The organism is Cupriavidus sp. USMAA2-4 (assembly GCF_001854305.1).
Classification (GTDB): domain Bacteria; phylum Pseudomonadota; class Gammaproteobacteria; order Burkholderiales; family Burkholderiaceae; genus Cupriavidus; species Cupriavidus malaysiensis.
This window is the reverse complement of the sequence record NZ_CP017748.1, coordinates 4398529-4451332: the sequence shown is the minus strand read 5'-3', so window position 1 is coordinate 4451332 and position 52804 is coordinate 4398529. Positions and strand designations below refer to the sequence as shown.

The window sequence follows — 52804 nt, the reverse complement described above, 5'->3', positions numbered from 1 at the left end:
GGACTCGCCGGCCGCCCACAGCTGCGTGGCCGCCTCAAGCCGGCCGTGCCCGGCCAGCAGTTGGTCGCCGGCGGTCAGGGCCGCGTTCGTCCAGCCGAAGCGCCGCAGCGAGGCCTTGAGCTGCTCGATCTGGGCCGCGCTGTGCGTCCGCGCATTCCGCTCGTACCGGACCAGGTCCGCCGCCGCACGGTACACGATGGCGAGCTGGTCGGGCTTTTTCATAGGCGGGAAAAATGCGGGACGCGGAAGAAAGAAGCCCGGCGGGTGGCCGGGCAATCCACTGCGGGGAGCGGTGGAGGAGACAGACGTCAAGCATCGAACGCGCGGACTGCTTGCTACGCAAAGCCAAAGTCTCTGCAACCTAGGTGAACAGCCGCATTCAATGCTTCTAAATAACCCCCGATTCGCAGGGGGGAACTCCTCGAGAAGCAGGAGTACTCTATTTGGCTAAATCATCCAGCCTCTTAGGCTACGAAGCAAAGTGACCGCTAACCAAGAGCAAAAAATGACAACACATATTGTTTACCAAGGTCCAGTTACGGTGCTTGGCGCACGCAATGCTTCCACCTTGATCATCGATGCATACAGAAAAGGAACTCAAGAACTGACCCTCTCGATTGCGAGCGGAGGTGGCGACGTGACAGCCGGCATGGGGCTTTACAACTTCATTCGCGCCATGCCGATTACCATTAACACGCATGTCATAGGAATGTGCGGATCAATCGCTGCGACCGTCTTATTAGCAGGGGAGAGGCGGACATCGTCCTCGGCATCGCTTTTTACTTTGCATGCGTCATCGTACGTCGACGGGCCAAGAGCGGGCCAGGTAGCAGAAAGCACTCAGATAATCGCACTTCCATTCCGCCAGCGCGCCAATTGGACCGACGAACAAGTCAGCAGATTTTTTTCATCTGCGCTTGAACAGTCGTTTCTTCCACAGCATGCACAAGAGTTGGGGATGATTCACGAAGTAGTCGATATTTCATTCGCCCAAGGAGACGAGATCATGACTGTCGCCATCCCGACCTGAACGTCTTGCCATTGCCGTCGACCCCCAACGCAAAAAGCCCGCACAAGGCGGGCTTCGGGTGTAGTTCGGCTGAGTCTGGCAAAAATGTAGGCGCTGTGTCCCGCTCTGTCAAGCAGAAATCGCCTCCTCAGCCGCGTCCCGCTTGGCATTGCGGGAAACCGCACGCCGACTGGACGCGCGTGGTGCCGGTGTTGCCGGCAGCGTACCCAGATCTTCCGCCTCTTCGACCAGGCCATCGGCCAGAAACACAGCCTGCAGCCGCTGCATCGCCAGCAACTCGAGCGCGGCGAAGTGCGACGCCATCCAGCGTGCGGCGGTGTCCACGGCGCGCTTGCTGAGCCCGTGTTTCTCGGCGATGTCCCGCAACGACAGGCCCTCGCGGCGCACCTTGGGCGCGTAGTGCCGCGCGGCCAGCAGGTACACCGGCGCGAAGGCGCTGATGCCGCAGCTGCGCCGGCAGAAGCGCACCAGGGCCTGGATGCCCTCCCCCTTCTGCTCGCCGTAGGCAAAGCGCGCCAGGATGACGCCACGCTCGGCCGTCGGTAGCCGGCTGTCCACGGCCGACGTCACGAGGCTGCACTGCCCCCGAATCTCCAGCATCGTGAGCCCTTCGAAGTTCACGCGGCCGGACGGCGTGCCGCGCAGCTGGTCGAGCCACTCGCCCTGGCGCGCGGTGAGCTTCGGTGTGGCCTCCATGGCCCGAATCAGCGCCGCCCGGAAGGCGCTCTTCTCGATCGCGGGCTCGGAAAGAATCAGGTACGAGGCGTGCAATGCCTGCCCAGTCGTCTTGAACACTGCGTCCACTGGTTTTTCCCCCGTCAAGTCTCGTTCCTCGTTCGTCTACGCCGCTTGCAGCGGCAGTTGTTCCACGCTCACGCGCACCCCGGGCGAGGCGCTGTAGCGCTTGCTGATGCGGTACTCGACCGCCTGGGCATCGTCGACCCACACGATGCCGTTCATGCCGTCTTTCACGGCCTTGAGCACGTTGTCGGCATCGGGCTTCTTCGTCGCCGCGATCTGGCCGGCAATGGCCCGCTGCTGGCGCTTCTTCGACCAGCTGGCCGGGATCTGCAACTCGATGTCGAGCCAGAGCTCGACCGGACCCTCGATGGGCGGCCGGCCGGCCATGGCTTGCGTCGCGGCCAGCTTGACCAGGTTCTCGTAGCGCGCCGTCGGCTCGGGGGTGTAGGTCCGCACGAAACCGCCTTGGCGCGAGAACTTGGGCCGGCCCTTTGCGACGGGCTGCCCGGGTACGGCGAACTCGACGCGGCGCAGCGCGCGGCCGTCGGCGAAGAGCGATTGCGTCATGCGTCGTCCCCCGACGGATCGGCCAGGCCGGCCATCACAAGCGCCTGGTGGCGCGGGTAGCCCTCCTCGAGGAGATCGCGGTAGCGCTGCCAGTCCTCGTCGACGCTGGGGTACCAGCAGACCTGGCACCAGCGGCTGCCGAACACCTGCACCGGTTTCCGGCACTTCAGGCAATTGCCATGCGAATGGGAAGTCATGCTGCGACCACCTGTCCCGGCGCCACGCCGTACATGAGCACGTGCACGCGCTCGAACTCGTTTGGGTTCATCCGCTCGGCCTTGCTGACCTCGCGCTCGATTAGCCGCTGGTCGCCCGAGGCCTGGATCACCCGCAGACGGAACCAGAGCCACGGCTCGTCGGCACCCTGCCTCAGCCCGTGCTCGCTGGCCTTGGCCAGCACGCCGTCGGTCGTGGCGTCCCAGTCCGCGCCTGGCGGCCCACCGCGGTCGCCGGCCAGCGCCTCGTCGACGAACGGCTCAAGGAAGCCCGGGTTCACCGCCGAGCTGTCCCGATCGGCATCCCTTCGCGCACGCGCGAGGGCATGAGCCCGGAGCAACACCGGCATGGCGATGCGGCGCTCGGCAATCCGGAGCAACGCCTCGCGTGCGCGCGGGGTCAGGGCGACGGTCTTGCCCCGCTCGGCCTCCAGCCGCAGCACGGCTTCCCCGATCTCATCGGCGGAAAGCGGCGGCGGCGATTCCGAGTTATCCACAGGGCCTACCACGTTCGAACTACCTACGCCGCTTGAGTAGGTATTGTTTTTCTGGCTATGGCTATGGTTAACCAGCGCGGGTTCTGAGGTGGGTTCAGTTTGGGTTACCGAACCGAAACCCATTGGGTTTTCTGGTGGGTTATCCGTGGGTTGGCTTTTCTTCGGACGACCGCCCTTCTTTCCGTTCTCTCGGTTTGCATCCGCCTTGGGCTTGGCTTTCTCGATTTCGGCGTCGATCCGCTTGTGGCGGAACCCGTCGATGCAGCCCTGAAAGAACTGCTGCAGCACGCTGTCCACGGCCTTCTGCTCCGCCTTGTCGGTAGCGCGAGCGATGCGGTAGACCGCCTTCCTATCGCCAGGCAGCGGCTTCTCGGTTGAGTAGTAGAAGTCCATTAGGCGGTTGTAGGCGCCGTCCTCGACCATCGAGAGATGGACCGTGTCGCGCGCGTAGTCGCCCGTGTAACGCTTGTAGAAATTCATGAGGCCTCCCAGCGCAGCTTCTGCTGCGTCGGATGGGTGTCGACGCGCGGTCGACTTGGGCAATTCCAGCTGCCGCCGCCGGCGGCGCCGACCAGACGCCAGCCAGCACCGCGCAGCGATGCGCCGCCCTCTTCCGGCAGCGTGTAGGTCAGGAGCTTGCGGTAGCCGAGGGCACGGGCCGCGCGCCAGGCTGCCGCGTAGAGCTTCGAACAGGCATTGCGCGTGCCGTCGGTGCAGCAGCGCGTGACTTCGAGCGTCCAGCCGTCGTCGAGAGCTCGCGCGACCGGGCGGCCGGCGATCAGCACGCCGCAGATGGTCGTGCCGGCGGCAGGCGTGACGGCAAGCCAGAGCTTCGCGCCAGTTGGCGGCTTGTGGTGCCGGTGATGCTTGGCCACGAAGGCGCTGGCCTCGGCGAAGCTGATCGGGACGATGCGCAGCGTCATGCTAGGATGCCCCAAAGCACATGCTCGGAGGAGACAAGTGTCCGTTGAAACATGGGGATGGAGAGCGGTGACGCTGTGTGCAGCGGTGGCCGTCGGCCTCTTCGCGTGCCTCGTCACCACGCTCGTCGGAATGGATTCCGGACAGAATCAAGTAGCTGCTGCGTGGGTACAAGCTGCGGGGTCGGTCGCAGCAATCGTCACTGCGATCTTCGTAGCTAATGCGCAGCATCGCGCCGCGATGACGCTTGCCGAGCGGCAGGCGCAAGCAGCAAGGACGGAACTCGTAGAAGCCAGCTTGGCGATTGTCATTCACGCTCAGTCCCTTTTGCTGAAGATCCCGGGGCCGGCCTCCAACAATGACGAATTGAGTGTCTACCTTCAGCAGCTCCGCTCCTATGGCACCTTCGACGACGCGATTGCTGCCCTGAGAGCAATTCCCGCATATCGACTGCCGACTTTCGGAACCGTTTCGGCAGTTATCAAGCTCCCCGCGACTGTCGAGGTTGCCGGCGGCATTGTTAGGTCTATGGCTGCGTTGCGCATGAATCCTCAAGGAGGAGAGTGGCGCGATATGGCGTTGGGCATGGAGGACCTTCTCAACGACTTGTCGGAGGCAAGAATTGCTCTTGAGAACTACCTCGGCCGAGACGACGAAGCGCGCCGAGTTGGCGCAGCTCCGCTCGGTATTGCCCCGCTTCAGCATGCAAGCGCCCCTACATCCTCTTCCTCCTCGGCTGGCAGCCCCGCGATCGGTCGCAGCCAAGCGTCCGAGGTATCCGCGAATTCCGACTGGAATGTGTAGCCGCCGCGATCGGTCATGACCTGGAGCGGCGAGAACGCGCGCACCACCCACATGTGGCCCAGCAGCCAGTGATCGCCGGCATCGCGGACGACCTCGACCACGCGGCCGACGTTCTGCGGGCACATGGCGTGGATGATGTAGGCCAGGTCTCCAGGCTTGCAGTTCATTCCAGCCCCCTTTCCTGCCGCCGCGCGGCGTAGCAGGCCACAAACAGCACCATCGCCGCCGCGCCTGAGGCGCCGGACAGCAGCACAATCGCCAGGATCTGCCAGGCGTCCAGGGTGAAGGTCATGTCGGCCTCGCAATCCGCACGAAGCGGTTCCATGGGCTGTCCGCCGCGATATGGCCGCGCCGGCCGCAGTTGCAGCACACGTTCATCGTCCGATCCCCATCGAGATTGCGACCATCAGAATCAGCACCACCAGCACCCAACCGTGATACAGGTCGTCCATCACATCACCTCCATTTCGGCTCGCGCCACCTCGGCGAAGATCATCTGGAAGCCCAGCCCTTCAGCGATCCGGGCCTCGAGCCGCGCGCCGCGTGAGCCTTCCCAGCCGGGCAGCAGGTAGATGGCTTCGCACGTCACCAGCTCGCGGATGTCCTTGCGCATGCACTCAAGCCATCCGGCCGCGGGGTCGGCGTTGATCTCGGCAGGGTTCACGACGTCATAGCCCTCCCCGCGCAATGCGCCGGCAGCTGCGTGGAACGCCGGAAAGTTCAGGTCGGGCATGCCCGTCATCGGGCCGGCAATGTAGATCCGCTTCATGCCCCCTCCATCCCTTTCATGCCGATCTCGGCCAGCGTGCGCAGCGCTTCGAACTGCGCGCGCGTGATGGTCACCATGTCCTGGGCCGGCTGCCCGGGCTCATCGTCATCACCGGCAAGCTGGGAGAGATCGATGCCGAGGAAGGCCAGCAACTCACAGAACTTCTTCAGCTGCAGGCCGTGGCCGCGCCCGTTGTGGAAGCGGTTGAAGTTCGAGGGCTCAACGCCGATCGCTTCGGCGACGGTCTTCTGCGTGTGCTGCGCGATCCGGCGCACTACCACAACTTCGTTGCGATCAGCAACATGCATCGGTTGCTCCCAAGTGCATTGCGGTTTCCATACGATTCATCCCAACGAGACAGCAGAGCCGGCGCGCCACGGTGCCCGGCCAGGAAAAGGAAAACATGGGAAATGGATGCCACCACCGGCAGCCGCTCGCGGCGGCGGCCCGGCTGGCGCGCGTGAGCGCCTGGCGGTCATATGCGGATGCCTGCTGCGTGCGCGGCATGGTTCATTCCCCGGTCGGGCGTGGGCCCGTTGAAATCACAAAGCGCGCCGACAGGCGGCACGCGGAACTGCTGTTGTTCGATTCAGCTACTGCGCGCGGGCGTGCGCTTCGTGCTCAGCCCTTCGGCCACGGAAGCCAGTCGATCACCCACACCGCCGCCCAGAAGGTGAGGATCACGACGAACGCACCGAGCTGGCCGGCGATGAGCCCCGAGACGACCGGGAAGCGACGCCGAAACGCTCGGATTCGGTCAGGCAATCCGGTCCCCTTCTCCGCCGATTGCGACTCGCCCAGCTGGCGAGCTCGGACCTTGGTCCACCAGATGGCCGCGGTGATAGCGCCCTTCTTCATCACGCAGCCTCGCTGTGGGCTTCGTGGGCTGCGGCCCGGGGCTTGCCCGGCTTTCGCGGCGGTGCGCCGAAGATGTCCGGCCTGAGGTCGCCGGGCTGAAGCGCGCCGCGGCTCTCATCGGCCAGCTTCCGCGCCAGCGGGCCGCTGGCCTGGCTGTGGGCGCCCGCGATCTGGAAGAGGTAGGCCACGGTCGTGCCACAACGGCGCGCGTAGTCCTCTTTCTCCTCCGTCGTGAGCGTCTTCATGAAGTCGCGAAGCGTCATGGCAATCCACCTGTTCGTGTTCTTTCCACGAAAGTTTAGTCTTTCACTAAGCATCATGCAAGCAAACCTTAGCCTCCCGCATATTTCGCAAAAGACTAACTGGTGTTCCAATGCCGCCATGGATGCGCAAGAGATCCGCCGCGCGCGGTTGAAAGAGCTACTGGACAGCCTCGGCCGGGGCGGGAAGGCCCGTCTCGCCGAGATGGCGGGCACCTCGCCGGCCTACATCAGCCAGATCACGAGCGAGCGCACCAAGGCCAACGTCGGCAGCGATCTCGCACGCCGGATCGAGAAGGCCTTCGGAAAGCCACACGGCTGGATGGACCGCCTTGAGCCCGAGACGGCCGCACAGGCGCCGACGGGCGACTACTCCTACGCCGATGTGGTTTCTGGCACGGTGGTCGATCCCGAGATTGATGCCTTCGATGCCACCGAGCACAAGCTGCGGAAGGGCCGCAAGATCCCGGTCGTCGGACAAGCGCAAGGCGGCCCGGATGGGTACATCAGCATCCACGACTATCCGGCTGGCCATAGCGATGGCTGGCTTGTGCTCGCCACTAACGATCCCTATGCCTACGGCCTCCGAGTGCGCGGCGACAGCATGCGCCCGCGCATCAAGAGTGGCGAGTACATCATGGTGGAACCGAGCTTCGAAGCACAGCCGGGCGACGACGTCGTGGTGAAGTTCCAAGATGGCAGCGCGGTGGCCAAAGAGCTGCTATGGGTCCGTGACGACGAGGTGTGCCTCGGCTCCATCAACAACGGCGTACCGCCGATGACACGACCGATATCAGCCGTACAGACCATTCACCGGATCGCGGCGATCATCCCTCGCGGATCCCCGCTCTACCAGGCCGCCAGCTGATGGCAACTATCGGCAACGGCTCGCGATCATAGGAGATGCATCAGATGCGATCGAAAATCCTCTTCACGGCCGTGTCTGCTGCATTCCTTCTGAGCGCATCTGCGTATGCCGCGGGAACCGGAAAGTCTTGCTTGGCGAGCGAATGTCGCGCCGGCTCGAAGGCTGTTACGTACGCGACCAAAGCGGAACCCTACTACGCGTGCCCAACTCGTGAGCTGGCGACCTATTCGAACTTCGTGCTCGGCCTCCTCGCCATGCACGTGAGCCTCGGCGGGGGTATGCCAAACATCTCGGATAAGACCGGCGAACCGGAATATCTGGATGTCGGCGGCAAGCCGAACGAGACTCGTCTGATCCTCACCTCCCTGCGCCAGAAAGCAGGCGTCACGACTTTCGACCAGGCCGTCGCACGCTGCGCGCAAGGCCGGAATGGCACTCGCGTCGTCGTGATGAACAACCCCCAGGACGAAACCGTCATTTGGGTTGTGGACGAATCCAAGAAGGCGGCCTTCTGGATGCCTAAAGCGCACCTCGATAGCCGCTAACGCCTTCGTATCCGACCGACCGGGCGCCTGGGCCGACTTCCGCCCTCCCCGGTTCCGCTACCCCGTCGCAGTCGCTAGGGCCATCCGGCCCGCTATCCCCTCGTAATCAATCCTGCCGCTCGGCCATCCATCTTCGCCCCATCGGGGCGCTCAACGCTTGCCCGCAAATATTTAGTATTTCACTATTGCACTGCGTTTAGTCTTGCACTAAAGTTCTCTCAACGCGAAACTTTAGTTGGAGACTAACGATGCGCAAGCAAGCCAAGCAGTCGTGGGAAGTGGGCCAACAGGTCAAGGTGGGGTTCCTGGCCGGCCTGACCGTCGTTGCCAAGATCCCGACCCCGGGCGACTACGCGCCGGCCGCCTATGTCCTGGTGCGCGGCGAGCAGTTCTACTCGTTCGTGCCCCACAACGGTCTGACCAAGATCACCGCCGCCGAGGCGCGCGAGATGGTCGCCGATGCCAAGCGCGTGCACGCCGCCGCCGAGGCCCGTGCCGCTGCCCAGGCCGCTGGCGCGATCGCCGCCGCTAAGCTGGCCGCCGAACTGATGGCTGCTTGAGCGAGGCCGGCGATGATCCCGAACCTGCATCCCGCGCTCGCCGCCGCGCTGGCGCCCTTCTCCCCCGCGCCCACAGCTGCCCCGCGCCGCCCGCGCGCCGACGAGCAATCGGCCGTCGTCCTGACCGCCGGCGAGTGGTGGTCGGTCATCGGCGAATTCACCATGCCCGCGCCCGGCCAGGCCCCCGCCTTCGTCGCAGCCAGCATCCGCATGATCAACGCCGACGGCAGCCAGGGGCCAGAGCTGGTCGACTTCTTCTCGGCCATGTCGGTTGCCGAGTTCGAGCGCCTGGCGGTCGAGTTCCTCGCGGAAGGGAGGGCTTGAGCCATGGCTGATGCCAAGTTCGGCCCCTGGGAGGCCTGCAGCAACCTGATCCGCGAGAAGCGCACGGCAGACAGCAGCGCCGGTTTTCTGGTCGCGGAAGTGCCGGCGAACACTGAAGGCGCCAGCGCGAAGGCCGCGCTGATGGCCGCCGCGCCGGAGTTGCTTGAGGCACTGGCCGATAGCGCAAATTCCCGCCTCCGTTACGACCCAGAGTTTTCGCGCGGCTACTACGCATCTAAGAACGGTCAGCCTCGCAATCTTCAGGCTGAAGGCAAGGAGTGGCATGAGGGCTACGACGCCTTCTCGGCCATCGCCAAAGCCACCGGAGAGCGAGCATGAGCGCCGCTATCCGCAAGGTCATCCACGCCGACGGCACCGAAGTGACGCTGGACGGCCCGCGCACGATCGAGCAGATCCGCCATCGCATCGGCGCAGATACGCTGGACGTCGTCCGCCTGCGCGACCGCGCGCACATGATGATCGTCGACGACCTCGGCCACCCGAAAGGCCTGCCCGTCAACGAGAAGGCCACCCAGTTGTACTGGGAGGTCTGCCGCCCGGGCACCACACACCAGATCCGCGGCTCGGTCGTCATCGTCCCGGATTCCGACTTCGGGGGTGACCAGTGAGCCCGCGCCACGACCCAGCGCGCATCGCGCGCAACACCCGCCGACTGAACATGGTCACCGTCGCGGTGATCGTGGTGGTCGCCCTCGCCTACTTCTTCGCCACGAACGCGCCGGCCGCGCCGGTCCGTCCCGCCAAGCACGTGAGGACCGTATGAATCCCGACATCACCTGGGAGGCCTGGGTGCAGCTGCAGCGCGCCGCCGGCTTCCACGTTACCGGCCGCTGGCTTGCCAGCGGTGAGCCTGAGCTGATCCGCATCCACTGAGGGAACCACCATGGACATCGTCACCATCCGCGCCAGCTCGCTGGCAGAGCTTTTCGACTGCCCGGCGCGCTGGGAAGCCAAGCACATCCTGGGCATGCGCATGCCTTCGAGCGGCGCATCGCACCTGGGCACCGCTGTGCACGCCGGCACGGCCGCTTTCGACCAGGCCGTGCTGGACGGCGCGCCCATCACCGCGGACGACGCGGCCGCCGCCGTGGTGGATTCGATCCACGACAAAGATGCCGAGGTCGACTGGGAGGACAGCGACCCGGCCACCGCCGAGCGCATTGCGCTGGCGCTGCACACCCGCTACTGCGTCGAGATCGCGCCGCGCCAGCACTACATCGGCGTCGAGGTGAAATGCGAGCGCCTGGAGATCCCCGAGCTGGGCCTCGCGCTGACCGGCACCACCGACCGCGTGCGCACCACCGAGGCCGGCGCCGGCATCAGCGACCTCAAGACGGGCGGCCGCGCCGTCGGTACCGATGGCGTGGCGGTCACCGCCGGCCACGGGCCGCAGCTGGGCGTCTATGAGCTGCTGGCCGAGCACGCCATGGGCATCCCCATCAGCGCGCCAGCGCAGATCGTCGGCATGAACACCGGCAAGACGGCCGCCGGCCAGCGCGTGGGCACCGGCGAGATCGAGTCGCCGCGCACCGTGCTGCTGGGCACCGAGGACCAGCCCGGCCTGCTGCAGCACGCCTCGCGCCTGATCCAGTCCGGCGCCTTCTACGGCAACGGCAAGTCCTTCCTGTGCTCGGCGAAGTACTGCCCGCGCCACGCCACCTGCCCCTACAAGAGCTGAGGCAGCCATGCAGCGCATCCCTCTCGAAGGCAAAGTGTTCGGCAAGTGGACAGTGCTGTCCCGCGCCATGAGCCCGCCCGCGCCAACGCGATACCTGTGCCGATGTGCGTGCGGCGTTGAGCGCGTCATCGCCTCGCAGACGCTGCGCAGCGGCGAGTCTCGGTCGTGCGGCTGCCTTCGCGCCGAGATGATGCGCGCAAAGCAGACCAAGCACGGGCACTACGCATCACCGACCTATCGCAGCTGGCGCGCGATGCTCGCTCGCTGCAGTGATCCCACCCACGAGCAGTTCAAGGACTACGGCGGCAGAGGGATCAAGGTCGCCGAAGCCTGGAAAACCAGCTTCCAAGCCTTTCTCGCGGACATGGGCGAGCGCCCGCCAGACAAGACGCTGGACCGCATCGAAAGCAACGGCAACTACGAACCCGGCAACTGCCGGTGGGCCACGCGAACCGAGCAGAACCGCAACAAACGAGCCACCGCAAAGGACACGCAATGACCGCCACCACTACCCTCGCCGAGATGAAACAGAGCGCCGGCCCGCGCGAAGCGCAGATGCCGACCGTCCGCGCCGGCTTCTTCGATCTCCAAGGCTTCGAGCTCATGCAGCGCGTCGCCAAGGCCTTCGTGAGCACTGACCTCGTGCCCAAGGCCTACCGCGGCAACCTGGCCAGCTGCATGATCGCGCTGAACATGGCGCAGCGTATGAACGCGGACCCGATCTTCATTATGCAGAACCTGTACGACGTGCACGGGCAACCGAGCTGGTCGAGCAAGTTCCTGATCGCCACGGTCAACGCCTGCGGCCGCTACGCCTCGCTCAAGTACGAATGGCGCAACGAGGACAAGCCCGGCTCCGAGGACTACGGCTGCCGCGCCTGGACCACCGAGAAGGCAACGGGCGAGCGCCTGAATGGGGTCTGGGTGACCTGGAAGATGGTCCGCGCCGAGGGCTGGGACTCGAAGAACGGGTCCAAGTGGAAGACCATGCCCGACCAGATGTTCATGTACCGGGCGGCGGCATTCTGGGCGCGCACCAACGCACCCGAACTGAGCATGGGCCTGCCGACAGTGGAAGAGTCGATGGACATCATCGACGTCCATCCGGACGGCACGTTCAGTGTCTCCGGCGCCACGGTGGACGAACTGCGTGGCGGCGCGCGACAGCCACGCGCGCAGCGCGCCCAGCCTGCCCGCCCTGCCGAAGTCGTCGAACGCCAGCCCGAGACGTTCGCCACGACCTCCGGCGATGACGCGCCCACCGGCACTGCCGAGGGTGACCAGGAAGACGACTTGCTGCCGCCCGGCGACGACCAGGCCGCTCATGGCCACGCCGACGCAGACGACGCCCCCTCCTTCCAAGCCATCAACCGCGAGCTGCTGGGCGCCAAGACGATCGAGGACCTGGACTTCGCCCGCGGCCAGATCAAGCAGATCGCCGACGAGAAGGAAAAGGCCACGCTCAACCAGGTGGCCGCGCGCCGCGTGCGCGAGCTGGCCCCGCCGGCGGACGCCGAGCCGGCCACCACCGCCCAGCCGGCGCGCCGCACACGCACCCCGATCGGCGCCGAGTGAGATAGACCACCATGGACAAGTTCCAATTCATGGGCAACGCGACCATCCTGCACCTGAACACCAGGAAGGAAGGCCCCGAGGACGCGCAAGAGCTGGCGGTTGACCTGAAGCTGAAGGCGACGGCCGACGTCATGATCACGCGCTACTTCGACGAGCAGCTGGCCACCTTCGTCTTCCTGTCGAACGGCGCGGTGCGCAACAAGGTCATGGGCCCCATCACCTTCGCCCATGAGCTGGAGAGCTACCGGCTGGACATGGTGGGCAGCACCTTCACCGGCGTGCGCGTGAAGAAGTTCGCCCTCGAACCCAAGGACGGCTTCAAGGTCGGCGTGACCTTCGCGGTCTCGTTCAAGCCCAGCGGCGACGAGGTGGCGCGCGTCGCCGAGTTCCTGCAGGACGAGATCGACCTGTGCCTGACGCCGAGCGACAGCGAACTGGACTTCGGCGACGGCAGCGCGGCTCACAGTCACGTCAACACCTACGACGGCGCCGACGACGAGCTGCTTCCGGCGGCGCGTGAGCTGGTCGCCAGCCACCGCAGCGCGTCCATTTCCCTGGTCCAGCGCCATCTTCGCATCGGCTACAACCGCGCTGCCCGTCTCCTTGAGGCCCTCGAAGCAGGAGGCGACGTGTCAGCCACCGACGCCGCTGGGAATCGCATGGTCCTGATCACCGCAGAGGCAACAGCATGAAGATCACCACCATCCACATCCGCAACTTCCTGGGCATCCAGGCCGCCGACATCATCCCGGCCACGCCGGTCTCGCTGATCTGCGGCCCGAACGGCGCCGGCAAGAGTTCGATTCAAGAGGCTGTCCGCCTGGCGCTGGCCGGCGAGAGCGTGCGCGTCGGCCTGAAGAAGGACTACGGCCAGCTGTTGCACGACGGCGCCGAGACGGGCTCGATCGTCGTCTCGGTCGGCCCCCAGGCCAACAGCGTGCCCCTGCCCTCCGGCAAGGCCAAGAACGGGCTGCCCGACGACCCGCGCTTGGCCTACGTGCTGGACGCCCAGCGCTTCGCCAGTCTGGACGAGAAGGCGCGCCGCGCGTTCCTCTTCGACCTGATGGGCCTGAAGCTGGGGACCGACATGGTGCGTGAGCGCCTGGCCGCCCGCGGCTGCGATGCGAAGAAGATCGAGGCCGTCCTGCCGCTGGTGCGTGCCGGCTTCGACGCGGCCGCCAAGGAAGCGCAGACCAAGGCCACCGCCGCCAAGGGCGCCTGGCGCGCGCTGACGAACGAGAACTACGGCGCCGTGAAGGCGGCCGACTGGACCGCGCCGGTCCCCGCCGGCGGCCCGGCGCCCCAGGATGCCGCAGCCGCGATCGCCGAGCTCGAAGCCGAGATCGCGGAGGCTACCGGCGACGCCGGCGATCTGCAGCGCCAGCTGGGCCAGATGGACGCTGCCGAGCAGCAGCGCCGGCAGCGCGCCGAGAAGATCGCCGGGCTGGTGGCCAAGGCCGACCAGTTGCCGAAGGCCGAAGAATCCGTCGCGCGCGCCCTGGCTGAGCGCGATGCCTTCCAGCCCAAGGTGGAAGCGCTGCGCGCCGCCGCTGGCGGCAAGCAGGCCGGCGTGTCGTGCACCTGCCCGGAATGCGGCGCCCTGCTGCAGTACCTGGCCGGCCAGCTGGCGCAGCGCGCGCCCGCCCAGGCCGACCCGGACGCCGCGGGCCGGCTGCCCGAGTATGAGCGCAGCCTGTCCGTGCTGGAAAACGCCCTGAAGAGCCGCACCGCCGAGCGCGACGCCGCAGCGGCGGCCGCCAATCAGGCCGAGCTGCTGCGCAAGGACGCCGCGGCCGACGCCGGCGACGACGCCGAGCTGCGCGGCAAGATCGAGAGCGAGCTGAAGACCCTGCAGGAAGCCATCAAGGGCGTCGGCGAAGAACTGACCGCCGCGCGCGCGGCGCAGCGCGCCGCCGGCGAGGCCGCCGAACTGACCCGCAAGGCCGGCCAGCACCACGCCGACGTGGTTGCCTGGGACGCCCTGGCCGAGGCCCTGGGCCCCAGCGGCATCCCGGCCGACCTGCTGGCCGAGGCCCTGGGCCCCATCAACGAGCAGTTGGCGGCCGCGGCGAACCTGTCGGAATGGTTCCGCGTCGGCATCGAGCGTGACATGACCGTCACCGCCGGCGACGGCCGGCCCTATGCCCTGCTGTCCGAATCCGAGCAGTGGCGCGCGGACGCCATGATCGCCTACGCCATCGGCAAGCTCACCGGCCTGCGCCTGCTGGTGCTCGACCGCGCGGACGTGCTGATCGGCGCCGAGCGCGACCGGCTCTTCTGGTGGCTGGCTGACCTGGCTGACGCCGGCGAGATCGACACCGCGTTGGTGTTCATGAGCCTCAAGAGCATGCCGACGGGGCTGCCCGAGGGGATCACCCCCTTCTGGGTCCAGGACCACCAGGTCGGCACCGTGCGGGAGGCGGCGTGATGGTCAGCACCACCACCATGATTCAGCGGCTGGAAGGGCTGCTGGGCACCGACGACCTGAACACCTCGGAACAGAGCTTCGTGCGATCGCTGGCCACGCGCATGCACGCTGGCGAGGTGACGAAGCTCAGCGGCGACCAGGTCGAGAAGCTGGACGAGCTCCACGGGAGGCACTTCGCATGAGCACCCAACCACAACGCCGCATCCTCCGTATGCCCGAAGTCCGCCAGATGGTCGGACTGGGCAAGACAGCCATCTACGACCGCATCAAGGCGCACACCTTCCCCGGGCCCATCAAGATGGGCCGCGCCAGCGGTTGGGTCGAGGAAGAGATCCAGCAATGGCTGGATCAGCAGATCCTGGCCACGCGCGGAGGCCACTGATGCAGCTCGCCCGCCACTTCACCCGCACCAACGTGCTAACGCACCTGCGCGAGAACGCCGGCAAGCGCTACACGCCCACCCAGATCGGCCACCTGTTCAAGCGGCCGACCGACCAGGCACGCGAGATGCTGGCCGAGCTGTTCGAATCCGGCCAGGTCCGCCGCATGGTCGACGGCAAGACCCGGATGTTCTTCATCCCAGCGCCGGAAGAGCTGCGCGAGCGGCCGACGCGCATCGTCGGCACCGGCGAGCTACGCGGCTGGGAGGCCAGCCTGCGGCGCTTCTCGGACCTCTGCATGCTGGCGCGAGGATGACCATGGACCAGACCCTGATCAACGACCTGCACCAGCGCGTGGCCACCGCCGAGCGCCAGCGTGACGAAGCACAGCAGCTGCTCGCCATCGGCCGCGAGTCGGCGGTCCTCACCGCGGCGCGCGTGCTCGAGCTGGAACGGCTGGCGGCAGCGATCAACCGGGCCGCGGCGAAGAGCCCCTTCCAGGCGCTCAGCCGCTGGGTGAACTTCGGGCCCGAGGCCGATCTTCTGAAACGGATGCGAGACGCAGCATGACCACCACCAAGACCAAGTACGAAAAGCTCGACGCCCTGATCATCGCCGCCATCGTTGGCAGCCCGATCGACTTCGGCTCGATCTACCAGCGGGACGTCAAGAAGGAGTGTGAGCGCATCGCGGACGAGGAGAACAAGGCGCGCGGTCTGTCGAGGTGGCACGAGATCCCCGGATGGCGCGTTTTGGACCGCCGCCTGCAGGCCATGCGCAAGGCCGGGAAGATCCGCCACACCGGCAAGGGCTGGGTACCTGCGCAGGAGGCAGCATGACCGAATCGACCATTCCGGCACAGTGCCGGGACACCGACTGGACCCTCGCGCGCGACTGCGGCCTGCTGGTCGCCGCGCCGGGCACGAACGCATGGGACGCCGCGCTCGGCCGCTTTGCTGACGGCGTCCGCGCCGCCCTCTCGCAGCCTCAGTCGCAGGCGCAGGGCGAGGCGGTGGCGTGGGTGCGCGAAGGAGTCGACGGCCGTGAGTATTGCGAGAAGCCCTTCACGACCGACTGGACTCCGCTCTACGCCGCGCCAGTGGCGGCGCAAAAGACGCATAGCGAGCGTGACGGTACGGTGCGCGCCAGCCTGCGAGCGCCCGCCGCATCGACGCAGAAGAGCGAGCCGAGCGCCTGCCAGACCTGCCACGGCAACGGCATGATCGGTGGCCCGAGCTACTACGCCCCCGACGAAGGCGGCGTGCCGTGCCCCGATTGCACCCCTGCGCCGAGCGCATCGCCGGCCGCGCTGACCGATGAGGCTCGCTGCGAAGCCGCAAAGTTGCTTGTCGAGGTCTATCTCGGGTTCCCTGCCCCTGATCGTGAGCCGGGCGAGCTTGACCTGAAAGCCGTGGATGTTGTCGCCAGCTTCCTGCTCGCCGCCCAGCCCAGCGAGGCGCGCGATTCGGTGCTACTGGACGCCCTGGCCCGCGAGTCATGGGATCTCCGCTGCTTCGACATGCCGACCGGCCAAGGAGATGGCGACATTGGCTGGCGCGTGATCGAGCACCATGAGGCAAGGCCGCATGAGCGCGTCGTAGGCGAGGTGTTCAAGGACGATCCGCGCGCCGCCATCGACGCCGCCCTGGCCGCCCAGCGCAAGGGAGGTGCGGCATGAGCTGCGGATACGAAGGTAGGCACTTCGGCGCACCGTATCCCGACGCAACGTGCATCGACGGTGAACTGTGGGACTTGGACAGCTGCGACGAGCCCGGCGGCGGCCTGACCAGCGGCGGCGACATTCCGTGCCCGTGCTGCAGCACCAAGGAGTATGTCGAATGGCTCGATCCTCGCGCATCGGGGAACGCTAGGCAGCGTCGCAAGAACTTCCGCCTGGTGATGCGCCGGGTAAAGATGTGGGCGAAGCCCTGCCGGCTGGCCCCTCGGCACGAGGGAGGTGTGTGATGATCAACTGTCGGACATACAGAATCAACCTCCATTCCGATCTCAGTCCGCGCAGTCTAGCAAGAATGCTCGACTTCATCAGCCAGCCGTTGGAGCTCATAGAGACTAGTGCACGCCTCCTTCACAATTCTATCTACTTCGCCGTTCAACTCTTGCCTTCTTCTCCGCTCAGACTCCAGCGACGTGTTACGTGCTTGATTCACTGCGTCCAAGAGTCTCGGCAGAACACTCCGCAATGCAGACACTGCTCTCACTGCAGCTGGCGACGGGAGGCTATGCAATGGAACACCCTCAAGGGCCTTCATCCCGCGTTGGAATGCGTCTTTGTCAAACCAGTCCTGTCCTTGAAGGAGACTACTCCACCAATCTTCTGCAGCTCCGACACTGAGCCACGCGAGCGCCCGTATCGCCCGGATTGCTTCGGCCTTGTCTCGTTGCGCTTGTTGGCGGGCTTCTCTAGCCTGCTTCGCCGGGACCCAAATCGCAATGCCGATACCAACAATAGCTCCGACAGCTTGCGTCCATGCCGCGGCGCCTTCGCCTCGCCAACCCTTGGGCCATACAGACCACAGAAAAGCACCGACTGCCACAAGGGCCAAAGCACCCATAGCCAACAAGAAGAAGGCTTCAGCAAGCCATCGAGACCTTTCCTTCACACCCGCCCTCCATTTTTTGGAGGCATCCTAGCATGAGCGTCCAGACCTCGATATTTGACGGCGGCCAGCGGCTGCAGATGACCGAGAGCATCGAGCTGACGATCCAGTCGCTCAATGCCTACGGGCCCGATCACAAGCACTGGGGTGTCGCCTGGTCAGGCGGCAAGGATTCGAGTGCCGCGCTCACGCTGCTGGCCTATCTGCTCGACACCGGCCGTGTCAAGCGCCCGGAGACCCTGACGGTCTTCTACGCGGACACTCGCATGGAGCTGCCGCCGCTCGCCATCGCAGCAGCACAAATGATGGACGAGCTGCGCGATCGCGGCATCGACGTGCGAGTCGTCCGCGCCCCGCTCGACAAACGATTCTTCGTCTACATCCTGGGCCGCGGCGTCCCGCCGCCGAACAACAACACCCTGCGGTGGTGCACGCGGCAGATCAAGGTGGATCCCATGGAAGAGGCTCTGAGGGCGCGCGTCGGCGAACTCGATGGCAGCATCCTCATGATCACCGGCGTACGCCAGGGCGAGAGCGCGATCCGTGACAGGCGGATCGAGATGTCCTGCGGCAAGGACGGCGCCGAATGTGGGCAAGGCTGGTATCAGCAGGTGCTACCGAACGCGCGCGGCTTGCGCGGGCGCATCGCCACGCTGGCGCCGATTCTGCACTGGCGCGTGTGCCACGTCTGGGAATGGCTGAAGCATTGGGCGCCGGCCGCCGAGTTCGGCGACTGGTCGACGCGCCCCATCGCGGATGCCTACGGCGGTGACGAGGCCGAAGAGATAAATGCGCGCACCGGCTGTACAGGCTGCCCCCTGGCCCAGGAAGAGAAAGCGCTCGACACGGTGCTGCATAACCCTCGCTGGTCGCACCTGGCGCCGCTCAAGGGCCTCAAGCCGCTCTACCGCGAGCTGCGCGAGCCGCATCACCGGATTCGGAAGGCGGGGCTGGAGCGCCTGAAAAGCGGTGAGATAGCCAAGAACCCGCAGCGCATGGGCCCGCTCACATTCGAGGCACGACTGATGGGGCTGGAACGTGTGCTGCAGCTTCAGGCGGAATGCAACGCCGCTGCCCGCGCGCTCGGACGCCCGGAGATCGACATGCTCGACCGGGAGGAAGAGCGGCGCATCCGCGAACTGATCAAGGCAGGCACCTGGCCTGACGGCTGGGATGGGGATGAGCCGCGCGCCGATACCGTCCTGCCCGTTGTCTACCAGAACGGCGCAGTCCAGCCGCTGCTCTTCGGAGAGTGACGCCATGAAAGAACGCCCCATTCTGTTCTCCGGCGCCATGGTTCGCGCCATCCTCGATGGCCGGAAGACGCAGACGCGGCGCATCGTGAAGCTGCAGCCGGAATTGCGCGACGGTGACGACTGCGTGGTGCAGTACGGCGGTCGGTCATTGAGCGGGCCTCGGGACTACTTGATTGGGGAGATTCTTCCCCGCTTCGGCTGCCCGTACGGCCAGCCCGGCGACCGCCTGTGGGTGCGCGAGACGTGGGCACAGCCGGCCGCACTGGACCCGGGCCCGACCGTCTACCTCGCAGACTACCCGGCCTGCGTGCCGGCCGGCTTCGAGAACATCCCGCCGGCCAAGGCGATTACCTGGAAGTCGAGCATCCACATGCCGCGCGCGCTGTGCCGGCTGATGCTGGAAATCACCGGCGTGCGCGTCGAGCGGCTGAACGACTGCAGTGAGGCGGACGCGGTTGCCGAAGGCTTGCACATCCTTCCCGCAAGCGGTCGGTACGTGGTCAATCCTGGCGAGCAGTACTTCGGCGCGGCCGACCACGACCCGCGCGTTGTCTATGCGGACCTGTGGGACAGGATCAATGGCGCCGGCGCCTGGGAGGCGAATCCCTGGGTGTGGGTGGTGGAGTTTCGGAGGGTCCAATGCGTGAGCTGACGCTGGACGAGTTTCGACAGGCCCGCGCGGCCATGCAGGTCGAACGTTACCCCGGCACTGCCCCGTCTCTCGACGACTGGGAGACTGTCATGGTGGCCGGCGTGCCGGTAAGCCTGCGGCGCCCGCGCACTCCGGTGTGCAGCCCAGAAGGACTGGCGGACCTCTTCCCGTGTCTCGTTCGCAAATCGGAGGCCCCATGAAGCGCCTGATCACCCAGACCCTCGTCGGCGAGGCCGGCGCCATCCTCTCGGACTGCGAGCAATACCGCTACCGCCTCTGGCGCGAGTGGGACAGCGGCCGGCCGGCGCTCGGCTTCATCATGCTCAACCCGTCGACGGCCGACCACCAGGTCGACGACCCGACCATCTCCCGCTGCCTGCAGCGCGCGATCGCCGGCAAGTACGGTCGCCTGGAAGTGGTCAACCTCTTCCCGTTGCGGTCGACCGACCCGGACGGGTTGCTGACGCACCCGGCCCCGCTGGGCGACCGTCCGGACCACAACGAGTGCGCTGTCATGGACGCGATCGACCGTTGCGCGATGGTGATCTGCGCCTGGGGCGCGCACAAGGCTGCGCCGGCACAGGCGGCTGAACTGCTGCGGATCGTGCGCATGTGTGGGCGCGGGAACCTGCTATACCACCTTGGCCTGAACCAGGACGGCAGCCCGAAGCACCCGCTCTACATCGCGAAGACGAAGCGGCCGGAGCCGTTCACGGACCCCGCAATAGCCGTAATACGGGTAAAACGAAAATACGCGCTACACAGGTAATGCAGCAGATCGCAGGCGACATGGCCAAATGAAGACATCGCAGGGTGGGTCTTCAAGGGGTCCCGACGAGCAGCGCGGCGCCCAACTTCCAAAAGCACACGCCGAGTGCCGAAAAGCCCACAAGGAACGGGAAAAGAAGATCTATTCCAACTTTCGAGTAGAAGACCAGCTGAAGGACCGCTCGTACGGAAATCGGCACACGCACGTGTTTCGGCGCGTTGTAGTCTGCGTAGGTGGCGGTCACCCGTGTCGAATCACCGGCAACAATGCCAATGGAAAAATGATGCCTACCTTGCCACACGCCGCCCTCATGCATTCCAGTCATTGAAAGCGGAGCGAGTACCCATTCTTCGCTTCCATCGGGTTGCCCGGGCACTTGGTGACTACTCAAGTGGCGAATTGCATCCGTCAAGACGGTTGATTCAAGAACCGGACTCGTTCCGGTTCGTAGGATGTCGCGATGCAGCCGCCGGCACAGATACTTTCCCACAAGCGGAGCCGACACGCCACGAAGGAAGTCTCGTGCCTGGGCGAAAAGCTGCCCAGTCTCGCCGTCGAATCTGTATCGAATAATCTGATACAGGACCATAGAGGCGAGCACCGACCATACTTTCCACGGTTCGGGCTTGGCTATCTCCGCAATGCCAAGCAGCTTCATGTTGCCGTCGATTTTCACGCTCAGGAATGCCCCAACAAGGATCGCCGTCGAGAAGACGACAAGGTTGCGGCGGATCTTGTCGCTGTCATCAAATCCTTCAGCCATTCGCGATTTCCTTTCGCGCAGTTTCCGTTGCTGTCGATAATACGTGCTTCAGGTGGTCGGCCCATGCCTGCATCATCTGGCGGCGCTCGGGCAGGTACTGCGCATGGTTGTATGCTGCCCGTACCTTGTTCCGCTCCACGTGAGCAAGCTGGCGCTCGATGACGTCGGGCCGAAAGCCCAGCTCATTCAGTGCCGTTGAAGCCAGCCCACGGAACCCGTGCCCGGTCATCCGCGAGTGGTATCCCATTCGGTACAGCGCATAGAGAATCGTGTTATTGCTGATATGGCCACCACGGCCGCGCGCGCTGAAGAAGACGAACTCGCGCCGGCCAGTGAGCTCGCGCAGCTCGCCGAGCACTCTCAGGGCCTGGGTGGACAGCGGCACGACATGAGGGTCACGCATCTTCATCCGCTCGGCGGGAATGCGCCACTCCGCCTTGTCCTCGTCGAACTCTTCCCAGCGCGCCTGGATCAGCTCCTTGGTGCGGACGAACGTGAGGGTCATCAGCTGCATCGCCAGGCGTGTCACCGGGTCGCCCGGATAGGTATCAATGTCACGCAGCAGCTGCGGCAGCTCGGCGAGCGGGATTCGGGTCTGGTGTTGGACGGGCGCCGAACGCAGCGCCGAGACGCTGTCGATGTCGGCCGCGGGATTACGGTCGCACACGCCGTTGATGATTCCATAGTGGAAGACGCCGCGCATCCGCTGCAGCAGCCGCTTCGTCGTCTCGCGCACGCCGCGCGCCTCGACCTTGCGCAACACTTCCAAGATGGCAGGCGCCCGAATGTCAGCGACCGACATGGCCCCGATCTCCGGAAAGACCTCCCTTTCCATGGAGGCAATCACCCGGGCGGCGTGGCTCTCGGTCCAGCTTTCCTTCTGCGTCTCGAACCAGCCGCGGGCCACCGCCTCGAATGAATGGCCAGCAGCAATCTTGGCTGCCCGGCGCCCTTCTTCCTTGACGACACCCGGATCACGGCCCGCGGCCACTTGGGCGCGTGCCGCCTCGCGCTGCGCGCGCGCCTGGGCCAGGGAAACCGTAGGATAGGCCCCGAAGCCAAGCCGGCTCTCACTGCCGGACGGCCGGATGTACTTGAAGCGCCAGAGTTTCCGCCCGTCGGCCATGACCTCGACATAGAGGCCTCCCCCGTCGAACAGCTTATAGGGCCGCTCGCGCGGCTTGGCGTTGCGGATCTTCGTGTCGGTCAGTGGCTCAACGGTACGGGGCATCGGATAGGGGCACCGGGAATGGGGGCATCAGCGATGCCCCTAAGAATGCCCCAAAAAGTGCCGGATGCCAACCTTCGACGGCGAACACCGACGGACGCAAAATGCGCCTAAATCCTTGATTTACTTGGGATGGTGAACCACTGCGGACTGCAGCGGCCAATGACGTGGTGCCCAGAGCGGGACTCGAACCCGCACGCCTCGCGGCGCTACCCCCTCAAGATAGTGCGTCTACCAATTCCGCCATCTGGGCAAGGGGGCGCATTGTAACGGCTGGAAGCGATTTTGTGAACTGGTGCGCGTCGATCCATCCATTGCGAGGCGGGTTTCCGCGTTCCCGGCAGGCCTCTCGCACGCGGCATTCGCGGTCGGCAGGCCCCCGCGGCGGCCGGGCCGCCCGCGGGTACACGCTTAACCGAGCAGGTACTCCCGCGCCATCGTCCGTGCCCGGTGCAGGCGGCTCTTGGCCGCCGCCTGGCTGATGCCCAGGCGCTCGGCAAGTTCCCGCACGGTCAGCTCCTCGAAGTCGCGCAGCAGGATGATCTGGCGATAATCCGCCGGCAAGGATTCGAGGGCGCTGGCCAGCTCCATGCGCAGGCCCTCGCGGGAATGCGAGCCCAGCCAGTGGTCGAGCTTTTCCTCGTCGTAGGGATCGAAGCGGAGCGCCTTGCGTCCCAGCCGGCGGCATTCGCGCTCGACCACACGGAACAGCCAGCCCGAGAGCGCGGCCAGCGCGCGCAGCGAGCCGATGTGGCGTGACAGGATCAGCAGCGCTTCCTGCACGGCGTCGTCGATGTCGCTGACCAGGCAATGCCGCTTGGCGTAACGCCGGATATCGGGCTGGCACAGGCGCAGGATCTCCGCCAGCGCTGCGGGATCCCCGGTCTGGGCTTGCTGCAGCAGCGGCAGGTGTTGCTCGGCAACCTTCATGTCAGTTCCGCCGGGTGACGGCGCCTTTGTCCAGGCGCCGCCCGACCATGGCGCACATCGGGCAGAAGCCTACCAGGCCGGATACCACGATGCCAGCGGCGGCGAGCGCTCCGGCGATGCGCCAGCTAGCGGGCAGCCAGGCCAGCGCACCGGCGACGGCAAGCGCTCCGGCAACGATGCGCAGCATGCGCTCCCAGCCCGGCACATTCTTCACGTAGAACATCGTCATCTCCTGAAAGTCGAGGAAGTCCCTCGACCGACAAGAGGCAGCGGACGCGCGAGAGGATTCGCGCAGGAGCAAAAAAGGTCGTTCGACGAGTTCCGAGCGGCTGAATTATCACATTCCGTCGCCGACAGCCGGCCGCCGGATCGACGCCGCCTGCCCCGCCCGCTTCGTCACCCGGCCTCGGCCAGTGCCTCGCCGGTGATCTTGGGCCGCATGTCCAGCACGCGCCGCGCCTTGCCGGTGGTGGCACGCTCGATGCCGTTCGCGTCCACCACCTGTACCTGCGTGGTGACGCCGACGTAGGTCTTGATCTGGGCCTTCAGCTCGCGCTCCAGGACTGCCCTGCCCTCCGCGCCCAGCGCCCCCGCGGCCTCCGGGCGGGCTTCCACGCGCACGGCCAGGGTATCGAGATGGCCGTCGCGCGTCACCACCAGCTGGAACTGCGGGGCCAGCGCGGGCGTCTTCAGGATCAGTTCCTCGATCTGCGACGGGAACACGTTCACGCCGCGGATGATCAGCATGTCGTCGGAGCGGCCGGTGATCTTGCCGATGCGGCGCATGGAGCGCGAGGTCGGCGGCAGCAGGCGCGTCAGGTCGCGCGTGCGGTAGCGGATCACCGGCAGGGCTTCCTTGGTCAACGAGGTGAACACCAGTTCCCCTTCTTCCCCGTCCGGCAGGACTTCGCCGGTGACGGGGTCGATGATTTCCGCGTAGAAATGGTCTTCCCAGATGACCGGCCCGTCCTTGCTCTCCACGCATTCGCAGGCCACGCCCGGTCCCATGACCTCGGACAGGCCGTAGATGTCGACCGCGTCGATGCCCGCGCGCGCCTCGATCTCCGCCCGCATCGCGTCGGTCCAGGGCTCGGCGCCGAAGATCCCGAGCTTCAGCGAAGTCTCGGTGGGGTCCATGCCCTGGCGCATCATCTCTTCGATGAGGTTGAGCATGTAGGACGGCGTGACCATGATGATGTCCGGCTGGAACTCGCGGATCAGCTGCACCTGCTTCTCGGTCTGGCCGCCCGACATCGGCACCACCGTGCAACCGGCCCTCTCCGCGCCGTAGTGCGCGCCCAGGCCGCCGGTGAACAGGCCATAGCCGTAGCTCACGTGCACCAGGTCGCCGGGCCGTCCGCCGGCGGCGCGGATAGAGCGCGCCACCACGGTAGCCCAGGTATCGAGGTCGCGCGCGGTGTAGCCCACCACGGTGGGCTTGCCCGTGGTGCCGCTCGAGGCGTGCACGCGGGCGATCTTCTGGCGCGGCACGGCGAACATGCCGAAGGGATAGTTGTCGCGCAGGTCCTGCTTGACCAGGAAGGGGAACTTCGACAGGTCCGACAGCGACTTCAGGTCATCCGGCGCCACGCCCGCGGCATCGAAGGCGCGGCGATAGTGCGGCACGTTGTCGTAGGCATGGCGCACGCTCCATTTCAGCCGTTCCAGCTGCAGCGCCTGCAGTTCGTCGCGGCTGGCACGCTCGATCGGTTCCAGCTCGTCGGGGTGGGGGATGCGTTGGACCATTGTCTACTCCATCGTTGTCATCATGGCGCCGGATACGAGGGGGGCGGCGCGCGGGCACTGCGGGTGCTGCGGGTGCTGCGGGTGCTGCGGGTGCTGCGGGTGCTGCGGGTGCTGCGGGTGCTGCGCGGAAATCAGAGATGCGAGCGGCTCTGCACCACGCGGAAGCGGTTGGCCACGAACGCCGCGTCGGACAGCGACGCATTGGCGGCGGGGTTCGCACCGGTGGCATGGAAATCGCTGAAGGCGGCCGACTGGTTGACGAAGACGGCGCCGGTCAGGTTGAACGACAGCGCCACGCCGGCGTCCTCCGCCGCATCGCGGATGGCATCGGCCACACCATCGTCGGTGGTGTAGGCCGACAGCGTCAGCGCGCCATGCTCCTTCGCGCCGCGGCGGGCCAGCGCGATGCTGTGCGCGGTGTCCTCGGTGGCCACTACGAAGGAGATCGGGCCGAACAGTTCCTGCATGATCTTGCCTTCGTCGCTGGCATCGGTCTTCAGCACCAGCGGCGTATGCACGCGCGCGCCGGGAAATTCCGGGTGTACCAGGGCACGGCTGTCGACCACGATCTCGCCCAGTGCGCGCGATGCCGCGATGCGCCGCACCACGCCGTCGTTCTGGATCGCGCCGAGCAGTTCCACCGCCTTGGCGGGATCGCCGGTCAGCTTGCCCACGGCTTCGCCGATGGCGGCGGCCACGTGGTCGAAGCTCAAGCGCCCTTCCGGCGTCTCGATGCCGTCCTTGGGCACATAGATGTTCTGCGGCGCCGTGCACATCTGGCCGGAGTACAGGGCGAGCGAGAACGCGATATTGCGCACCATGCCCTTGAAGTCAGCGGTGGAGTCGATGACGATCTGGTTGACACCGGCCTTCTCCGTGAAGACTTGGGCCTGCCGGGCGTTGCGCTCCAGCCAGTCGCCGTTGGCGGTGCTGCCGGTGAAATCGATCAGGCGCACTTCGGGGCGCAGTGCCAGCGTCGACGCCATGTGTTCGCTGGGATCGTTGGCCACCAGGGTGACGATATCGGGATCGAAGCCGGCTTCCGCCAGCACTTCGCGCGCCACTTCCACGGTGATGGCCAGCGGCAGGATGGCGCCCGGATGCGGCTTGACCACCACGGCATTGCCGGTCGCCAGGCTGGCGAACAGGCCGGGGTAGCCGTTCCAGGTGGGGAAAGTGCAGCAGCCGATCACCAGGCCCACGCCGCGCGGTACCACGGTGTACTGCTTTTCCATGCGCAGCGGCTCGTTCTTGCCCTGGGGCTTCTCCCACAGCGCGCGCCTGGGGATGCGGCGCATCTCGTCCCAGGCATAGGCCACGGCTTCCAGGCCGCGGTCCTGCGCGTGCGGACCGCCCGCCTGGAAGGCCATCATGAAGGCCTGGCCGGTGGTGTGCATCACCGCATAGGCGATTTCGAAGCTGCGGCGGTTCAAGCGCTGCAGGATCTCCAGCGAGACGCCGACCCAGGCCTCGGGGCCGGCCTTGCGCCAGGCCGGCAGTGCCTGCGCCACGCCGGCGAAGAGCTGATCGAGATCGGGCTTCGGATAACGCACGCCCAGTGCCATGCCGTAGGGCGAGACTTCCTGGCCCGCCTCGCCCACGGTGCCGGGCTGGGACAGCGCGAACGGCCGGCCCAGGCGCGCCTCGAAGGCGGCGCGGCCGTCCGCGTTGGCGCTCTCACCGTAGGCCTTCGGGCTCGGCATTTCGACGAACGGGCTCCAGTAGCCGCGCGTGGCGATGGCTTCGGTGGCTTGCTCCAGCAACGCCTGGTGGCGGGTGAAAAACGGATGGGACACAGCTTGCTCCGGGAAAACGGCGACTGCCTGCCTGGATGGCATGGACGGCGTGATGGATGGGTTGGATACTTGGATACCTGGCAGCGCTCCGGCTGTCAGGTTTCCTGGTCGAAATCGATGACCAGCTTGTCGCTGACGGCGTAGCTCTGGCAGCTCAGGATGAAGCCGCGCGCCACCTCGTAGTCCTCCAGCGCGAAGTTGACGTCCATGTCCACCTCGCCCTCGATACGCTTGCAACGGCAGGTCGAGCAGACACCGCCCTTGCAGGCGTACGGCAGTTCGATGCCTTGGGCCAGCGCGGCGTCGAGCACGGTCTCCTTGTGCTTGTCGAGCGTGAACCGGCGCGTGCGGCCGTCCTGGATCACGGTCACCTCGCACTGCTGCCGGCCCACCTGCTTATGTACGTGTGCCACCGGCCGCGCGGCAGGAAGGCTGGTGGCGAACAGCTCGCGCTTGATGCTCGCCTTGTCCACCCCGCTCTCCTGCAGCGCCTGCGCCACCTCTTCCATCATCGAATGCGGGCCGCAGATGAAGGCCACGTCGATGTCCTCCGGCTTCACCCAGTGGCGCAGCAGGGCCCGTACCTTGTCGCCGTCGATGCGACCGTTGAACAGCTCGATGTCGAGCTGCTCGCGGCTCAGCACGAAGACCAGGTTGAAGCGTTCCAGGTAGGTGTCCTTCAGGTCTTCCAGCTCTTCCTTGAACAGCACCGACGACGAGGCGCGGTTGCCGTAGAAGAGCGTGAAGCGGCTGCCGGGCTCCGTCATCAGCGTGGTCTTGATGATCGACAGCATCGGCGTGATGCCGCTGCCGGCGGCAAAGGCGACGTAGTGGCGGCGATTGGCTTCGGCCAGCGGCACGTGGAAGTGTCCGGCCGGCGGCATCACTTCCAGCGTCATGCCGGGGTGCAGCGTGTCGTTCGCCCAGTTGGAGAAGCGCCCGCCTTCGACCCGCTTGATGGCCACGCGCAGGCGCCGGTCCTGCACCGCCGAGCAGATCGAATACGAGCGGCGCACGTCTTCGCCGTCGATGCCGGCGCGCAGCGTCAGGTGCTGCCCTTGCACGTAGCGGTAGGCATCGGCCAGCGCGTCGGGCACGGCGAAGGTCACCGCCACCGCATCGCGGGTCTCGCGGGTGACCGAAGCCACCGTCAGCTCATGGAATTTGCTCATCTCCCCACCTGTCTCGTTCAGTGAGCCTTGAAGTAATCGAACGGCTCCTTGCAGTCGCCGCAGCGGTACAGGGCCTTGCATGCCGTGGAGCCGAACTGGCTGACCAGGCGGGTGTGGCGCGAGCCGCAGTGCGGGCAGGCCACCACCAGTGCCGGCGAGGCCTTGCGGCCGATGGCAAGCGAGCCGCCGGCGCCGCGCAGGCCGCTGATGTCGATGGCCTGCTCCGCCGGCGGCGCGATGCCGTAGCCGGACAGGCTGGCCTTGCCGCGCGCGCTCATCCAGTCGGTGGTCCAGGCCGGGGCCAGGCGCGTCTGCACGCTGACGTGCTCGACGCCGTGCGCCGCCAGCGTGCGCTCGATCTCCTCGCGGATCGCCGTCATGGCCGGACAACCCGAGTACGTCGGCGTGATGGTGACGACGCAGGTGTCGTCCAGCCAGGCCACATCGCGCACGATGCCCAGGTCCACCACCGAGATCACCGGGACTTCCGGGTCCGGCACCTTGTCCAGCCAGGCCCAGACCTGGTCCAGGCTGGCGCGCTCGGCAACTGTCGCTGACATGGCGGCCTCCCTCACCAGCTGGCGCCCGGATAGGCGCGCTGCAGGAACTGCATCTCGGCCAGCAGGTAGCCCAGGTGCTCGCTATGCCGGCCCTGGCGTCCGCCGCTCTGCGCCCAGCCGCCGGCCGGGCGGCTCAGCGTCGCCTCGTCCAGCACCTCGTCGACATGGCGCAGCCACGCGCCGGCCAGCGTGGCCGGGTCGACGGCCACACCCTGCGCCGCCAGCGCCGCGTCGGCGGCATCGCTTTCGAACAACTCGCCGGTGAACATCCACAGATCGTCGAAGGCCTGCTGCATGCGGCGCCGGCTTTCCACGGTGCCGTCGCCCAGGCGCACCACCAGGTCGGCGCTGCGGCGCGCGTGGTAGGCCACCTCCTTCAGCGACTTGGCCGCGATCTCGGCGATGCGCGCATCGGCGCTGCGCTGCAGGCCGTCGAGCAGGAAGTAGTGCCAGGTGTCGAACAGGAACTGGCGCGCCAGCGTATCGGCATAGCTGCCGTTGGGCTGCTCGACCAGCAGCAGGTTGCGGAACTGGTGCGCGTCGCGCAGGTAGGCGAGCTGGTCGGCGCTGCGGCCGGCCCCCTCCACTTCCCCGGCATAGCCCAGCCACAGGCGCGTCTGGCCGATCAGGTCCAGCGCCACGTTGGTCAGGGCGATGTCCTCTTCCAGGGCGGGGCCGCGACCGCACCATTCCGACAGGCGCTGGCCCAGTACCAGCGTGCTGTCGCCCAGGCGCAGCAGGTATTCGAGCTTGTGTTGGTCCATGGTGGAGTCGTCCTCGCGCGCAGCCATCAGATGTGCTTGACCTCTTCCGGCATCGGGAAGAACGTCGGGTGCCGGTAGATCTTGCTGTTGGCGGGCTCGAACAGCGGGCCCTTGTCGCCCGGGCTACTCGCCATCACGTCGGCGGCCTTCACCACCCAGACGCTGACGCCTTCGTTGCGGCGCGTGTAGACATCGCGCGCATGGTTGATGGCCATCTCGCCATCGGGCGCATGCAGGCTGCCCACATGCTTGTGGGCCAGGCCGTGCTGGCTGCGGATAAAGATCTCCCAAAGCGGCCACTCTTTCATGGCAACTCTCCTGTCAGGTTGGCGGTGGGTCGGCGCGCCGGCTGGCGCGCCCGGTGTCAGGCGGCGGCGCACTCTGCCTTGTCGGCGTGCGCCACCAGGGCGTCGCGGAACCAGGCGCCGTCGTCCCAGGCCTTGACGCGCGTGCGCAGGCGTTCGCGGTTGCACGGCCCGTTGCCGCGCAGCACGTTGTAGAACTCGTCCCAGTCGATGGCGCCGAAGTCGTAGTGGCCGCGTTCCTCGTTCCACTTCAGGTCCGGATCGGGAACGGTCAGGCCCAGGTACTCGGCCTGCGGCACGGTCTGGTCGACCATCTTCTGGCGCAGCTCGTCGTTGGAGAACAGCTTGATGCGCCACTGCATCGATTGCGCGCTGTTGGGCGAATCGGCGTCGGACGGGCCGAACATCATCAGCGCCGGCCACCACCACCGGTTCAGCGCGTCCTGCGCCATCTGCTTCTGCTCCGGCGTGCCGCGGCACAGCGCCAGCAGGATGTCGTAGCCCTGGCGCTGGTGGAACGACTCTTCTTTGCATACCCGCACCATGGCACGGGCATAGGGGCCGAAGGAACAACGGCACAGCGGCACCTGGTTGATGATGGCGGAACCGTCCACCAGCCAGCCGATGGCGCCGATGTCGGCCCAGCTCAGCGTGGGGTAGTTGAAGATGCTGGAGTACTTGGCCTTGCCGGCGTGCAGGTCATCCAGCAACTGGTCGCGCGACACGCCCAGCGTTTCCGCCGCGCTGTAGAGATAGAGGCCGTGGCCCGCTTCATCCTGGATCTTGGCCAGCAGGATCGCCTTGCGTTCCAGCGTGGGTGCACGGGTGACCCAGTTGCCCTCGGGCAGCTGTCCCACGATCTCGGAATGCGCATGCTGCGAGATCTGGCGGACCAGCGTCTTGCGGTAGGCCTCGGGCATCCAGTCCTTGGCCTCGATCTTGATGCCGGCATCGATGCGCGCCTGGAACTCGCGCTCCTGCGGGTCCATTTCGTCCAGCGCGCGAAGCCTTGTCGCCCCCGTCTCCACCAGTTGTGCGTACATCCCGTGCTCCGTTTTTCCAGGCCTTGACCTGCGTCAAACCGTCTCGATGAAGGGGATGATAGTGATACAATTTGATTCAAACAATCGATGTTTCTGTATCACTTTCAAGGTGTACGCATGGCCACCCGCCTGGATATCGACACCGTTTCTCCCCAGCTTGCGCGGCTCGCCCGCGGACTCAAGCTCGGCGCCAATTCGATGCTGGTGACCTTGTTCGGCGATGTGGTGGCGCCACGGCCGCAGGCGCTCTGGCTGGGCAGCCTGATCCACCTCGCGGCACCATTCGGCATCAACGACCGGCTGGTGCGCACCGCGACGTTCCGGCTGGCCGCGGACGACTGGCTCAGTGCCACGCGCCTCGGACGGCGCAGTTACTACGGGCTGTCGGAAGCGGGATTGCAGCGTGTGACGCACGCGGGCAAGCGCATCTATGCCGGCGAAGCGGCACAGTGGGACGGACGCTGGACCCTGGTGCTGGTGCGCGGCGACGCCCGCGCCACGCTGCGGCAGCAACTGAAGCGGGAGCTGTTGTGGGAAGGCTTCGGCGCCATCGCTCCCGGCGTGTTCGCCCATCCGCGAGCGGACGCGTCATCGCTGCGGGAAATCCTCACTGCCGCCAAGGCGCTCGACTATGTGGCGGTGATGGAGGCGGCCAGCCTGGCCGCCTTCTCGCTGGAGCCGCTGCAGGTCCTGATGCAACAGACCTTCCGGCTGGGCGACGTGGCCGCCGCCTGGCAGGCGCTGCTGCGCCGCTTCTCGCCGCTGCTGGACAGTGCCGCCGGCCTGGCGCCGGTCGACGCCTTCTTCCTGCGGGCCCTGCTGCTGCATGAGTACCGCCGCGTGCTGCTGCGCGACCCCGACCTGCCCGAAGCCCTGCTGCCGGCCGACTGGCCGGGCCGCACCGCACGCATGATGTGCCGCGACATGTACACGGCATTGCTGGACGCCAGCGAAGACTACCTGCACGCTACAGTGGAGACCGCCGACGGCCCGCTGCAAGGCGCCAGGCGCGAGCTGCGCAAGCGCTTCGGCGCCGGCACCGCGCGCCCGGCCGGACAGCCGGCTGCCTGACGGCCGCCTGTCCGATGGCCCGCGGCCGCGCCGCGGCCTTCCTTCACTTCAGCAGCTTGTCGAAATCCCGGTCGAGCCGGGCCAGCGAGGCATCGATGGCACCGCGGCGCGCCTGGATCCACGCCTGCTGCCGCGCCAGATCCTGCTCGGCGGCCTTCAGCATGCGTTCCATTTCCGCCGGCTGCGGGCCGCCGGAGGTCACACGGTGGTTGACGATGGCCACCGGGTCGAGCGCCGCGCGGAACTCCGCCTCGCTCATCGGGAACTCGGTACTGCCGTAGTCGTGCACCGACTCCGCATAGATGCGCCTGGCCTCGGCGTAGGGAAAGGCACTGGGCCTGATGTCGTGCGCCTTGGCGTAGTCGACCAGGTTGGAGGCGAAGTGATGACCGACGCGGAACGGCAGCTTGTACTTGCGCATCAGCTCGTCGGCCAGTTCCTGCGACGCGGTCCAGTCGCTGTCCAGCTCCTCCAGCGCGCGCTGGCGGTCGATCACCAGCGCCGTCATGATGCGGTCGAGCCCTTGCAGCGCGGTCACCGCGCTCTGCACCATCTGCCCGTTGGTCACCGCATCCTTGGCGTCGGACATGCCCGGCGGCAGGTTGTGCGCGCGGATCACCGGCCCCATGGCCAGCGTGATCGCGGTGGAGGCCTTCTCGCGGGTGGAATTCAGCAGGCCGGGATTACGCTTCTGCGGCATCGCGCTGGACACATAGGTATTGCCGCCCCCTTCCTGCAGCAGGATCCATGGGCGCGGCTGCGCGTACTGCGTCATCACGTCCTCGATGAAGCCGCCGACGTGCAGGGCGATGCTGGTGACGATGGCGCCGACCTCCACCGGCAGGTCGACCGCGCTGATCTGCGACGCATCGTAGGCGTTGTCGACCAGGGCGGAGAAGCCGAGATAGCCCGCCATGCGCTGGCGGTCGAGCGGCCAGCCGGTGCCGTTGAGCACCGTGGTGCCCATCGGCGAGCGGTCGATACGCTGGTAGGCCTCGCGCAGGCGCTGCGCGTCGCGTTCCAGGCCGGCCTGGATCCCGAGCAGGTAGTGCCCGTAGCTGTTCGGCTGCGCCGCCACGCCATTGGTGTAGTTGGGCACGATGGTGCCGGCATGCTGGCGCGCCAGCTTGACGATGGTGGCCGAAGTCTTGTCGAGCTGGTCGGCCAGACCCAGCACCTCTTCGCGCAGCATGGCCGCGCGCACCGTGGCCAGCATGTCCTGGCTGGAACGCCCGGCGTGGATCAGCGTGACCTCCTGTCCGGCGGCCTGGATCATCAGCGGCTCGAAGGTGATCACCAGGGACGGGCGCTTGCCGCCGGGCTTGTCGCCGTCGGCCAGCACCTTGGCGATGCCGCCGGCCACGCGCGGCGCCAGCGTCCGCTCGAGCAGCCCCTCGTCGGTATTGATCACCGTCGACGCCTTGTTGATCTCGCCCAGCCAGAAGAAGGCATCGTGCCTGGCACCGTCCGCGGCCAGCGCCGCCTGCGGGGCAGCCACGGCCAGCCAGGCGAGCGCGCTCGACACGGCCAGGGTTCTCAGGCGATGGGGGGATCGTGCGGTGGGCATGGGGTCTCCTTGGTTTTCATCCTGCCCGGCGTGCGCGGGCTGCCACGGAGGCGCACCATACACCAGATCGGCCGTGCGCGAGGGCGCACGGATGTCCTCCCCGCCGCTCAAACCCGCTCGCGCAGCGGCTGCAGCAGGTGCCCCAGGCCGTTGTGGTCCAGCTCCTGCATCAACGCCAGCAGGCGGCCCAGCTCGCCCGGAGGGAAGCCCTCGCGCGCGAACCAGTTCAGGTAGTTGCCGGGCAGGTCGGCGATCAGCGTCCCCTTGTACTTGCCGAAGGGCATCTTGCGTGTGACGAGCAGGAGGAGGGATTCGCTGTCGGGGAGCATGGTGGTGGGCCGGGAACGACTGGCCGGCATTGTAGCGCCGTGGTAGCGCCGTGATGGCCTGCAGCACCCTGTGCACGACGATGGCACGCAGGCGCCCGCCAGGGTGGCGGACGCCTGCCGGCGGCCTCACAGCGCCTCCACCAGCCGCTTGTCGCTGTTGTGGCAATACTCCGCACACGCCGCCCGCGCCGAATTGGCCGCGCCGTGCACGAACAGCGGCGCATCGGCGCGCCGCGACATCGACACCACGATGGAGGGCGGCGCCGGCTGCAGCGGCAATTCCACCACCTCGCCGCTCTCGATCAAGCGGTCGACGAACAGCCGCGGGATGGCGGCCACACCGAAACCGTCGCGCACCAGCTGGACGATCACGGCAATCGACGGCGAGCCGGTGATGCGCGTCTCCGACAGCGGCACGCCGTGCACGCCGGCGAGCTTGGCCACGATGTCTTCCAGCGCGCGATGCGGCGCGGTGCCGCGGCCGAAGGTGAGGATGGGGTGCTGCAGCACCTGCAAGGCGAGCGGGCCGCGCGTATGCGACAGCAGGCCGGCACGCGCCACCCAGTGCACGGGGTAGTTGGCGAGCGCATTGCACACCACATTGCTTTCGTCGCTGCCTTCGACACGGATGATGAGGTCGAGCTCGTCGGCGATCAGCCGGCGCTGCAGCACCACGCTCACATCGGCGGTCAGTTCGACTTCCAGCTGGGGATAGTCGGCGGCCAGGCGCCGCATGTAGTGCGGCAGCCAGCTATGCACCACGGTCTCGATCACACCCAGGCGCAGGCGCCCGCGGATCTTGCTGTCCCCCGAGGCGGCGGCATGCAGGCGGCGCGCCGCCTCGACCACGCTCCTGGCGTAGCCGAGCAGGTACTCGCCGTTGGGGGTCAGGCGGAACTCGCGGCTCTCGCGGTCCACCAGCACGGTCTGCAACTCGTCCTCCAGCGCCTTGATGCGTTGCGAGATGGCCGCCGGCGTCGCATGCAGCGCGGCCGCGGTTGCACGGAAGCTGTGCAGCTTGGCCAGCGTGACGAAGGTCTCCAGGAAGCGCGTATTCATCTGGCTGCCGCCCGTATCGACGCGGAAGACATCGAGTTGCCCGCGTGTTCACCGCAGTTCACGTCCAAGGCGCGTGCGCACCGGCAGAGGGAAATCAAGGGAAAACCCGTATAAACGTTAAGAATTGCTTTACAGGGATGCCAATAAAAAGTCGTTGGCGACAAAAAATTTTACTCCCTATCGTTCAGGTCAGACACGACCACGTCATTCCGACATGCCCCTGACGATGCCCGCCCACCCGACCCCTTTCGACTTCCGCCAGGCCGTACGCAGCGGCCAGTTCCGCGGCCCCACCGCCGGACACTGCGGCGACTACGCGCAGGCCAACCTCGCCATCCTGCCGGCGGCGCACGCCGGCGATTTCCTGCGCTTCTGCCAGGCCAATCCGAAGCCCTGTCCCTTGCTGGGCGTGGGCGAGCCGGGGCAGTGGCATGTGCCGGAGCTCGGGCGCGAGGTCGACATCCGCAATGACGTGCCGGCCTACAACGTCTACCGCGACGGCAAGCTGGCGGAAGAGACCGATTCCCTGGCCGAGCTGTGGCAGAACGACTTCGTGGTGTTCGCCATCGGTTGCTCGTTCTCCTTCGAACAGATGCTGGCGCAGGAGGGCATTCCGCTGCGGCATGTGGAAGAAGGCTGCAACGTGCCGATGTACCGCACCCGCGTCGCCAACCGGCGCGCAGGCGTGTTCGGCGGGCAGCTGGTGGTGTCGATGCGGCCCATGCGGGGCGCCGACGCCATCCGCGCGGTGCAGATCACCAGCCGCTTTCCCGCCGTCCATGGTGCGCCGATCCACATCGGCGACCCGGCCGAGCTGGGCATCGAGGACCTGTCACGGCCCGAGTTCGGCGACGCTGTCACCGTCAAGCCAGGCGAGCTGCCGGTGTTCTGGGCCTGCGGCGTCACGCCCCAGACCGCGATCATGGCGGCCAGGCTACCGCTGGCGATCGCGCACAAGCCGGGCCACATGCTGGTGACCGACATCCGCAACGCCTCGCTCGCCGTCTTCTAGCCTCGCCGCCCCGCCTGCCCCGGCACCTTTTTCCGACTTTCCCGCCCTTGCTTCGCCGTTCCCCCTCACGCACCCAGGAGCGTTTCATGGACCACCAGACCCCCGCGATGGCCCCCCCTATCCCGCCCAAGACGTCGGCCGATGCCGGCGGCAATCTGTTCTCCTGGTACGGCGACGCTGCGCCGCGCGAGAAACGCGCCTTCTGGAGCTGCAAGGTCGGCTACATGCTCGACGGCATGGATACGCAGATGCTGTCCTTCGTCATCCCGACCCTGGTCGCCACCTGGGGCATCAGCCTGGCCGACGCCGGCTTCATCGGTACGCTCACCTTGCTGGCCTCGGCGCTGGGCGGCTGGGCCGCCGGCATCCTGTCGGACCGTATCGGGCGCGTACGCACGCTGCAGCTGACGGTGCTGTGGTTCGCCGTCTTCACCGGCCTGTGCGGCCTGGCACAGAACTACCACCAGTTGCTGGCGGCGCGGGCGCTGATGGGTTTCGGCTTCGGCGGCGAATGGACCGCCGGCGCGGTGCTGATCGGCGAGGTGATCCGCGCCAAGGACCGCGGCAAGGCTGTCGGCCTGGTGCAGTCCGGCTGGGCCATCGGCTGGGGCCTGACGGCCATCCTGTATTCCGTGCTGTTCTCCGTCCTGCCGGCGGAGTTGGCATGGCGCGCGCTCTTCCTGGTGGGCCTGCTGCCGGCACTGCTGGTGGTGGTGATCCGCCGCTATGTGAAGGAACCGGACGTCTATGAGAAGGAAAAGGCCGCGCAGGGCAAGGCCAGCGACCATCCGCGCCTGACCGAGATCTTCCGTCCCGCGCTGCTGTCGACGACCATCCGCGCGGCGCTGCTGGCAACCGGCGCGCAGGGTGGCTACTACGCCATCACGACCTGGCTGCCGACCTTCCTGAAGACGGAGCGCCACCTGACGGTGATGGGCACCGGCGGCTACCTGGCGATGATCATCTTCGGCTCGTGGGTGGGCTACCTCGTCAGTTCCTACCTGACCGACCGCCTCGGCCGCAAGCCCAACTTCATCCTGTTCGCGCTCGGCTCGATGACGATCGCCTTCAGCTACACCATGCTGCCGCTGACCAACGGCGCCATGTTCTGGCTCGGCTTTCCGCTCGGCTTCTTCGCCTCCGGCATCTTCAGCGGCATGGGTGCCTTCCTCACGGAACTGTTCCCGACCCGCGTACGTGGCTCCGGCCAGGGCTTCTGCTACAACTTCGGCCGCGCGGTCGGCGCCCTCTTCCCCTTCCTGATCGGCGCGCTGTCCAAGGAATACGGCCTGGGCACCAGCATCGGCATCTTTGCCGCGGCGGCCTACGGGGTGCTCATCCTGGCGGCGCTGACGCTGCCGGAGACACGCGGCCGGGAACTGGAAGCGGCCGGCGCGTAACGATGCACAACGACGCATAGCAACGCATCGCAACGCATAACAACGCACGACAATCCACGACGACGCACGCGTCATCCACAGCCGGCGGCACCGGGCTCGCGCAGCGAGCGGCCGGCCGCCGGCCGACCCGCGTGGCGCGTCAGCGCGAATTGAACATCGGATGCCGCGCGCAGGCCGACAGCACGATACGCTCCGACTGCGACAGGTAGTCATTGAGCAGCGCCGCGCTCTCGGCCAGCTTGCCCGCTTCGAACAACTGCAGGATGCGCTGGTTCATGTCGACGTAGGGACCGTGCAGGAACTCGGCGTCCTGCAGGATGCCGAAGGCCAGGCGCTGTTCGGCCAGCAGGTGGGAGAACATGGTCTTCAAGCGCTCGCTGTCGGCCAGGTCGACGATGGCCATGTGGAAGTCCATATTGGCCGTGCCCACGCCTTGCCAGTCACCCTGCGCCCGGCAGCGCAGCCCCATCTCGACCGCGGCGCGCAGGTGCCGCACCGCCGGATGGCTCGGGTAGGCCTGGGCCAGCGCCTGGCACTCGATCAGCCGGCGCACGCGGTAGATATCGACGATGTCCGCGATGCCGGGCACCGCCACCGAGACGCCGCGGTTGGGCTCGTGCTTGAGCAGGCCCTCCTTGGTCAGGACGCGGAAGATCTCGCGCAGGGTATTGCGCGAGATCTGCAGGCTTTCGGCGAGGGCGGCTTCGGACAGGCGCTGGCCAGGCAGGAAATCGCCTTGCACGATCCTCTGGCGGATCTCGTCGGTGACCCGTTCGGCCAGGTTCTTGGTATCAGGACTGGATGTCATCTAGCGTTGGCTCATGCGTGGTCGGGCCTGCGCTCCTGTCCGGCCGGCCAATCGCGGTAGCGCAACCCGGCGCCGGACGGCCGCGCTGGCATGTTAGCGCACTCTGCCGGGCGATTTGCACCGGTTAGGCGCATATCCGCGCACCATTGTCGACCTAGGTGTATACCATGATCGTCAACTTTCGCGGATTGTTCAACAATCTTGTAACCATAGTTGATCGAAAATACGATCTGACTATTCATTGCCGGCACTACCTGCACTGTATGTGTATCGCCAGACAAGATGAGAGGGAGTTGGCGCCGATCGCGCCGATCGCGCCGCTTGACCGATCCCCCGCGTACGTGGCCCGACACTTTGTGCCATCCACGCCGCGACACGGATCCCGGCCCTGCCCTCCCGCTGCCGCGGTGCTGACGCATCGGCACCGTGCCTACTCGAATTGACCGCTCGCGGAGTCTCCTCTTGCGTTTCCTACCCGTCTCCCTGAATGCGCTGCTGGTGGAACTGGCCGACCTGGACCAGACGCTGGCCCTGCTGGCCTCGCTGCAGCGCGAGCCCCTGCCCGGTGTGGAGGAACTCGTGCCTGCGGCACGGACCATCCTGGTGCGCTTCCGCCCCTCGGCCTGCGGCCTGGCGCAGCTGGCGCAGGCCATTGCCGCGCGCGACCTGAGCCAGCGCGCCGAGCGCAGCGCGACCCTGGTGGAGATCCCCGTCCACTACGATGGCGAGGACCTGGCCGAGGTGGCGCAACGGCTGGGCATCACGCCGGAAGAGGTGGTCCGCCGCCACACCGGCAGCGAATACACCGTGGCCTTCACCGGCTTCGCGCCGGGCTTTGCCTACCTCTCCGGCGGACACCCGAGCTTCGACGTGCCGCGCCGGACCACGCCGCGCACGCGCATCCCGGCCGGTGCCGTGGGCCTGGCCGGCACCTTCAGCGGCGTCTATCCGCAGGCCAGCCCCGGCGGCTGGCAGATCATCGGCGTGACGCCGGTGGCCATGTGGGACCTGGGCCGTGAGCAGCCGGCGCTGCTGCAGCCCGGCTACCGGGTGCGCTTCGTCGATATCGCCACGCTGGAGGCCGGCGCGCGCGCCGCCTGGGATGCCGACAGTGGCCGCCGCAGCAGCGACAGCAGCGGCGCGCCCGCCCAGGCCGCCGGCGGCCGCAGCCGCGCCGACCTCGCCCCGGGCCAGGCCGCGCTGCAGGTCAAGGCCACCGGCCTGCTGACCGTGTTCCAGGACCTGGGCCGCCATGGCCAGGCCGGGCAAGGTGTGTCGGCCTCGGGCGCGATGGACCAGGCGGCGCTGAAGACGGCCAACCGCCTGGTGGGCAACCCCAGCGACACGGCTGCGCTCGAGACCGTGGGCGGCGGCCTGCAACTGCAGAGCCTGGGCGAGACCGTGGTGGCCGTGACCGGCGCCGATGCGCCCCTCACGGTGAAGACCGCCGACGGCCGCCGCTGGCCCGTGCCCGGCCACGAGGCGCTCGCCCTCGCCGACGGCGACGTGCTGGCGATCAGCCAGCCGACGGCCGGCGCACGCTGCTACGTGGCCGCGCGTGGCGGCTTTACCGTGGCGCCGGTGCTCGGCAGTTGCGCCACCGACACCCTGGCCAACGTCGGTCCCGCGCCGCTGGCCGTGGGCGAGGTGCTGGGCCTGCGTCCGGCGGCGGCCGGCGCCGTGGTGGGCGATCCGGTGCCGCCCGCGGCCGACCTGCCCACGCTGGAGCAGGAGGTCGTGCTGGACGTGGTGATGGGCCCGCGCACCGACTGGTTCACGCCTGAGGCCGTGGCACGCCTGGCCGGCCAGCGCTGGCAGGTCACGCCCCAGTCCAACCGTGTCGGCCTGCGCCTGGCGGGCGATGTGCCGCTGGAACGCGCCGTGGGCGGCGAGCTGCCCAGCGAAGGCACCGCCCTGGGCGCCCTGCAGGTGCCGCCCAGCGGCCAGCCCGTGCTGTTCCTGGCCGACCACCCGCTGACCGGCGGCTATCCCGTGATCGCCACCGTGGCGCCGCACCACCTCGACCGCGCCGGACAGATCCCGGTGGGCGCCTGGCTGCGCTTCCGCCCGATCCGCGCTTTCGAAGACCTCTCTCCAACCGACGCCGCCGGCAAGGCTGGCACCCTGTGAGCCCCATCATGAAGAAAGTCCTGGTTGCCAACCGCGGCGAGATCGCCGTCCGCATCATCCGCGCCTGCGCCGACTACGGCGTGCAGTCGGTGGCCGTCTACGCCAATGCCGACCTCGACGCCGTGCACGCCCGCCTGGCCGACGAAGCCTACGGCCTGGACGGCGACCGGCCGGCCGATACCTACCTCAACATTCCCAAGCTGCTGGAGATCGCCCGGCGCAGCGGCGCCGATGCCGTGCACCCCGGCTACGGCTTCCTCTCGGAGAGCGAGGCCTTTGCGCGGGCGGTGATCGATGCCGGCCTGCGCTGGATCGGCCCCTCGCCGGCCACCATCGCCAAGCTGGGCGACAAGGTCGAGGCGCGCAAGATCGCCCTGCAGGTGGGCGCCCCGCTGGTGGCCGGCACGCCCGACCCGGTCAAGGATGCCGGCGAGGTGCTGGCCTTCGCCGAGCAACACGGCCTGCCCATCATCATCAAGGCCGCCTTCGGCGGCGGCGGCCGCGGCATGAAGATCGCATGGCGCATGGACGAGGTGGAAGAGCTCTACCACTCGGCCGTGCGCGAGGCCGTCACGGCCTTCGGCCGCGGCGAGTGCTTCGTCGAGCAGTTCCTCGACAAACCCCGCCATATCGAGGCCCAGGTGCTGGCCGACACCCACGGCAACGTGGTGGTGCTGGGCACGCGCGACTGTTCGCTGCAGCGGCGCAACCAGAAGCTGGTGGAAGAAGCGCCCGCGCCCTTCCTCAGCGACGCCCAGCGCGAACGCATCCACAGCGCGGCACGCGACATCTGCGCCGCGGCCGGCTACACCAGCGCCGGCACGGTGGAATTCCTGCTCAGCACCGGCGGCGCCATCTCCTTCCTGGAGGTGAACACCCGCCTGCAGGTGGAGCATCCGGTGACCGAACAGACCACCGGTGTGGACCTGGTGGTGGAGCAGCTGCGCGTGGCCGACGGCCTGCCGCTGTCCGTCACCGCCACGCCCGCTCCGCTGGGCCATTCGATCGAGTTCCGCATCAATGCGGAGGACGTCGGCCGCGGCTTCCTGCCCACCCCCGGCCCGGTGCAGCGTTTCGAGGCACCGTCGGGCCCCGGCGTGCGCGTCGATGCCGGCGTGCAGACCGGCTCGGTGGTGCCCGGCACCTTCGACTCGCTGATGGCCAAGCTGATCGTCACCGGCGCCACCCGCGAGCAGGCCCTGGCCCGCGCGCGCCGGGCCCTGCGCGAGTTCCACATCGAGGGCGTGGCCTCGGTACTGCCCTTCCACCGCACTGTCGTCGACCACCCGGATTTCCTCGGCGCCGATGGCTTCCGCGTGCATACCCGCTGGATCGAATCCGACTTCGCCGAGCCGCTGGCCGCCGCCGTGCGCGCCGAGCCGCAGCCCGACACCGGCCTCTTGCGCACCGTCATCGAGGTCGACGGCCGCCGCGTGCGCCTGGGACTGCCGGCGCAGCTGATGCGCGGCCTGGCCGATGCGCCTGGGGCCACCTCCGCCGGCCCCGCAGGCGAGGCCGCCGGCGCCTCCGAAGCCGACCTGCTGGCGCCGATCGCCGGCACCGTGCACGCCTGGAAGGTGGAAGCGGGCGCCGAGGTCCAGGAAGGCGACCTGGTGGCCGTGATGGAAGCCATGAAGATGGAGATGCAGGTCCACGCGCATCGCGCCGGACGCATCACGCTGCACGCCAGCCCCGGCAGCGCAGTGGCAGCCGGCGCCCCGATCGCGACGATCGGCTGAGCGCGCGCCGGCCCTTGCGGCCGGCCGGCGGCGGGCGCGCGGCTCAGTCCGCCCGCAGCACGCGCGTGGTCATGGCCACGGTGAAACAAAGTCTCGCGGTGCCGGTGGACGGGCAGGACGGGGCCTGAGCGCGCCTCTCCCCCGTCGACGGCGGCAATCGGCACGATCCGAAACACATTGCTCCCTCCTGCTGGATAAGCTGCCAGGCAAGGCCCGCCTGCGCGCACCCCGTCCGCGCGCCCCGGGGTCGAGCGCGCCACCGTGCCAGCGCGGGAATTGCAGGTTGCCGGCACAGCTATCCGGGGCCCCGCAAAGGTTGTCAGTTGACAACCGACAATGAGACAACTATGCTGAGGACCCGATGCGTCGTGCCGCCCATCCCAAGAAGGAAGTCGAAGCCGCATTGCGCCATGCGGAAGCCAACGGCTGGCGCGTGGTGCCGGGCGGCGGGCATGCCTGGGGCAAGATCTTCTGCCCATACGACGATCAGGAATGCCGCTGCGGTGAATTCTGTATCGCCTGCGTCTGGAGCACGCCGCGTAATCCTGGCAATCACGCGCGCGCCTTGATGCGCGTGGTGGATCACTGCGTGTGGCACCGCGAGGCGATGCAATGCCGGAAGGGCCAGTCGAGCCAGAAGGATCAGATGAACCAGATGGGCCAGATGGGCAGGAAGGACCGTAAGAACGGGAAGGACCAGGGGCACCATGGAATACACATTCACCTTGAAATACCGCCTGCCCATGCAGGACTGGGAGCCGGATGCGCTCGCCGAACGCCTGGGTGCCGCCGGCTGCGACGATGCCCTCGTCGGCATCGGCCAGCCGGGCCGCATCGCGCTGGAGTTCACCCGCGAGGCCGAGTCGGCCGAGGCCGCGCTGCTCGGCGCGTTGTCCGATGCGCGGCAAGCGATGCCCTCCGCCCGGCTGGTCGAGGCCGCACCGGATTTCGTCGGGCTGACCGACGTGGCCGACGTGGTCGGAGTCAGCCGCCAGAACGTGCGCAAGCTGATGCTCAGCCATGCCACCAGCTTTCCTTCCCCGGTACATGAAGGCTCTGCCGCCATCTGGCACCTGGCCGAGGTACTGGCCTGGTTCCGCGCCAAGGGAGGCTACCCGCTGCCGGAACCCCTGGGCGAACTTGCCGTCGTGACCATGCAGGTCAACCTGGCTCGCCAGGCCGGCCAGCTCGTTCCCAGGATAGGCAAGGAGGTCAAGGCGCTGCTCGGATAAAGCCCGCAGCCGGCGGCAGGCAAGGGGCAATCGGGTGGCGGCGCGGGTGCCGGCTCGCCGGTGCCCCCTTGGCCGCCTGGCCGCCTGGCCGCCTGGCCAATTGAGCAATTGAGCAATTGACCACCCCGCGGCTTGCTTCCGACGACGTCCGCCAGATTCGCCGCGTCCCGCCATGGACTTCCGTGCCGCCGCCTGATACGATGCCCTGGCTTTCAAGACGCCCTCCCGGTCCGCCGGGAGGGCGTTTCCTTTTGGTTCCCCCACCCGAAAGGAAATCTTGAAATGAAGCAAGCCCCAATCCCCGCCCGCTTGGGCTACGTCCGGCATGGCAACGGCCCGGAGCGGGTCCTGGTCCTGCACGACTGGCTCGGCGACCACCGCAACTACGATGCCGTGCTGCCCTATCTCGACGGCAGCGCGTTCACCTATGTCTTCGCCGACCTGCGCGGCTACGGCGAATCGATCGCACTGACCGGTGCCTGCTCGGTGGAGGAGATTGCCGCCGACTGCCTCGCGTTGGCCGACCGGCTGGGCTGGCCGCGTTTCCACCTGATCGGCCATTCGATGACCGGCATGGCGGTGCAGCGCATCGCCGCCGACGCCCCGGCACGAATCCAGCGCGCGGTGGCGGTATGCCCGGTCTCCGCCGCCGGCAACCGGCTCGACGCAGACGCCAAGGCATTCTTTGCCAGCACCGCCGAGAACGACGATGCGCTGCGCCGGCTATTCCGCTACGTCAGCGGGGGGCTGTCCACGCGGTGGGCCGACGTCAAGCTGCAGCAGAACCGCAGCGCGGTCTCGGCAGCCTGCCGCGCCGGCTATCTCGACATGCTGGTGCATACGGATTTCGTCGACGATGTGCGCGGCCTCGATATCGAACTGCTGGTGATCGTCGGCGACAAGGATCCGGGCCTGGACGAGGCCGCCATGCGGCGCACCTTCCTGGCCTGGCATCCACGGGCCCGCCTGTTGGTGGTGCCGAACTGCGGGCACTATCCGATGCAGGAGTGCCCGCCCTGCTTCGCCACCGTGGTCGAGGCCTTCCTGCGCGGCGAGGGCCAGGGCTTACTTGATCCTGCGCAGGCAAAGCCGAAGGTGCAAGCGGCAGAGTGAGGCCCGGTCATTGCCCTGAGCCTTGATACCCCATCGCCAGACCCGGATCTCCGCTGCCCCGTGCGCGTGAATCTGGCGGCAAGGGCCCGGCGCCGCCCTGGACACTAGCCCCGTGCGGCCGTCCAGCGCCGGTAGCGCCGGGTCTCCCAATAGGTGGCGAACTGCTGCCCGACCAGGGCGCGCAGCGGCGAAACCTGCGCATCGGTACGCCGGCCGGCACCCAGGCGCTTCAGCTGGAACTTGACCATCGCCATATTGGCCAGCGATCCCAGCGCCTTGTTGTTCCAGGTGATCGGGCGCAGCACCGGCGCGCTGTCCTTGCCGGCCTGCCAGTCGCGCGGCAGGTTCGGCTCGAGCGACAGCGCGGTGGCAATGCCGGCCATGGCGATGCCGCTCTGCACGACCTGTTCGGCCACCGCCCGGCGCCGGATGCCGCCGGTCACCATCAGGGGCATGCGCGCCACCGCGGCGATGTCGTGCGCGAACGAGAGGAAGTAGGCCTCGCGCGCGAGCGTGCGGCCGTCGCGCGCCTGCCCCTGCATGGCTGGCGCCTCATAGCTGCCGCCCGACAGTTCCACCAGGTCCACCTGCAGCGGATTGAGCATCTCCACCACGCTCCGGGCGTCTTCCGGACTGAAGCCGCCGCGCTGGAAGTCGGCCGAGTTCAACTTGACCGCCACCGCGAATCCTGGCGACACCGCCTCGCGCACCGAGCGCACGATGTCGAGCAACAGGCGCGCGCGGTTCTCGAGGCTGCCGCCCCAGCGGTCCTCCCGCCGATTGCTCAGCGGCGACAGGAACTGGCTCAGCAGATAGCCGTGGGCGGCGTGGATCTGCACGCCGGTGAAACCGCTCTGCTCCGCCAGCTGTGCCGTGCGCGCGAAGCGCCGGCGCACCTCCTCGATGTCTTGCTCGCGCATGGCCTGCGGCACCGGGAACTGCTTGGAAAAGGCCCCCAGGTCCATGGCGACCGCCGACGGCGCCAGGGTGGCCTGCCCCATCGCCGCGGGCATCTGCCGCCCCGGGTGATTGATCTGCATCCAGACCTGGGCACCCGCGGCACGCGCCGCCTGCGCCCAGCGCCGGAAGCGGTCGAGGTGCGCATCGTCCTCCAGCACCACGCCGTTCGGACCGGTCATGGCGCGGTGGTCCACCATCACATTGCCGGTCAGGATCAGGCCGGACATGCCGCGCGCCCACGCGCCGTACAGGCGCACCATCGCCTCAGAGGGCGCATGGTCGGCGTCGGCCATGTTTTCTTCCATGGCGGCCTTGGCGAGTCGGTTCGGAATCACTGCGCCGTTGGGCAGGACCAGGGGTTGGAACAGCGGCATGGTGGCCTCCAGGTTTGACGAAGCCCCAACCTTAAGATTAAAGTCAACTTTAATGTCAAGCAGCGGAGAGCGCACTATGAAGATCGGTGAACTGGCCAGGCTGAGCGGGATCGCCGCCTCCCGCATCCGCTTCTACGAGGCCGCCGGCCTGCTCCGGCCGGCGCTGCGCCACGCCAATGGCTACCGTGAGTACGCGCAGGAAAGCCTGACGCGGCTGCAGATCATCCTGCGCGCCCAGGGCGCCGGCTTCTCGCTGGACGAGATCCGCTCCCTGCTGCCGCCCGACCTGGGCCAGTGGCCGCGCGAGGAGATACTGCAGGCCTTGCGGCGCAAGGTCGACGAGATCGAGGCCTTGCAACGGCAGCTCGCCCAGAGCAGGAGCGGCCTGCTGGCATTGATCGAGGACATCGACGGCTCGGGCGAACACATCGGAGGCGAAGACTGCGCGGCTCGCGCCCGCCAGGTACTGGAGCGCATCGAAACGGCCGATGCCGCCCCGGGGCCCGTCGAAGCGCCGATGCGGCGCCGCAGGCGGCAAGCGTGAACAGGCACCTGGCGCCACGCCCGGGCGGCAGCCGGCCGGCCAGCAGGCGCCGTTGTACACTAGGCGCCTTGCGAAGCGCGCCTGCCCGCGGCGGACGCCTCTCGCAGCGGCCGCATGCGCCGCGGGCGCGGGAAACGCCTGTCCCGCCCGGCGGCCCGGCCGCGCCCACCTGACTTCCGACAACACAGGACGCCTCTTGCATTTCCCCTACGAGTGGCAGATCGGCTGGCGCTACACCCGCGCCGGCAAGCGCGCCAGCCGCAATGGCTTCATTTCCTTCATCTCGATGATCTCGATGTCCGGCATCGCCCTGGGGGTGGCCGCGCTGATCGTGGTGCTGTCGGTGATGAACGGCTTCCAGAAGGAGGTGCGCGACCGCATGCTGTCGGTGCTGTCCCATATCGAGATCATGGCGCCCGGTGCGCTGCCCGACTGGCAGCGCACCGCCGCCGAGGCCATGCGCAGCCAGGAAGTGATCGGTGCGGCCCCCTATGTGGCGGCGCAAGCCATGCTGACGCGCGAGGACAAAGTGCGCGGCGTGCTGCTGCGCGGCGTCGACCCGGCCCAGGAGCCCAAGGTGTCGGACCTCGGCAAGCAGTTCCGCGCGGGCGCGCTGGACGATCTGCGGCCCGGCGAATCCAGCATCGCGCTGGGCAACGAACTGGCCAGCGCACTGGGCGTGCAGGTGGGCGACAAGATCATGCTGGCGACCGCGCGCGGCGGTGCCATTTCGGCGGCCGGCGCGCTGCCGCAGCTGCGGCAGTTCACCGTGGTCGGCATCTTCTCGGCCGGGCATTTCCAGTTCGACAGCAGCATCGCCCTGGTCAACCTGCAGGACGCCGAGGCGCTGTTCCAGTTGTCGGGCCCCACCGGCGTTCGCCTCAAGCTGGCCGACATGCAGCGCGCGCCGGACGTGGCCAACCAGCTCGCCGGCACACTCACCGGCGAGCTCTACGTGCGCGACTGGTCGCAGCAGAACCGCCAGTGGTTCGCCGCCGTGCAATCGCAGAAGCGCATGATGTTCGTGATCCTGACGCTGATCATCGCCGTGGCCGCGTTCAACCTGGTGTCGACGCTGGTGATGACGGTCACCGACAAGCAGGCCGACATCGCCATCCTGCGCACCATGGGCGCGCAGCCCGGCTCAGTCATGAAGATCTTCATCGTGCAGGGCGTGCTGATCGGCTTCATCGGCACCCTGCTGGGCGTGGCCGGCGGCGCACTGATCGCCTTCAACATCGACGTGATCGTGCCCTTCATCGAACGCCTGCTGCACGTCCACTTCCTGCCGCGCGACATCTACTTCATCAGCGAGCTGCCCTCGGACCCGAGCCTGCACGACATCGCCACCATCGGCCTCACCTCCTTCGGCCTGTCCACGCTGGCCACCCTCTATCCGAGCTGGCGTGCCGCCCGCGTCAATCCGGCGGAAGCGCTGCGCTACGAATGAGGCCGGGCTGAGGCCGCGGGGCGCGGCGCCTGCAGCGGATCCACTGCGTCATCCGAAAGGCAGCCCCGATCGACAGCGCCTGCAGGGGCCGTCGACCTGGACGCACCGCCGCTCGGGGGCGCTTTCTCCGGCGCAATGGACTAGCGGGCGACGTAGTTCCCGCTCGCCTCCGACCAGCGATACGTCCTGCGCCACTTGCCGCCGCGCTCGCGCAACTGCAGGTCGTGAAAGCCGGCCGTGGCCGCGCCCTGCACGTTCAACAGGTTGCTGCCTTCGTACATATCGTGGTTGCGCGTGCCGTCCTTGTTCCAGTCGCCGGCGATCATCTTGTAGTACATCATCGGCGCCGTGAACACGACGCGCAGCGCCTCGCCGTCCACGCGGAACAGGTAGAGCGCCTCGAAGGAGGCGCCACCGCCGGCATACCCTTCGCTCCAGCCGGCGCGCACCCCGAAGGCCAGTTCGTCGTCGCGGATGCGGTATGGCGCGAGATCGAAGCGCAGCCAGCTCTCCGGCATGCCCGCCTGCGTGTCGCCACCCTCGAGGGCCTGGGGTGAATCGAGATTGCTGCCGGCCCAGGACGTGGGCGCCTCGACCGGCCCGCGCGTGCGCGCCAGCAGGCGCGGCTGGCCGCCGGCCCCGCGCTCGAACACACCGAACCACGCCTGCGCCTGCTCGGTCCGGCATTGATCGGGCCAGTACTTCCGCTCATTGGCCGCGGCCGCGGCAGACCGCGCCACGCAGACGATCGCCACATAGCTGTCCGGGCGCGCCGGCCAGGGCCTGGCCCCGGCCAGCACCAGCGCGGCGGGGTCGCCGCCCGGCACCAGCGCCGCCAGCAGGCCCTTGGCGGTGAAGCCTTCCGGCAAACGGACGCCCAGGCCATCGGGCTGCGCCGCGCCACGGATCTCGCGGTCGTAGACCGCGCGGGCCTCGGGCGTCTTGAGGACGCCGCGCGCCTGGTCGATGGAACGGGCGGTGCCTTCGGCGCGGGCCGGAAGCGCAACCGCGAGGGCCAGCAAGGCGCCGGCCAGGAGGGGCCTGTGGAGGACGGAATGCGGCATGGGCAGCGAAGCGTAGTCGAAAGAAAGACCGCGGCATGTGGCGCGGCCCGGGCATTCTGCCGCGTTTGTCCGCAGCCCTCAAGCCGCGGATGCTTCCCGTGGCGCGCGAAGCCTCGTGACCAGCGCATGGCATAGAATCCCTCTTCGTATCCGGAGATGGCCGGGCATGCGAGGCTGATGCCAGGCGTGCCTCGCGCCTCCCGACCACCCCGCCCCGGGCGTCATCCGGTCACCGCATGCGGCAACGCCCAACCTCCCGAACGACATGACCGCGCCGCTGATCCTCCCGCCGCGACCGGAGCTCGCGCCCTGGATCCACCACATCCTGCTGATGCCGCTGCGCGAGAGCTGCGTGTCGCAATTGCCCGCGGTGTTGAGCCCGGCCATCCTGATCTTCGCGCGCGGCAGCGGCTGGCAGCAGCCGGAACACGACGCCAGCGCGCCTGCCCCACTGCCCCGCGCAGGCTTGTCAGGCCCCCGGCTGCGGCCGGCGGCGACCCGCAGCGCGCCGGACACCTGTGTCATCTCCATCCTGTTCCGCCCCGGCATGCTGGCGGAAGCGCTGGGGCCGGGTCTCAACGAACTACGCGGGCAGACAGTGCCGCTCGATGCGGCCTTCCCACCTGCGCAAGTGGCGCGCATGCTGGCGCGCATCGATGAGGATGGACAGCCGGCCCGCTGGATCGAGCATGCCCAGCAATGGCTGGTAGACAACCTGCGTCCGCGCGCCAATGCCCACCGCGCGCGCCTCGAGCTCGGCGACCCGCGCCTGCTGTTCGCCCCCGCCGCGCAGCTGGCAGGCAGCCTCGGCATCGGGCAGCGCCAGTTCGAACGGCGCATGGACCGCGTCTACGGTACCACCCTGCGCGACCTGAGGCGGCTGGCACGCTTCGGCCTGAGCCTGTCGGACCTGCTGACCGGCGCCGGATGGCGCGGCCGCCTCGCCCACCTGGCGCAGCACTACGGCTATTTCGACCAGCCGCACATGGTGCGTGAATTCGTCGCGCTGACGGGGCACGCACCGGCCCGGCTGGTGCAACTCGCGGCCGGCGACGACGCCGGATTCTGGATCTACCGCTTCGCTCGGCGCGACTTTCGCTCACTGTTCCTGACCAGGCAGGCGGCCGCGCTGGAGGATGCCGGGCTGGGCTGACGAAGGAAGCCGGCCCGCCCGGCGCTCAGCAGCGGTAGGCCGCCCCGTCTCGCTCCAATAGGCGCAGCAGCGCCGTCCATTCGCGGTCGAGGTGTACCGTGTCGAGGTAAGCGTAGTCGTCGTGCTGCCGGGCCGCGTGTTCGCAGACTTCGGGCGACGGAATGATGAGCTCCTGGCCGGCCGAAAGCGTGGCAAGCTGAATCTCGCAGGCCCGATTCAGGTAGAACATGCGCGTGAAGGCTTCGGCGACCGAGCGGCCGGTCGTCAGCAGGCCGTGGTTGCGCAGGATCAGGTAGTCCTTGCTGCCGATCGATAGGTCGAAGTGGCTGTCGGTCCGTCCTATTCTTCCCGCCGATGCCTGCGCCGACAAACAAGAATTGCAGCAAGCGAGGGCAAGCCTTCATTTCCGGCCTGTCATAGTCCGTCAGTATCTTCGCCGTATAGATCTGTCCGTCCCGCTCCAGCGCGACGTCGGTGAACGTGCCGCCGATGTCGACGCCCGCCCTGATGCTTGCCTGGTTCGTTGCCATGTATCGATGTCCGTCGCACAAGATCGGCGGCTGCCGGGCGCCGTTCGCGCGTCCCTGGTACCGCCATGCGAAGCATCTTCGGCGACCGCCGGCGCGGGTGACAAACAAGAAATTGGCGCGGCTAGGGCAAGCCCGGCTGATTGCGTAGAAACCCTGAGTCCAGGCTGGTGCAGCGCGGCCACACCAGTCTCCGGTCTGGTGCGCCACAGCAACGTCATGCACGTGATCGGCGCAGGCGCGCCGTGAGCAGTGCCGTGCGTGCCCGGCAATGAGGCCATGCCTGCGGCCCCCACCGCATAACCTTCCTCGGCATGGTTCTTTGACGCCTGCCGGTGCCCCTCGCAGAATAGGCCCGCTGCGGCAGCGCCCAAGCCAGCTCTGCCCGATTCCGTGATGCCGCCCGACCGAGGAGCCCTCTTGCACGTCGCCCCCACCGCCCCCCGCCGCCTGCTGGCGGCTGCCATCACGCTCGCCACCGCCATTGCCGGCCTTTGCGCGGCGCCCGCCGCGAGCGCCGGCGACCTGCCCAAGGTGATCCACCTGGCAGCACCCGAGCAGGGCAGCCAGGGCAAGTCCTTCGCCGGCGCCGGGCCGGTTTCACTGGCCTATGCCAGCAAGGCGATCGAAGCCGAGTTCGCCAAGGATGGCGTGCAGGTGGAGTGGAAATTCTTCAAGGGTGCCGGGCCCGCCATCAACGAGGGCCTCGCCACCGGCCAGCTCGACGTGGTCTTCCTGGGCGACCTGGCAGCGGTGATCGGCCGCGCCAGCGGCCTCAGGACACGGCTGGTGGCCAGCGCGGGCCGCGGCGCCAACAGCTACCTCGCCACCGCGCCCGGCTCGAACATCCGCAGCTTCAAGGATCTCAAGGGCAAGCGCGTGGCCGTGCTGCGCGGCACGGCCTACCAGCTGCCGTTCGACCGCTTGCTGAAGGCGGAAGGCCTGTCGCAAAAGGACGTGCGCTTCACCAACCTGGACTGGCCCACCTCCAAGGCCGCCGTCGTCAACAAGGACATCGACGCCACCTTCGGCGGCGCCGACCTGCAATTGCTCAAGCTCGCCGGCAGCGCCGACATCCCGGTCAGCACCAAGGGCCGCGGCGACCTGTACGCGATCCACTCCACTGTGATCGCCACCGAGGACTTCGCCGGCAGGCATCCCGAGGCGCTGACGCGTATCGTCAAGGTGCTGGTGCAGCAGGCGCACGCGGCGGCGAGCGGCGCCATTCCACGCGAGACGCTGTTCCAGCGCTTCCATGACATCAGCGGGCTGCCGGTGCAGCTCTTCTCCAGCGAGTTCGAGGGCACCGACATCAAGGCACGCTACTCGCCCCTGCTCGACGCGGGCTATATCGCCCACTTCGGCGACGTGATCGAAGGCGCCAAGGCGGCCGGCATCGTGCGCCAGGGCTTCGATCCCAAGGGCTGGGCGGATCCGCGCTTCCTCGACGAGGCGCTCAGGACGCTGAAGCTGCAAGGATTCTGGACCGCGACCAGCGCCGCCAGCGCCCACGCCGCGGGCAAGTGAGCGCGCGGCAAAAGACCATCGTGCAACACGGACCACACGAAGGACCACGCGAGACACAGGCCATGCCCACACGCCCGAACATCCTCTTCATCCTGGCCGACGACCTGGGCTGGGCCGACCTCGGCGTCTATGGCCAGACCGGCTTCGCCACCCCTCATCTCGATCGCCTCGCCGCGCAAGGCGTGCGCTTCACGCAGGCTTACGCCAATTCGGCGGTCTGCTCGGCGACCCGCTTCGCGCTGATCACCGGCCGCTACCAGTACCGCCTGCGCGGGGGGCTGGAGGAACCGATCGCCCGCCCGCGCGACGGGCTCGGCCTGCCACCGGAACACCCGACCTTGCCCTCGCTGCTCAAGGCAGCCGGCTACGACACCGCGCTGATCGGCAAGTGGCATCTCGGCCATCCCCCCGCCCACGGCCCGCTGCGCAGCGGTTATGACCGCTTTTTCGGCAACCTGGGCGGCGTGGTGGACTATTTCACGCACAAGCCGGGGGTCGGCGCCGATGTACCGCGCGACTTGTGGGAAGGCGAGGTGCCGGTCGAGCGCAGCGGCTACTACACGCAGATCCTGGCCGACGAGGCCGAGGCCTATGTGCGCGGCCGCGTCGACCATGCCCGCCCCTTCTTCCTGTCGCTGCATTTCACCGCGCCGCACTGGCCCTGGGAGGGCCCGCAGGACGAAGCGGTCTCACGCGAACTGCGCGATCTGTTCCACTACGACGGCGGCAACCTGAAGAAGTACGGCGAGATCGTGCAGTCGCTCGACGCGGCCGTCGGGCAGGTACTCGGCGCGCTCGACACCACCGGCCAGGCGCGCGATACCCTCGTGGTCTTCACCAGCGACAACGGCGGCGAGCGCTTCTCCAAGACCTGGCCCTTCACCGGCCAGAAGACCGAGCTGCTCGAAGGCGGCCTGCGCGTGCCGACGCTGTTGCGCTGGCCGGCGCGGCTGCAGCCCCAGGTACAGGAGCAGGTCACCATCAGCATGGACTGGCTGCCCACCCTGCTGGCCGCCGCCGGCAGCGCGCCCCATCCGGACTGGCCCAGCGATGGCGAGAACATCCTGCCGGTGCTGGAAGGACGCGCCCCCGTGCATGCGCG

The 52804-nt window shown here is 67.6% G+C and carries 63 protein-coding genes, 1 tRNA gene and 1 pseudogene (2 of these 65 running past the window's edge); 35 read left to right on the top strand and 30 right to left on the bottom strand.

Features of this window, described 5'->3' with window-relative positions; genetic code table 11:
• Positions 1-222 carry the 5' end (the start) of a ParB/Srx family N-terminal domain-containing protein gene (locus BKK79_RS19935; RefSeq protein WP_071038337.1) on the bottom strand. It extends 1158 nt beyond the left edge of the window, so the window shows 222 of its 1380 coding nt (coding positions 1-222); the start codon lies at positions 220-222; the stop codon falls past the left edge of the window.
• Between the two features lie 259 nt (positions 223-481).
• Here BKK79_RS19935 and BKK79_RS39145 point away from each other — a divergent pair, with 259 nt between their 5' ends.
• Entirely contained in the window at positions 482-1030 is a 549-nt protein-coding gene (locus BKK79_RS39145; protein ID WP_157128450.1) for an ATP-dependent Clp protease proteolytic subunit, read from the top strand.
• Between the two features lie 108 nt (positions 1031-1138).
• Here the strand turns inward: BKK79_RS39145 and BKK79_RS19930 are convergent, their stop codons facing one another.
• Genes BKK79_RS19930 through BKK79_RS19915 form a run of 5 tightly spaced genes read right to left on the bottom strand, consistent with a single transcriptional unit; the run spans position 1139 to position 3973 of the window.
• On the bottom strand, positions 1139-1834 hold the full coding sequence (locus BKK79_RS19930) for a hypothetical protein (protein ID WP_157128449.1): 696 nt from the start codon (positions 1832-1834) through the stop codon (positions 1139-1141).
• Positions 1835-1870: 36 nt separating this feature from the next.
• Positions 1871-2338, bottom strand: a complete 468-nt coding sequence (locus BKK79_RS19925; RefSeq protein ID WP_071038335.1) for a RusA family crossover junction endodeoxyribonuclease — start codon at positions 2336-2338, stop codon at positions 1871-1873.
• Entirely contained in the window at positions 2335-2535 is a 201-nt protein-coding gene (locus tag BKK79_RS40445; RefSeq protein ID WP_157128448.1) for a hypothetical protein, read from the bottom strand. The genes BKK79_RS19925 and BKK79_RS40445 overlap by 4 nt, the downstream gene beginning before the upstream one ends.
• Positions 2532-3530, bottom strand: a complete 999-nt coding sequence (locus tag BKK79_RS19920; RefSeq protein WP_071038334.1) for a YdaU family protein — start codon at positions 3528-3530, stop codon at positions 2532-2534. Before BKK79_RS19920 ends, BKK79_RS40445 begins: the two co-directional genes overlap by 4 nt.
• Entirely contained in the window at positions 3527-3973 is a 447-nt protein-coding gene (locus BKK79_RS19915; RefSeq protein WP_071038333.1) for an XF1762 family protein, read from the bottom strand. Before BKK79_RS19915 ends, BKK79_RS19920 begins: the two co-directional genes overlap by 4 nt.
• A 37-nt stretch (positions 3974-4010) precedes the next feature.
• On the opposite strand from BKK79_RS19915, the gene BKK79_RS40440 reads away from it, so the two are divergent.
• The gene (locus BKK79_RS40440) at positions 4011-4775 is read left to right on the top strand and encodes a hypothetical protein (RefSeq protein WP_157128447.1); all 765 of its coding nucleotides are present in this window, start codon (positions 4011-4013) and stop codon (positions 4773-4775) included.
• Positions 4776-4938: 163 nt separating this feature from the next.
• On the opposite strand, the gene BKK79_RS41960 is transcribed toward BKK79_RS40440, so the two are convergent.
• The 5 genes from BKK79_RS41960 to BKK79_RS19890 form a co-directional block, all read right to left on the bottom strand.
• On the bottom strand, positions 4939-5067 hold the full coding sequence (locus BKK79_RS41960) for a hypothetical protein (protein ID WP_257787588.1): 129 nt from the start codon (positions 5065-5067) through the stop codon (positions 4939-4941).
• A 159-nt stretch (positions 5068-5226) separates the two neighbouring features.
• Complete coding sequence (locus BKK79_RS19905) at positions 5227-5544, bottom strand: DUF4406 domain-containing protein (RefSeq protein WP_071038331.1); 318 nt, start codon at positions 5542-5544, stop codon at positions 5227-5229.
• Positions 5541-5852, bottom strand: coding sequence for a helix-turn-helix domain-containing protein (locus tag BKK79_RS19900; RefSeq protein ID WP_071038330.1), 312 nt, complete (start codon positions 5850-5852; stop codon positions 5541-5543). Before BKK79_RS19900 ends, BKK79_RS19905 begins: the two co-directional genes overlap by 4 nt.
• Before the next feature lie 313 nt (positions 5853-6165).
• Positions 6166-6402, bottom strand: coding sequence for a hypothetical protein (locus tag BKK79_RS19895; protein ID WP_071038329.1), 237 nt, complete (start codon positions 6400-6402; stop codon positions 6166-6168).
• Complete coding sequence (locus BKK79_RS19890; protein ID WP_071038328.1) at positions 6402-6665, bottom strand: hypothetical protein; 264 nt, start codon at positions 6663-6665, stop codon at positions 6402-6404. Before BKK79_RS19890 ends, BKK79_RS19895 begins: the two co-directional genes overlap by 1 nt.
• On the opposite strand from BKK79_RS19890, the gene BKK79_RS19885 reads away from it, so the two are divergent.
• The 20 genes from BKK79_RS19885 (at position 6664) to BKK79_RS19785 (ending at position 20336) form a co-directional block, all read left to right on the top strand.
• Entirely contained in the window at positions 6664-7530 is an 867-nt protein-coding gene (locus BKK79_RS19885; protein WP_198173294.1) for a S24 family peptidase, read from the top strand. The two genes, BKK79_RS19890 and BKK79_RS19885, sit on opposite strands and share 2 nt — an antisense overlap.
• 44 nt (positions 7531-7574) lie before the next feature.
• The gene (locus tag BKK79_RS19880; RefSeq protein WP_071038326.1) at positions 7575-8075 is read left to right on the top strand and encodes a hypothetical protein; all 501 of its coding nucleotides are present in this window, start codon (positions 7575-7577) and stop codon (positions 8073-8075) included.
• A 248-nt stretch (positions 8076-8323) separates the two neighbouring features.
• Positions 8324-8635: a hypothetical protein gene (locus tag BKK79_RS19875; RefSeq protein ID WP_071038325.1), complete on the top strand. Its 312-nt coding sequence runs from the start codon at positions 8324-8326 to the stop codon at positions 8633-8635.
• A gap of 12 nt (positions 8636-8647) precedes the next feature.
• Complete coding sequence (locus BKK79_RS19870) at positions 8648-8959, top strand: hypothetical protein (RefSeq protein ID WP_071038324.1); 312 nt, start codon at positions 8648-8650, stop codon at positions 8957-8959.
• 3 nt (positions 8960-8962) lie between these two features.
• Entirely contained in the window at positions 8963-9298 is a 336-nt protein-coding gene (locus BKK79_RS19865) for a hypothetical protein (protein ID WP_071038323.1), read from the top strand.
• Positions 9295-9588 carry a hypothetical protein gene (locus BKK79_RS19860; RefSeq protein WP_071038322.1) on the top strand — a complete coding sequence of 98 codons (294 nt, stop codon included), beginning with the start codon at positions 9295-9297 and terminating at the stop codon, positions 9586-9588. The genes BKK79_RS19865 and BKK79_RS19860 overlap by 4 nt, the downstream gene beginning before the upstream one ends.
• A gap of 275 nt (positions 9589-9863) precedes the next feature.
• Positions 9864-10658, top strand: a complete 795-nt coding sequence (locus BKK79_RS19855; protein WP_071038321.1) for a RecB family exonuclease — start codon at positions 9864-9866, stop codon at positions 10656-10658.
• 7 nt (positions 10659-10665) lie between these two features.
• On the top strand, positions 10666-11157 hold the full coding sequence (locus BKK79_RS40435; protein ID WP_157128446.1) for a hypothetical protein: 492 nt from the start codon (positions 10666-10668) through the stop codon (positions 11155-11157).
• Positions 11154-12233 (top strand): hypothetical protein, encoded by a 1080-nt coding sequence (locus tag BKK79_RS19845; protein ID WP_071038319.1) that lies wholly within the window; start codon positions 11154-11156, stop codon positions 12231-12233. The genes BKK79_RS40435 and BKK79_RS19845 overlap by 4 nt, the downstream gene beginning before the upstream one ends.
• An 11-nt stretch (positions 12234-12244) precedes the next feature.
• Positions 12245-12925 carry a DNA translocase FtsK gene (locus BKK79_RS42130; protein WP_071038318.1) on the top strand — a complete coding sequence of 227 codons (681 nt, stop codon included), beginning with the start codon at positions 12245-12247 and terminating at the stop codon, positions 12923-12925.
• On the top strand, positions 12922-14661 hold the full coding sequence (locus BKK79_RS19835) for an AAA family ATPase (protein WP_071038317.1): 1740 nt from the start codon (positions 12922-12924) through the stop codon (positions 14659-14661). Before BKK79_RS42130 ends, BKK79_RS19835 begins: the two co-directional genes overlap by 4 nt.
• Positions 14661-14843, top strand: coding sequence for a hypothetical protein (locus tag BKK79_RS19830; protein ID WP_071038316.1), 183 nt, complete (start codon positions 14661-14663; stop codon positions 14841-14843). The genes BKK79_RS19835 and BKK79_RS19830 overlap by 1 nt, the downstream gene beginning before the upstream one ends.
• Positions 14840-15043, top strand: a complete 204-nt coding sequence (locus BKK79_RS19825) for a helix-turn-helix transcriptional regulator (protein ID WP_071038315.1) — start codon at positions 14840-14842, stop codon at positions 15041-15043. Before BKK79_RS19830 ends, BKK79_RS19825 begins: the two co-directional genes overlap by 4 nt.
• A complete protein-coding gene (locus BKK79_RS19820; RefSeq protein ID WP_071038314.1) occupies positions 15043-15357 on the top strand; it encodes a hypothetical protein in 315 nt (104 codons plus the stop codon). Before BKK79_RS19825 ends, BKK79_RS19820 begins: the two co-directional genes overlap by 1 nt.
• A gap of 2 nt (positions 15358-15359) precedes the next feature.
• Positions 15360-15611: a hypothetical protein gene (locus BKK79_RS19815; RefSeq protein WP_071038595.1), complete on the top strand. Its 252-nt coding sequence runs from the start codon at positions 15360-15362 to the stop codon at positions 15609-15611.
• Entirely contained in the window at positions 15608-15880 is a 273-nt protein-coding gene (locus BKK79_RS19810) for a hypothetical protein (protein ID WP_071038312.1), read from the top strand. The genes BKK79_RS19815 and BKK79_RS19810 overlap by 4 nt, the downstream gene beginning before the upstream one ends.
• Positions 15877-16719 (top strand): hypothetical protein, encoded by an 843-nt coding sequence (locus BKK79_RS19805; RefSeq protein ID WP_071038311.1) that lies wholly within the window; start codon positions 15877-15879, stop codon positions 16717-16719. The genes BKK79_RS19810 and BKK79_RS19805 overlap by 4 nt, the downstream gene beginning before the upstream one ends.
• Before the next feature lie 975 nt (positions 16720-17694).
• Positions 17695-18915 carry a phosphoadenosine phosphosulfate reductase domain-containing protein gene (locus tag BKK79_RS19800; protein WP_071038310.1) on the top strand — a complete coding sequence of 407 codons (1221 nt, stop codon included), beginning with the start codon at positions 17695-17697 and terminating at the stop codon, positions 18913-18915.
• Between the two features lie 4 nt (positions 18916-18919).
• Complete coding sequence (locus BKK79_RS19795; protein WP_071038309.1) at positions 18920-19567, top strand: hypothetical protein; 648 nt, start codon at positions 18920-18922, stop codon at positions 19565-19567.
• 196 nt (positions 19568-19763) lie between these two features.
• A complete protein-coding gene (locus tag BKK79_RS19785; RefSeq protein WP_071038307.1) occupies positions 19764-20336 on the top strand; it encodes a DUF1643 domain-containing protein in 573 nt (190 codons plus the stop codon).
• 52 nt (positions 20337-20388) lie between these two features.
• On the opposite strand, the gene BKK79_RS19780 is transcribed toward BKK79_RS19785, so the two are convergent.
• The 12 genes from BKK79_RS19780 to paaA all read right to left on the bottom strand — a co-directional run bounded on the left by BKK79_RS19780 (position 20389) and on the right by paaA (position 30643).
• The gene (locus tag BKK79_RS19780; RefSeq protein WP_071038306.1) at positions 20389-21099 is read right to left on the bottom strand and encodes a hypothetical protein; all 711 of its coding nucleotides are present in this window, start codon (positions 21097-21099) and stop codon (positions 20389-20391) included.
• Complete coding sequence (locus tag BKK79_RS19775) at positions 21092-22330, bottom strand: tyrosine-type recombinase/integrase (RefSeq protein WP_071038305.1); 1239 nt, start codon at positions 22328-22330, stop codon at positions 21092-21094. Before BKK79_RS19775 ends, BKK79_RS19780 begins: the two co-directional genes overlap by 8 nt.
• A gap of 165 nt (positions 22331-22495) precedes the next feature.
• Positions 22496-22580: transfer RNA gene (locus BKK79_RS19770), tRNA-Leu, on the bottom strand.
• A 158-nt stretch (positions 22581-22738) separates the two neighbouring features.
• On the bottom strand, positions 22739-23257 hold the full coding sequence (locus BKK79_RS19765; RefSeq protein ID WP_071038304.1) for an RNA polymerase sigma factor: 519 nt from the start codon (positions 23255-23257) through the stop codon (positions 22739-22741).
• A gap of 1 nt (position 23258) precedes the next feature.
• Entirely contained in the window at positions 23259-23480 is a 222-nt protein-coding gene (locus tag BKK79_RS19760) for a YgaP-like transmembrane domain (RefSeq protein ID WP_071013232.1), read from the bottom strand.
• A 173-nt stretch (positions 23481-23653) separates the two neighbouring features.
• Positions 23654-25003 (bottom strand): phenylacetate--CoA ligase PaaK, encoded by a 1350-nt coding sequence (paaK, locus tag BKK79_RS19755; protein ID WP_071038303.1) that lies wholly within the window; start codon positions 25001-25003, stop codon positions 23654-23656.
• 131 nt (positions 25004-25134) lie between these two features.
• On the bottom strand, positions 25135-26799 hold the full coding sequence (gene paaN / locus BKK79_RS19750) for a phenylacetic acid degradation protein PaaN (protein ID WP_071038302.1): 1665 nt from the start codon (positions 26797-26799) through the stop codon (positions 25135-25137).
• 95 nt (positions 26800-26894) lie between these two features.
• The gene (gene paaE / locus BKK79_RS19745) at positions 26895-27971 is read right to left on the bottom strand and encodes a 1,2-phenylacetyl-CoA epoxidase subunit PaaE (protein WP_071038301.1); all 1077 of its coding nucleotides are present in this window, start codon (positions 27969-27971) and stop codon (positions 26895-26897) included.
• Between the two features lie 17 nt (positions 27972-27988).
• Positions 27989-28531, bottom strand: coding sequence for a 1,2-phenylacetyl-CoA epoxidase subunit PaaD (gene paaD, locus BKK79_RS19740; protein ID WP_071038300.1), 543 nt, complete (start codon positions 28529-28531; stop codon positions 27989-27991).
• Positions 28532-28542: 11 nt separating this feature from the next.
• Positions 28543-29295, bottom strand: a complete 753-nt coding sequence (paaC, locus tag BKK79_RS19735; protein WP_071038580.1) for a 1,2-phenylacetyl-CoA epoxidase subunit PaaC — start codon at positions 29293-29295, stop codon at positions 28543-28545.
• Between the two features lie 26 nt (positions 29296-29321).
• A complete protein-coding gene (paaB, locus tag BKK79_RS19730; protein WP_071013245.1) occupies positions 29322-29603 on the bottom strand; it encodes a 1,2-phenylacetyl-CoA epoxidase subunit PaaB in 282 nt (93 codons plus the stop codon).
• Between the two features lie 56 nt (positions 29604-29659).
• Positions 29660-30643 carry a 1,2-phenylacetyl-CoA epoxidase subunit PaaA gene (paaA, locus tag BKK79_RS19725; protein ID WP_071038299.1) on the bottom strand — a complete coding sequence of 328 codons (984 nt, stop codon included), beginning with the start codon at positions 30641-30643 and terminating at the stop codon, positions 29660-29662.
• A 117-nt stretch (positions 30644-30760) separates the two neighbouring features.
• Between paaA and paaX the strand changes: the two genes are divergently transcribed.
• Entirely contained in the window at positions 30761-31714 is a 954-nt protein-coding gene (gene paaX, locus BKK79_RS19720; RefSeq protein WP_071038298.1) for a phenylacetic acid degradation operon negative regulatory protein PaaX, read from the top strand.
• Positions 31715-31757: 43 nt separating this feature from the next.
• Here the strand turns inward: paaX and BKK79_RS19715 are convergent, their stop codons facing one another.
• The 3 genes from BKK79_RS19715 to BKK79_RS19705 form a co-directional block, all read right to left on the bottom strand.
• Positions 31758-33281: an argininosuccinate lyase gene (locus BKK79_RS19715; RefSeq protein ID WP_071013252.1), complete on the bottom strand. Its 1524-nt coding sequence runs from the start codon at positions 33279-33281 to the stop codon at positions 31758-31760.
• A 107-nt stretch (positions 33282-33388) separates the two neighbouring features.
• Positions 33389-33610 (bottom strand): DUF3820 family protein, encoded by a 222-nt coding sequence (locus BKK79_RS19710; RefSeq protein WP_071038297.1) that lies wholly within the window; start codon positions 33608-33610, stop codon positions 33389-33391.
• 126 nt (positions 33611-33736) lie between these two features.
• Entirely contained in the window at positions 33737-34669 is a 933-nt protein-coding gene (locus BKK79_RS19705; RefSeq protein ID WP_071013258.1) for a LysR family transcriptional regulator, read from the bottom strand.
• Positions 34670-34895: 226 nt separating this feature from the next.
• Here BKK79_RS19705 and BKK79_RS19700 point away from each other — a divergent pair, with 226 nt between their 5' ends.
• Positions 34896-35681, top strand: coding sequence for a putative hydro-lyase (locus BKK79_RS19700; protein WP_071038579.1), 786 nt, complete (start codon positions 34896-34898; stop codon positions 35679-35681).
• A 107-nt stretch (positions 35682-35788) separates the two neighbouring features.
• Complete coding sequence (locus tag BKK79_RS19695; protein ID WP_156811369.1) at positions 35789-37081, top strand: MFS transporter; 1293 nt, start codon at positions 35789-35791, stop codon at positions 37079-37081.
• Between the two features lie 139 nt (positions 37082-37220).
• Here the strand turns inward: BKK79_RS19695 and BKK79_RS19690 are convergent, their stop codons facing one another.
• The gene (locus BKK79_RS19690) at positions 37221-37889 is read right to left on the bottom strand and encodes a GntR family transcriptional regulator (protein WP_071038296.1); all 669 of its coding nucleotides are present in this window, start codon (positions 37887-37889) and stop codon (positions 37221-37223) included.
• A 462-nt stretch (positions 37890-38351) separates the two neighbouring features.
• On the opposite strand from BKK79_RS19690, the gene BKK79_RS19685 reads away from it, so the two are divergent.
• From BKK79_RS19685 to BKK79_RS19670, 5 genes and pseudogenes are all read left to right on the top strand, one after another.
• Entirely contained in the window at positions 38352-40019 is a 1668-nt protein-coding gene (locus tag BKK79_RS19685) for a 5-oxoprolinase/urea amidolyase family protein (protein ID WP_071038295.1), read from the top strand.
• A gap of 8 nt (positions 40020-40027) precedes the next feature.
• Entirely contained in the window at positions 40028-41758 is a 1731-nt protein-coding gene (locus tag BKK79_RS19680) for an acetyl/propionyl/methylcrotonyl-CoA carboxylase subunit alpha (protein ID WP_071038294.1), read from the top strand.
• Positions 41759-42119: 361 nt separating this feature from the next.
• Positions 42120-42359: pseudogene (locus tag BKK79_RS41555) on the top strand (hypothetical protein); the annotation flags it as partial.
• A 106-nt stretch (positions 42360-42465) separates the two neighbouring features.
• A complete protein-coding gene (locus BKK79_RS19675) occupies positions 42466-42990 on the top strand; it encodes a helix-turn-helix transcriptional regulator (RefSeq protein ID WP_071013271.1) in 525 nt (174 codons plus the stop codon).
• A 282-nt stretch (positions 42991-43272) separates the two neighbouring features.
• Positions 43273-44103 (top strand): alpha/beta fold hydrolase, encoded by an 831-nt coding sequence (locus BKK79_RS19670; protein WP_071038293.1) that lies wholly within the window; start codon positions 43273-43275, stop codon positions 44101-44103.
• A 104-nt stretch (positions 44104-44207) separates the two neighbouring features.
• Here the strand turns inward: BKK79_RS19670 and BKK79_RS19665 are convergent, their stop codons facing one another.
• Positions 44208-45437 carry an NADH:flavin oxidoreductase/NADH oxidase family protein gene (locus BKK79_RS19665; protein ID WP_071013276.1) on the bottom strand — a complete coding sequence of 410 codons (1230 nt, stop codon included), beginning with the start codon at positions 45435-45437 and terminating at the stop codon, positions 44208-44210.
• A gap of 76 nt (positions 45438-45513) precedes the next feature.
• Between BKK79_RS19665 and BKK79_RS19660 the strand changes: the two genes are divergently transcribed.
• Complete coding sequence (locus tag BKK79_RS19660; RefSeq protein ID WP_071038292.1) at positions 45514-45981, top strand: MerR family transcriptional regulator; 468 nt, start codon at positions 45514-45516, stop codon at positions 45979-45981.
• Between the two features lie 196 nt (positions 45982-46177).
• Positions 46178-47431 (top strand): lipoprotein-releasing ABC transporter permease subunit, encoded by a 1254-nt coding sequence (locus tag BKK79_RS19655; RefSeq protein WP_071013281.1) that lies wholly within the window; start codon positions 46178-46180, stop codon positions 47429-47431.
• A gap of 140 nt (positions 47432-47571) precedes the next feature.
• Here BKK79_RS19655 and BKK79_RS19650 read toward each other — a convergent pair whose 3' ends face one another.
• The gene (locus BKK79_RS19650) at positions 47572-48495 is read right to left on the bottom strand and encodes a hypothetical protein (protein WP_071013283.1); all 924 of its coding nucleotides are present in this window, start codon (positions 48493-48495) and stop codon (positions 47572-47574) included.
• Between the two features lie 265 nt (positions 48496-48760).
• On the opposite strand from BKK79_RS19650, the gene BKK79_RS19645 reads away from it, so the two are divergent.
• Complete coding sequence (locus tag BKK79_RS19645; RefSeq protein WP_071038291.1) at positions 48761-49648, top strand: AraC family transcriptional regulator; 888 nt, start codon at positions 48761-48763, stop codon at positions 49646-49648.
• Between the two features lie 25 nt (positions 49649-49673).
• On the opposite strand, the gene BKK79_RS19640 is transcribed toward BKK79_RS19645, so the two are convergent.
• Positions 49674-50018, bottom strand: coding sequence for a class II aldolase/adducin family protein (locus BKK79_RS19640; protein ID WP_232346234.1), 345 nt, complete (start codon positions 50016-50018; stop codon positions 49674-49676).
• Positions 50019-50595: 577 nt separating this feature from the next.
• Between BKK79_RS19640 and BKK79_RS19635 the strand changes: the two genes are divergently transcribed.
• Both BKK79_RS19635 and BKK79_RS19630 read left to right on the top strand, forming a co-directional pair.
• Entirely contained in the window at positions 50596-51702 is a 1107-nt protein-coding gene (locus tag BKK79_RS19635) for an ABC transporter substrate-binding protein (RefSeq protein WP_157903216.1), read from the top strand.
• Positions 51703-51764: 62 nt separating this feature from the next.
• A protein-coding gene (locus BKK79_RS19630; protein ID WP_071013292.1) for a sulfatase family protein crosses the window boundary here: on the top strand, positions 51765-52804 show its 5' portion. It continues 304 nt past the right edge of the window; 1040 of the gene's 1344 nt are visible here — the first part of the coding sequence; it begins with the start codon at positions 51765-51767; its stop codon lies off the right edge, out of view.

Excerpts from the sequence above, each read along its gene's own strand:
- BKK79_RS19925 (WP_071038335.1), bottom strand. The coding sequence starts at position 2,338 with ATGACGCAATCGCTCTTCGCCGACGGCCGCGCGCTGCGCCGCGTCGAG.
- BKK79_RS40445 (WP_157128448.1), bottom strand. The coding sequence starts at position 2,535 with ATGACTTCCCATTCGCATGGCAATTGCCTGAAGTGCCGGAAACCGGTG.
- BKK79_RS19920 (WP_071038334.1), bottom strand. The coding sequence starts at position 3,530 with ATGAATTTCTACAAGCGTTACACGGGCGACTACGCGCGCGACACGGTC.
- BKK79_RS19915 (WP_071038333.1), bottom strand. The coding sequence starts at position 3,973 with ATGACGCTGCGCATCGTCCCGATCAGCTTCGCCGAGGCCAGCGCCTTC.
- BKK79_RS41960 (WP_257787588.1), bottom strand. The coding sequence starts at position 5,067 with ATGACCTTCACCCTGGACGCCTGGCAGATCCTGGCGATTGTGCTGCTG.
- BKK79_RS19905 (WP_071038331.1), bottom strand. The coding sequence starts at position 5,544 with ATGAAGCGGATCTACATTGCCGGCCCGATGACGGGCATGCCCGACCTG.
- BKK79_RS19900 (WP_071038330.1), bottom strand. The coding sequence starts at position 5,852 with ATGCATGTTGCTGATCGCAACGAAGTTGTGGTAGTGCGCCGGATCGCG.
- BKK79_RS19895 (WP_071038329.1), bottom strand. The coding sequence starts at position 6,402 with ATGAAGAAGGGCGCTATCACCGCGGCCATCTGGTGGACCAAGGTCCGA.
- BKK79_RS19885 (WP_198173294.1), top strand. The coding sequence starts at position 6,664 with ATGGCAATCCACCTGTTCGTGTTCTTTCCACGAAAGTTTAGTCTTTCA.
- BKK79_RS19890 (WP_071038328.1), bottom strand. The coding sequence starts at position 6,665 with ATGACGCTTCGCGACTTCATGAAGACGCTCACGACGGAGGAGAAAGAG.
- BKK79_RS19880 (WP_071038326.1), top strand. The coding sequence starts at position 7,575 with ATGCGATCGAAAATCCTCTTCACGGCCGTGTCTGCTGCATTCCTTCTG.
- BKK79_RS19875 (WP_071038325.1), top strand. The coding sequence starts at position 8,324 with ATGCGCAAGCAAGCCAAGCAGTCGTGGGAAGTGGGCCAACAGGTCAAG.
- BKK79_RS19870 (WP_071038324.1), top strand. The coding sequence starts at position 8,648 with ATGATCCCGAACCTGCATCCCGCGCTCGCCGCCGCGCTGGCGCCCTTC.
- BKK79_RS19865 (WP_071038323.1), top strand. The coding sequence starts at position 8,963 with ATGGCTGATGCCAAGTTCGGCCCCTGGGAGGCCTGCAGCAACCTGATC.
- BKK79_RS19860 (WP_071038322.1), top strand. The coding sequence starts at position 9,295 with ATGAGCGCCGCTATCCGCAAGGTCATCCACGCCGACGGCACCGAAGTG.
- BKK79_RS19855 (WP_071038321.1), top strand. The coding sequence starts at position 9,864 with ATGGACATCGTCACCATCCGCGCCAGCTCGCTGGCAGAGCTTTTCGAC.
- BKK79_RS40435 (WP_157128446.1), top strand. The coding sequence starts at position 10,666 with ATGCAGCGCATCCCTCTCGAAGGCAAAGTGTTCGGCAAGTGGACAGTG.
- BKK79_RS19845 (WP_071038319.1), top strand. The coding sequence starts at position 11,154 with ATGACCGCCACCACTACCCTCGCCGAGATGAAACAGAGCGCCGGCCCG.
- BKK79_RS42130 (WP_071038318.1), top strand. The coding sequence starts at position 12,245 with ATGGACAAGTTCCAATTCATGGGCAACGCGACCATCCTGCACCTGAAC.
- BKK79_RS19835 (WP_071038317.1), top strand. The coding sequence starts at position 12,922 with ATGAAGATCACCACCATCCACATCCGCAACTTCCTGGGCATCCAGGCC.
- BKK79_RS19830 (WP_071038316.1), top strand. The coding sequence starts at position 14,661 with ATGGTCAGCACCACCACCATGATTCAGCGGCTGGAAGGGCTGCTGGGC.
- BKK79_RS19825 (WP_071038315.1), top strand. The coding sequence starts at position 14,840 with ATGAGCACCCAACCACAACGCCGCATCCTCCGTATGCCCGAAGTCCGC.
- BKK79_RS19820 (WP_071038314.1), top strand. The coding sequence starts at position 15,043 with ATGCAGCTCGCCCGCCACTTCACCCGCACCAACGTGCTAACGCACCTG.
- BKK79_RS19815 (WP_071038595.1), top strand. The coding sequence starts at position 15,360 with ATGGACCAGACCCTGATCAACGACCTGCACCAGCGCGTGGCCACCGCC.
- BKK79_RS19810 (WP_071038312.1), top strand. The coding sequence starts at position 15,608 with ATGACCACCACCAAGACCAAGTACGAAAAGCTCGACGCCCTGATCATC.
- BKK79_RS19805 (WP_071038311.1), top strand. The coding sequence starts at position 15,877 with ATGACCGAATCGACCATTCCGGCACAGTGCCGGGACACCGACTGGACC.
- BKK79_RS19800 (WP_071038310.1), top strand. The coding sequence starts at position 17,695 with ATGAGCGTCCAGACCTCGATATTTGACGGCGGCCAGCGGCTGCAGATG.
- BKK79_RS19795 (WP_071038309.1), top strand. The coding sequence starts at position 18,920 with ATGAAAGAACGCCCCATTCTGTTCTCCGGCGCCATGGTTCGCGCCATC.
- BKK79_RS19785 (WP_071038307.1), top strand. The coding sequence starts at position 19,764 with ATGAAGCGCCTGATCACCCAGACCCTCGTCGGCGAGGCCGGCGCCATC.
- BKK79_RS19780 (WP_071038306.1), bottom strand. The coding sequence starts at position 21,099 with ATGGCTGAAGGATTTGATGACAGCGACAAGATCCGCCGCAACCTTGTC.
- BKK79_RS19775 (WP_071038305.1), bottom strand. The coding sequence starts at position 22,330 with ATGCCCCGTACCGTTGAGCCACTGACCGACACGAAGATCCGCAACGCC.
- BKK79_RS19765 (WP_071038304.1), bottom strand. The coding sequence starts at position 23,257 with ATGAAGGTTGCCGAGCAACACCTGCCGCTGCTGCAGCAAGCCCAGACC.
- BKK79_RS19760 (WP_071013232.1), bottom strand. The coding sequence starts at position 23,480 with ATGTTCTACGTGAAGAATGTGCCGGGCTGGGAGCGCATGCTGCGCATC.
- paaK (WP_071038303.1), bottom strand. The coding sequence starts at position 25,003 with ATGGTCCAACGCATCCCCCACCCCGACGAGCTGGAACCGATCGAGCGT.
- paaE (WP_071038301.1), bottom strand. The coding sequence starts at position 27,971 with ATGAGCAAATTCCATGAGCTGACGGTGGCTTCGGTCACCCGCGAGACC.
- paaD (WP_071038300.1), bottom strand. The coding sequence starts at position 28,531 with ATGTCAGCGACAGTTGCCGAGCGCGCCAGCCTGGACCAGGTCTGGGCC.
- paaC (WP_071038580.1), bottom strand. The coding sequence starts at position 29,295 with ATGGACCAACACAAGCTCGAATACCTGCTGCGCCTGGGCGACAGCACG.
- paaB (WP_071013245.1), bottom strand. The coding sequence starts at position 29,603 with ATGAAAGAGTGGCCGCTTTGGGAGATCTTTATCCGCAGCCAGCACGGC.
- paaA (WP_071038299.1), bottom strand. The coding sequence starts at position 30,643 with ATGTACGCACAACTGGTGGAGACGGGGGCGACAAGGCTTCGCGCGCTG.
- paaX (WP_071038298.1), top strand. The coding sequence starts at position 30,761 with ATGGCCACCCGCCTGGATATCGACACCGTTTCTCCCCAGCTTGCGCGG.
- BKK79_RS19715 (WP_071013252.1), bottom strand. The coding sequence starts at position 33,281 with ATGCCCACCGCACGATCCCCCCATCGCCTGAGAACCCTGGCCGTGTCG.
- BKK79_RS19710 (WP_071038297.1), bottom strand. The coding sequence starts at position 33,610 with ATGCTCCCCGACAGCGAATCCCTCCTCCTGCTCGTCACACGCAAGATG.
- BKK79_RS19705 (WP_071013258.1), bottom strand. The coding sequence starts at position 34,669 with ATGAATACGCGCTTCCTGGAGACCTTCGTCACGCTGGCCAAGCTGCAC.
- BKK79_RS19700 (WP_071038579.1), top strand. The coding sequence starts at position 34,896 with ATGCCCGCCCACCCGACCCCTTTCGACTTCCGCCAGGCCGTACGCAGC.
- BKK79_RS19695 (WP_156811369.1), top strand. The coding sequence starts at position 35,789 with ATGGCCCCCCCTATCCCGCCCAAGACGTCGGCCGATGCCGGCGGCAAT.
- BKK79_RS19690 (WP_071038296.1), bottom strand. The coding sequence starts at position 37,889 with ATGACATCCAGTCCTGATACCAAGAACCTGGCCGAACGGGTCACCGAC.
- BKK79_RS19680 (WP_071038294.1), top strand. The coding sequence starts at position 40,028 with ATGAAGAAAGTCCTGGTTGCCAACCGCGGCGAGATCGCCGTCCGCATC.
- BKK79_RS19675 (WP_071013271.1), top strand. The coding sequence starts at position 42,466 with ATGGAATACACATTCACCTTGAAATACCGCCTGCCCATGCAGGACTGG.
- BKK79_RS19670 (WP_071038293.1), top strand. The coding sequence starts at position 43,273 with ATGAAGCAAGCCCCAATCCCCGCCCGCTTGGGCTACGTCCGGCATGGC.
- BKK79_RS19665 (WP_071013276.1), bottom strand. The coding sequence starts at position 45,437 with ATGCCGCTGTTCCAACCCCTGGTCCTGCCCAACGGCGCAGTGATTCCG.
- BKK79_RS19660 (WP_071038292.1), top strand. The coding sequence starts at position 45,514 with ATGAAGATCGGTGAACTGGCCAGGCTGAGCGGGATCGCCGCCTCCCGC.
- BKK79_RS19650 (WP_071013283.1), bottom strand. The coding sequence starts at position 48,495 with ATGCCGCATTCCGTCCTCCACAGGCCCCTCCTGGCCGGCGCCTTGCTG.
- BKK79_RS19645 (WP_071038291.1), top strand. The coding sequence starts at position 48,761 with ATGACCGCGCCGCTGATCCTCCCGCCGCGACCGGAGCTCGCGCCCTGG.